Origin of the sequence: Actinoplanes sp. NPDC051861, assembly GCF_040681145.1 — a bacterium.
In the GTDB taxonomy this organism is placed as follows: Bacteria; Actinomycetota; Actinomycetes; order Mycobacteriales; family Micromonosporaceae; genus Actinoplanes.
In genome coordinates, this window is record NZ_JBFAYE010000006.1 from 202,777 (window position 1) to 258,276 (window position 55,500).

The following is a 55,500-nucleotide window of genomic DNA, read 5'->3' on the forward strand; positions in this document are numbered from 1 at the left end:
TGGGGTGAAGTGCTTGTGTGTGGAGTTGGGGTGCGGAGGGCGGCTGAACTCCACACGCAATGGGGTGAAGTGCTTGTGTGTGGAGTTGGGGTGCGGGAGGCGGCCGAACTCCACACGCAAGGGGGTGCGGTTAGGTTATGGATTTTCGGAAGGCTTCCACCGCCATGCCGGAGACCGCTCGGCCGTGACCGAACACGGCGTGCTCGAACTCCAGCTCGGCCAGCCGCGCGAGGCTGTGCCCGGCCCGCACCGGATCAGCGGTCACCGCCCGGGGTGGGCCGGACACGCGGCCCCGCCGGCTGGCCGCGGCGTCTCCGGCGAAGAGGACGCCGCCGGAGCGGTCCAGCAGGTACGACACGTGGCCGCGGGTGTGGCCCGGCGTGTGCAGCGCGGTGAACCCGGGCAGCGGCTCGCTGCCGTCCGCGGTGATCAGCTGATCGATCTTGGTGGGTTCGACAGTGCCGATCAGGCGGCTGACCAGCTTGCCGATCCGGCCCGCGGGAGCGGCGGTGGCGATCGCCCCGGTGATGTTCGGCGCGTCCGCGGCGTGCGCGACGACCCGGGCACCGGTGCGCCGGCGCAACTCGGCGAGGCTGCCGACGTGATCGGGGTGGTGGTGGGTGATGAGGATCGTGGTCACCTCGCCGAGCGGGCGGCGGATGCCCTGCAGCGCTCTCTCTATCAGCTGGGACCGGCCGGGCAGCCCGGTGTCGACCAGGACCACACCGTCGTCGGTGATGATCACGTGCACGTTGACGTATCCCAGGCGGAGCTCGAAGACCCCGTCGACCACTTCCCGCACACCAAGATTCTGTCAGTTCGGGGACACCAGCCCTAACTCCCGGGCCCGCGACACGGCGTCGCGGCGGGACGCGGCGGTCAGCTTGGCGAGGATCGCGGCGACGTGCGCGTCGACAGTACGGACCGAGAGGACCAGGCGCGCGGCGATCTCCGGATTGCTCAGACCGTCGGCGAGCAGGCGCAACACCTCGGTCTGGCGGCCGGTGAGACCGGCCGGGTTGCTGCGGGTCGCCGGTTGCGGGCCGCGCGGGATCCGGGACACCCCGAGATCACGCAGACGGGAGCGGGCGCGGCGGGCCAGCGGTTCGGCATCGAGGTCGTCGAAGATCGCCACAGCGGCGAGCAGGTCCTCCGGGTCGTCGGTGGAGGAGAGCACCACGGCACGGTCGTAGTGGCAACCCGCCGACGCGAAGGTCTGAACGAGAGCGGGTGTGCTTTGCGCGTACGGATGAAAAAGCGGAACCGGCGCGCCCAGCCGATGCAACCAATAGCCGAAATCGGGCAGCCGGCGCTCTCCCTCCCGGGCCAGCATGGTCCGGAAGACCGGCGTCAGCCGGTCGGCGGCCGCGACGTCACCGCGCAGCCAGGCCAGCTCGGCCAGCGCCGCACCCGCCGGACCGATCCGCTGCGCCTCGCCGATGCCCAGCGCGACCGTCCACGCCTCCTCGAGGAACTCCTCCCCGCCGGCCTGGCCGCGCCGCACCCGGACCAGGCCGCGCACCACCAGCGCAGGGGTGCGCATCATGGCCGGTGCGCCCTCCTCCCAGCGGGCGTGGCGCTCCGCCTCGTCCCACTCGCCGAGCCGCAGGCACACCATCGAGCGGGTGATGTGCAGGTAGCGCAGGAATCCCAGCACCTCGGTCCGCTCGGCGAAGGCCATCCCGGCGTCCAGCAGCGCCGCCGCCTCCACCAGCCTCAGGTCATAGAGCAAATGCCAGGCCCAGTTCGTGTACGCCCGGCAAGCGTGATCATCCTCCCGGGCGGCCAGCGCCACGGCCAGACTCTCCTCCATCAACAGTGGCCCGCGCGGGTCGCCGAGGTCGGAGTACGCGTACCCGACGTTGTTCAGCGCGTGCGACAGCACACCCACCGAGCCGGTCGCGCGCGCGAGAGTGATCGCCCGCTCGCCCACCTCGGCCGCCGCCGCGCTCTGCCCGCCCAGCGCGTGCAGCTGCGACTGGTTGCTCAGGCCGAACGCGAGGGCGGTGTCGTCGCCGGCGGTCTCGAGGATCTCGACGGCCTCGTTGGCGGCCAGCTCGGCGGCCGGGCGGTCGGCGCCGTACCAGTGCACACGGGACAGCCGGCGCAGGGCCAGTCCGAGCGCGACCCGGTCGGGCAGTCCACGGCGCAGGGTGACGGCTTCGCGCTGTGCCGTGATCGCCGGTTCGTCGCGGCCGAGGGTGTAGCACTCGTCCGCGTACGCCTCGAGCAGTCCCGCGCGTTCGGCGGCCGCGAAGGCGTCCCGATGCTCCAGCACCAGGCGATAGTGCGCGGCGGCCTCACGGTGTGAACCGGCGGTCACCGCCTCGGCTGCCGCGGCCGGCGCGTACCGCACGATCAGGTCGGCGTCGCCGGCCTCCGCGGCGTGGTGGACCAGCCGGGACAGGTCGGCGCCGCCCCGCTCCAGCAGCGCGGTGAGCACGGCCCGGTTGGCGACGATCCGGCCCGAGGCGGGAAGCGACGCCGCCACCGCGCGCCGCATCAGCTCGTGCCGGAACGCGACCCGGGCCGGTGTCACGGTCAGCATGCCGTGCTCCTCGGCCGGGCCCAGCGTGTCCAGCCCGCCCGGAACCACGGCGTCGACCAGCCAGTGCTCCACCGTGGACGGTACGACGGCGAGCCGGCTCAGCGCGTCACGGCACTCCGTGTCGAGCGTGCGCAGGCGGGCGTGCACGGCCTCGGTGACGGTGGCCGGAACGCCCTCACCCGCCCCGATCAGCTCGGTGACGAAGAACGGGTTCCCGTCGGTGATCGCGTAGACCCGCTCGGCGTCGTCGTCGCCGACCAGGCTGCCCACCGCCTCGAGGGAGAGCCGGGCGAGCGGCAGGCGGCGGACCGCACCCGGTGTCACGGCGCTGAGCAGCCCGCGTACCGGATGGTCGGCGCCGATCTCGTCGTCGCGGTACGTCACCACGAGCACGGCCGGCAGGGTGGCGATCCGGCGTACCAGGAAGCGCAGCACGTCGAGCGTCGCCTCGTCGGCCCAGTGCAGATCCTCGACCACCAGCATCGTCGGATGGCCGGGCCAGTCCAGCTCGGCGCGGAACGCCTCGAACACCGCGGACCGGTCGCCGGAACCGAGCGCCTCGGTCAGCGCCGTGCCCACCTTGCCGATCAGGTCCCGCAGCGGGCCGAGCACGCGCGGGGTGGCCAGGTCGTCGCAGTACCCGACCAGCAGACGGCCCTCGGCCGGCAGCACCGAGCGCACCGACTCCACGACGCTGGACTTGCCGATTCCCGCCTCGCCGGTGACGAGCACGACGCAGCCCTGGCCGTCCCGGGCGCGCCGGGCGGCGGCGCCGAGCTCGGCCAGTTCGTGGTCGCGCTCCAGCAGGGACCGGGCCATGCCGCGAAGTCTAGGTATCGGTCTAGGTAGAACCGATCGCCGAGCTAGGTAGTTGACACGGATTCGTCGGGAAAGACGCGGCCGTAGAACGGAGTCATGACAATCAACGAAGAGAAGTTGATGGAATTCGTGCACAAGTTCGTCGGCGACCTCGGCTCCACGATGGCCGCCGGCGGCATCGTGATCGGCGACCGCCTCGGGCTCTACCGTGCCCTGGCCGCCGCGCCGGCGCTGCCCGAGGAACTCGCCCGGCTCACCAACACCGCACCCCGCTACGTCGAGGAGTGGCTGCGCGGACAGGCGGCCGGCGGCTACGTCGAGTACGACCCGCTGACCGGCCGGTACTCGCTCACCGAGGAGAAGGCGTTCGCGCTCACCGACCCGGACGGCCCGATCTTCGCGCCCGGCGCGTTCCAGCTCGCCCTCGGCGCGCTCAAGGCCGAACCGAGGATCGTCGAGGCGTTCCGCAGCGGCGAGGGACTCGGCTGGGACCAGCACGACGACGACGTCTTCACCGGGTGCGAGCGGTTCTTCCGGCCCGGGTACAGCGCCAACCTGTTCAGCCAGTGGCTGCCGTCCCTGGACGGGGTGGAGGAGAAGCTGCGGGCCGGCGTACGGGTCGCGGACGTCGGCTGCGGGCACGGCGCGTCGACGGTGATGATGGCGTCGGCGTACCCGGCCTCGGTCTTCCACGGCTCGGACTACCACGGCGACTCGGTGGACCAGGCGCGCAAGCGGGCGGCGAGCGCGGGGGTCGACGGGCGGGTGCGGTTCGAGGCGGCCGGTGCGCAGACCTTCGGCGGCGGGCCGTACGAGCTGGTCACCACGTTCGACGCGCTGCACGACATGGGCGACCCGCTGGGTGCCGCCCGGCACGTGCTCTCGCAGCTGTCACCGGACGGCACCTGGATGATCGTCGAGCCGGCGGCGGGCGACTCGGTCAGCGACAACCTGAACCCGGTCGGGCGGGTGTACTACTCGTTCTCGGCGTTCCTCTGCGTGCCGAGCGCGCTGTCCCAGGAGGGTGGTTACTCACTCGGGGCGCAGGCCGGCGAGGAGCCGATCCGGCGGCTGGTCGCGGACGCCGGGTTCACCCGCTTCCGCCGGGCGGCGGAGACGCCCTTCAACATCGTGTACGAGGCCCGGCCGTGATTTAGAGCCCTTCTATCGTTCGCAGACCACGCCGTCGCCGTCCCGGTCCTGGTACCAGTCGTACTCCGGGTCCTTCCCCTGGACATATGGCCCGTAACCGGCGTCGTTGGCCGCGCCGCAGGTGCGGAACCGCGGGTCCGTGTCGGGTTCGGGTTCGGGTTCGGTGGTTTTAGGGGCGGTGGTCCTGGGTGCGTCGTCGCCGTTCAACTCGCAGCCCTTGCCGTCGCCGTCCCGGTCGAACTTCGTCCGGAAACCCGGGTCGCCGGTGCGGATCGGCGCCTTGCCGGCGGCTCTGACCTCCGAACAGTTCGCGTAGGAGACGACGACAGGCTTGACCGGGGGCGACGGCGGCGTGGTCTTGACCGGCTTCGGGCTCGTCGTCTCCGGCGCCGCCGTCTCCTCCTTAACCTCCTCAGCTATCTGCTGCACAGGAGCCGGGCTGCTCAGCGCGACCTTTTCCGCGTCCTTCTCATTGTTCTCGGCCGGCGGGGGCGAGGCGATCGCGACACCGCAGAAGAACAGCAGCAGGCCACCGAGCACGCCGAGCGTCACCTTGTGCCACCGCTTCCACTTCGACGGTGGCGGCGCCGGCGTGGGCGGCATCATGGCCGTCGGGTACTGCGGCGGCGGCTGACCGTGAACATAGGGAACCGGGCCCGGAGCATGCGCCCAGGGATCCTGAGGAGGCTGAGTCACGGGCGGAGTATTCCCGAGTGTCCGGATCTACGATAAGTGGCCGATCGGACACCCGGGTCAGGAATGCGGTCGACCGTGGTGGGCCTTATCGGCGACCGCCGCCGCGTGAATGATCCGTACCCGGGTTGGGGTATGAATGCACTCGGCCAAACTCGCGATGGGGAAGGATCCACGAGTGACGGACGAACCGCTCTACTCCCAGCTCGGCTTCAGCGATGCCGAATGGGGCCTGCTCACCGGCCTGCCGCAGTCGGTGCTCACCGCGGCGAGCGCCGCCACACCGGACAGCACGCGCAAGACCCGCGCGGAGAGCGCGGCCGGGCTCGACCGGATCTCGGACGCGCGTGCCTCGGCGAGCCGGCTGGTCTCGGCCGTCGCTACCGCCGCGGTCGCCGAGGCGGGCGACCCGGAGATCGGCGAGGAACCGCCGATCATCGAGCCGAGCGACCCGGCCGGATACGCCACCGACGTGCTGGGGCGCGCCGGCGAGGTGGCGGCGCTGCTGTCGTCGAAGGCGTCGCTGGCCGACGCCGAGACCTATCGCCACTGGCTCCTGGAGATCGCCGACGCGGTGGTCGGTGCCGCCTCCAGCGGTGGCCTGCTCGGCATCGGATCGGAGACCGTGACCGAAACCGAGCGCTCATTCCGGGACAACCTGGCACAGGCACTCTCCGCCTGACCAAACCAGCGTGTGGATTTCGGCCTCGCTCCGCGCCCGAAATCCACACGCGGTTTGCACTGCTGGACTGTGGGGAGTTCGGCCTCGCTCCGCGCCCGAAATCCACACGCGGTTTGCGCTGCTGGGCGGTCAGGTGGGTGGGTGCCAGGTCAGGACCGGGTCCATCTGGCGGAGGACCAGGTCGGGGCCGAGCTTTCCGACCAGCCGCATGCCGGTGTTGCGCAACCATTCGGCGACGGGGTGGTCGAGCCCGGCCATTCGGCCCACTCTGCGTGATGCGCGAGCTACTTCGGATGTACGCGGGACGCGCTCCGCCGAATACCGATTCAGATCATCCGTGCACCCGGCCAGCACGATCGCGTCCTCGATCGCCTGGCACGCGCCCTGCCCCAGGTTGGGCGTCATGGCGTGCGCGGCGTCCCCGAGCAGCGCGATCCGCCCCTCATGGAACCGTGGCAGCGGCTCGTCCAGGCACCGGATGTCGGTCCTCGTCACCGAGGTGGCCGCGCGGATCAGCGTCGGGATCGGCTCGTGCCAGTCCCCGAAGAGGCGCAGCAACTCCGCCTGCTCGTCGTCGGCACGGCCACCGGCCTCGGCGGGCGCGGTCGCGTAGCAGTAGATCCGGCCGTCACCGAGCACCGCCGTACCGAGGATCTTCCCGGAACCCCAGGTCTCGGTCGGCATGACGGTGCCGCCGGGATGCGGCACCACGATCCGCCAGCTCGTAACGCCCGTGTAGACCGGGCCCGGGTGATCGGGGAACAGCTTTCCGCGTACGGTCGAATGCAGTCCATCGGCCGCAACCACGAGATCAGCCGCAAGCGTCTCGCCGTCCGTGACCACCCGCCCGTCCGGATCCACGTCCGAGGCCGTCAGGCCGAGGCGGAGCGTGCCCGGCGCCAGGCCCTCCGCCAGCGTGTCGACCAGCGTGGCCCGGTGCACCACGATCACCGGCTCGCCGAACCGCTCGGTCGCCCGGTCCGCGTCGGTCCGCGAGATCCACCCGCCGTCCGGCCGCTGAATGCCCGCCGCACCCTGCAGGCCGGCGAGCTCGCGCAGCCGCGCGCCGACGCCGAGCAGATCGAGCACACGCAGCGCGTTCGGCTGGACGGCGAGCCCGGCACCGACCGCCTCGAGCTTCGGCGCACGCTCCAGAATCGTGACGTCCCAGCCGCGCCGCTGCAGCGCGAGCCCAGCGGTAAGCCCACCGACACCGGCGCCGATCACCACAGCACGTGACATCTCGCGATCGTCTCAGATAATCGGACGATGGTGGTCGACGAGTATGCGACGGCACGCCCGGCGGTGGCGCTGCGGCCGTTCGTCGCCCGCTACACGGGTTACCGGCAGCGGGGACTCTCACCCTCTCGGCACCGGGGCCTGCCCTCGCCCCACCTGACGCTGATCTTCACGATGGACGAGCCGCTGGTGGTCGCGGCGCACCCCGATCCACGCCAGGCCGCGGACCGCTATCCGGCACTCATCGGGGGCCTGCACCTGGCTCCGGCGCTGATCACGCACGACGGCAGCCAGTCGGGGGTGCAGGTGGCGGTGCATCCGGTCGGCTGCCGGTTGTTGCTCGGCGTGCCGGCGGGCGAGCTGGCCGGGCTGGACCTGCCGGCGTCGGCGGTGCTCGGCGAGCGGTTCGTCGAGGAGGTGCGCGAGCGGCTGCGCGCGGCCGTGGACTGGGCGGCACGCTTCGCGGTCCTGGACACGATGCTGGGCACGCTGGTGCGTTCCGGTCACGCTTCTTCACCCCAGATCGGGTACGCGTACCGCCGCCTCCAACTCGGCTCCGTCTCCATCTCGTCGCTCGCCGCCGCCGTCGGGTGGAGCGGCCGGCATCTCACCGACCGGTTCCGCGCCGAGCTGGGCCTGCGCCCGAAGGAGGCGGCCCGGGTCATCCGCTTCGACCGGGCCCGCCGTGCTTTGCGGCCGGGGGTCGTCCTCGCGGCACTGGCCGCTGAACACGGGTACGCCGACCAGTCCCACCTGGTCCGCGATTTTCGCGCTTTTTCGGGATGTTCTCCGTCGCAGTGGATGGCTGACGAGTTCGCTTTCGTCCAAGCCTCGGCGTCCGGAGCCGACCACGATGGGTGGCATGACTGACTCTCCACCGCCACAGGTGTGGCCGACACTGCGGGCCCACGACGCTCGCGCCCTGATCCGGTTCCTCGTGGACGCGTTCGGTTTCGTCGAGGTCGTCGTACACGGCTCGGGCGACCGGGTCGACCACTGCCAGCTCCACTGGCCACCGGGCGGAGGCATCATGCTCGGCTCGGTACGCGACGACGAGTGGTCCCTGCCCCCCGGGACATTCGGCGCCTACGCGGTGACCGACGAGCCCGACGCCCTGTTCGAGCGGGCGGTCAAGGCCGGCGCAACCGTGGTGAAGGAACCCTTCGACACGGATTACGGCTCCCGAGACTTCACCGTCCGAGATCCCGAGGGCAACCTGTGGGCCTTCGGCACCTACCGCGGCGAACCCGGCAAGTAGGTTCGCCGTTTGCTAGGCTGCTCCGAAGTTAGATCGCATCTAGCTTCGGAGCGGCCGATGTTCGTGGGGAGGCGCAGCGAACTGGAGCTGCTCAACAGGCAGCTCGACGCGATTCGGCGCAGCGGTGAAGGCCGGGCCGTGGCCGTTCGAGGACGACGGCAGGTGGGCAAGTCCCGGCTCGTCCAGGAGCTTTGCGACCGGGCGGGCACGCCGTACTGCTTCTACACCGCCGTCAAGGGCGCCTCGAGCACGGAGGCCGTCGGCTACTTCCTCCGCGCACTGCGCGACTCGACGCTGCTCACCTCCACCGGGCGTGATCTGCTGCCCTCGCAGCCACCGTCCGGCGGTTGGGGAGACATGCTGCGGGTGCTGGCCGGCGTGCTGCCCGACGAGCCGAGCATCATGGTGCTGGACGAACTGCCCTGGATCTCCGAGCAGGACGCGACCTTCGACGGACATCTGCAGGTCGCGTGGGACCGCCTGATGGCCGGCAAGCCGGTCCTCCTGCTCCTTCTCGGCAGCGACCTGCACATGATGCAGCGGTTCACCGAGTACGACCGGCCGTTCTACGGCAGAGCCACCAACATGCTCCTCGGCCCGTTCAACCTCGCTGAGACGGCTGCTGTTACCGGCCTGAGCGGCGCGGATGCGATCGACGCCCATCTGATCACCGGCGGCCTGCCCGGTATCGCCCTGGAATGGGCACCCGGCACCCCACCCACCGCCTTCCTCCACGAGGAGATCACCAACAAGACCTCCGCCCTGTTCACCGTTCCCGAACAGTCACTGGCATCCGAGTTTCCCACCCCCGACACCGCCCGCCGGGTCCTGGAAGCGGTCGGTGGCGCGGGCAGCCGGACCTTCAGTAACATCGCCGCCGCCGCCGGCGATCGCGGCGGCCCGGTCAGTTCGGGCACCCTGTCGCCGTTGCTGCACCGTCTCGTCGAGGAGAAGCGGATCCTCGCCGTCGACAAGCCGCTGTCCACCAGACCCAGCAAGCTGGCCCGGTACCGGATCGCCGACAGCAACCTGCGCCTCTACCTTGCCGTCCTGCGCGACGTTCATCAGCTGGTCCTGCGCGATCGGATGGCGGCCGCCAGATCCGTTCTGGACGGACGCTGGTCGACCTGGCGGGGCAACGCGGTCGAGCCGCTCGTCCGTGACGCGCTCGCCATCGCTGCCGGCGCCGGCGAGCTGCCCTGGAGCGACACCTGGGAGGTCGGCGGCTGGTGGAACCGCCAGGCGAACCCGGAGATCGACCTGGTCGGAGCCGACCGCGTGCCGATTGCGTCCCGCATCGCGTTCGCGGGCTCGATCAAGTGGCAGGACGGCCCGTTCGACCGGCACCATCTCGACGACCTGCGCGGGAGCGCACCGCTGATCCCCGGATTCGAGCCGGGAAGCAGCGGTCTGGTGGTCGTGAGCCGTTCCGGCGCCCAGCTGCCGGCCGGTGCCGTGGATCTCGTCTGGGGGCCGGACGACGTCGTGCGGGCCTGGTCAGCGGGGCTTGGCCACGGGGGTCAGCAGGGAGTTCTCGACGACGACCGGGACTGAGAGGGTCTTGTAGCCGACGGCGTCGAAGAGGATGGTCATCCGGTCCTCCTCGTAGTTCATGACCATGCCGGTGCCCCACTCGCCGTGTGTGACCTGGCTGTGGACCGGGAAGGGGCCCTCGGCCTCGGCCGCGGCGACGATCTCGGCGCTGCCGTCGGCGCAGTTGTCGCAGTGGCCGCAGGATTTTTTCTGGTCCTCGCCGAAGTAGGCGAGCAGCGTCTCGCTGCGGCACTGCCGGGACTGGGCGAAGCCGCGCATCATGTCGGTGCGGGAGCGGACCACGACCTGCTGCCGTTCGTACTCCTCGATGGCGGCCGCGGCCGCCGCGGCGGGGAGGGGCGCGTGTGGCGGGACCGAGAGTTTGTGGCCGGCGCCGGTGCGCACCGCGCCGACCTGTTCCAGCAGGCCCAGGTACTGGCCCAGTTTGCGCGGGCCGAGGCCGGTCTCCTTCTGCAGCGCGGTCTTCGTCTGCGGTCCCTTGTGGAGGGCGGCGGCCAGCGTACGCAACTCCTCCGCGTCCGGTGAGCCGCCGTTGAAGAAGCGCTGGATGGCCTCGTCCTCGGAGCGCCAGAGCAGCAGCGCGCGGGCCGGGTCGCCGTCGCGGCCGGAGCGGCCGATCTCCTGGAAGTAGCTGTCCGGTGAGTCGGGGAGGGCGACGTGTGCGACCCAGCGGATGTTGGGCTTGTCGATGCCCATGCCGAACGCGGACGTCGCGACCATGATGTCCACCTTGTCGCCGGTGAACTCCTCGTGCCGCTGTTCGCGCAGGCCGGACGCCATACCGCCGTGGTAGTAAGCGGCGGGGTAGCCGGCCTTCGTGAGCTTCTCGGAGAGTTCCTCGGCGGCGCGGCGGGTGGCGACGTAGATGATGCCCGGCCGCTGTTCCTCGTCCAGCAGCGTGGTCAGCCGCCGCCACCGGTACGCCTCGTCGGGGCAGTACGCCACCTCGAGGAACAGGTTGCGCCGGTCCAGTCCGGACACGTGGATCTCGGGCTTGTTCAGGCGCAGCCGGGCGATGATGTCCTCGCGGACCGGCGGGGAGGCGGTGGCGGTCAGCGCGAGGATCGGCGGGCGGCCGATCTGCTTGATCATGTCGCCGAGGGCCAGGTAGTCCGGGCGGAAGTCGTGGCCCCACGCGGAGATGCAGTGTGCCTCGTCGACGGCGACCAGGCCGGGCTTGAGCGAGCGGACCTCGGCCAGCCGCTCCGGGTCGCTGAGCTGTTCCGGCGTGATGAACAGGAACTCGGCCTGTCCGCTTCTGATCGCCTCGATGGCCGCGCGCTGTTCCCTGGGGGTCTCGGCCGAGCTGACCCGGACCGCGCGGATCTTGTCGTCGCCGCGTTCGTTGAGGGCGGCGATCTGGTCCTGCTGGAGAGCGAGCAGCGGTGAGATCACGACGGTCGGGCCGGGCAGCAGGACGGCCGGGATCTGATAGATCGCCGACTTGCCGGCTCCGGTCGGCAGCACCACGAGGGCGTCTCTGCGCCGCAGCACGGCACGCATCGGCTTGAACTGACCGGGGCGCAGCGACGGCCACCCGAAGTGGCGGCGGGCGACCTTGCGCAGGCGGGGGCCGTAGATGGGCAGTTTCATCGAGCTGGATCATCCGATCTTCTCGGGGGAGCCCCTCGGTACCCCTATTTGCCGCCGAACATGCGGCGGATCGCCCAGAGCAGCAGGAGGAAGGCGAGTGCGACGCCGAGCAGGCGGACGGCGTGCACCTCGGACCAGTTGACGGTGGCTTCCGCGAGGGGGGTGGGCGGCACCCCCACATGCTACCGAGTAACAGCCGTGGCTAATAGAAAGGTTTGTTGACTAAACTGGGGATGGGTGTGAGCATAGGTCCCCGGACGGCGGAGAACGTTCACATAGACGTTCGTGAATGCATCGGAGGTACGGGGGCGCATGTCCATTCACGGCGAATTGCCGGAACTCGCGGCTGCGGTTCTGCAGCCCGGGTTCGTCGGCACATCCGCACCGGAGTGGGTCCGCCGGTGGCTCGGCCAGGGCCTGGGCGGCGTCGCCCTCTTCGCCCGCAACGTGGAGTCGCCGGCCCAGGTGGCCGCGCTGACCGCGCAGCTCCGTGCCGAGTACCCGGACGTGATCGTGGCCATCGACGAGGAGGCGGGTGACGTCACCCGCTTCGAGTCGCGGCAGGGCAGCTCGCGGCCCGGCAACCTGGCGCTCGGTGCGATCGACGACCCGGAGCTGACCGAGGCGGTCGCCCGCGACCTGGGCCGGGAGCTGGCCGACGCCGGCATCACCCTGGACTACGCGCCGGACGCGGACGTCAACAACAACCCGGCGAACCCGGTCATCGGCGTCCGCGCGTTCGGCGCCGAGCCGCACCTGGTCGCCCGGCACACCGCGGCGTTCGTGCGGGGTCTGCAGGAGGCCGGTGTGGCCGGCTGCGCCAAGCACTTCCCGGGACACGGCGACACCAGCGTCGACTCGCACCACGACGTTCCGCTGATCGCGCGCAGTGCCGCGGAGCTGGCCGCGAACGAGCTGGTCCCGTTCCGGGCGGCGATCGCGGCGGGTGTCCAGGTCGTGATGACCGGCCACCTGCTCGTCCCGGCGTACGACGACCGGCTGCCCGCCACACTCAGCCGGCTCATCATGACCGACCTGCTCCGTGGCGAGCTCGGCTTCGAGGGCCTGGTCGTCACCGACGGCATCGAGATGCAGGGCGTACGCCGGAAGTACGGTCTCGCCGGCGCCGCAGTCCGCGCGCTGGCCGCCGGTGTGGACGCGATCTGCGTGGGCGGCGACAACGCCGACGAGCAGACCGCGATCGAGTTGCGCGACGCCATCGTGGCCGCGGTGCGCAGCGGTGAGCTGCCCGAGGACCGCCTGCACGACGCGGTCGACCGGGTGCGCCGCCTTGCCGCCTGGACCACCCGCCGGCAGACCGAGACCGGCGCCCGTGCCATCGCCGACGCCGCCGCCGAACCGCAGGTGGCCGTCCTGGCCGCGCCGACGGGCAACGGTTCGGCCGTCGGGTTCGCGGCCGCCCGGCGCGCGGTCAAGGTGACCGTCGCCGCCGACGGACCGGCGCTGCCGGTGACCGGCGTGCCGCACGTCGTCGAGTTCGCCCCGCCGCGCAACATCGCCATCGGCAGCGAGACGCCGTGGGGTCTGGGCGCGCCGCTGGCCGACCTGCTGCGCGGCACCACCTCGCACCGGCTGACCGCCGACGACCTGGCCGGGCTGGCGGACGTGGCCGACCCGGTGCTCGCCGGAGCCGGCGACCGCCCGCTGGTGCTGGTCGTCCGTGACGTGCACCGGCACGCCTGGATCGCCGAGACGCTGACCCGCGTCCTGGAGCTGCGCCCGGACGCGATCGTGGTCGAGATGGGCATCCCGGAGATCGTGCTCGGTGGCGTGCACATCGCGACATACGGCGCGACCCGGGCGCTCGGTCAGGCCGCCGCCGAGATCATCGCTGGGGTGGACGTCCCGGAGCCCGCACCACAGCCGGTGGCGGCGTAAAAATCACACGAGGTCGGCGTACTCCGGGTGTTCGGAGATGTAGCGGGCGAAGAACGGGCAGGACGGGACCACCTTGGCGCCGCGGTCCCGGATCTGGTCGAGGGTCTGCCGGGCCAGCTCGCCGGCCAGACCACGCCCGCGCATCTCGGGTGCCGTCTCGGTGTGCAGGATGACCACGGCGTCGCCGCGGAGCCGATAGGTGGCGAGGGCGCCGACCTCACCGTCCACGAGCAGTTCGAATCGGTGCTGGGCGGAGTTGTCCTGAACCGGGTAGTCGCTCACTCGTACAGCTTAATTTTGCTGTCACCCCGTACCCTTGCAAGGGTGTTGATCTCCAGAACCCGCAGCCGTGCCGCCGCCGCACTCGCCTCAGCCGCCCTCGGCCTCGCGCTCCTGACCGGATGCAGCGAGGACGTGAACTGTGGCCTTGATCAGTGCACCGTCAACATCGCGCGAGAGACCAACGCCAGCGTGAGCGTCCTCGGCGTGGAGGCGAAATTCGTCAGCGCCGACGAGAACACGGTCACCCTCGACATCGCCGGCGAGCAGATTCAGCTGACCAAGGGCCAGCAGGCGGTCGAGGTGGCCGGGCTCCAGGTGCAGCTGGAGAGCGTGACGTCCGACCAGGTTCAGCTCGAGGTGTCGAAAGCCGCCTGACGTTTGACGATCGGCGTTCCCGGGGCACAAGGGGGCATGTCCTCCACGACCTCGAACGTCAAATACCACGCATCTCGGGCCGCCGAGAGCAAGCCGCTGGAGTACCTGGCTCGTGGCGGCTTCATCGGATACGGCATCATCCACCTGCTGTTCGCCTGGATCGCGCTGCAGGTCGCCTTCGGCGGCTCCGGACAGGAGAGTGACCAGTCCGGAGCCCTGCAGGAGATCGCCCGTCAGTCGTACGGCAAGGGCCTGCTCGTCGTCATCGCCATCGGCCTGTTCGCGATGGCGATCTGGCAGGCGTTCGAGGCCGCGATCGGGGAGAGCGGCCCGCGCGACCGTGCCGCGTTCGCCGAACGGGTGCTCTCCGGTGTCCGGGCCGTCCTCTACGCGTACCTGGGCTGGATGGCCGTCAAGATCGTCCAGGGCGCGAGCGCCTCGATGGGCGACAACTACCAGAGCAAGTCGGCCGGCCTGATGGGCTCCGACGGCGGCCGCTTCCTGGTCAGCCTGATCGGCCTGGTGGTGCTCGGCGTCGGTATCGGGATGGCGTACTACGGCTGGAAGCGCAAGTTCACCAAGCACCTGAAGACGCAGGAGATGCCAGCCGGTGTCCGCCAGTCGATCATCCGCCTCGGTGTCGCCGGTTACGTCTCCAAGGGCATCGCGTACGCGATCGCCGGCATGCTGTTCGTGATCGCCGGTGTCAACTACGACACCGAGAAGGCCCGTGGCCTTGACGCCGCGCTCAAGACGCTGGCCGGGTACTCCTGGGGTGTCTGGCTGCTGGTGCTGATCGCCGCCGGGATCGCCGCGTTCGGTGTGTACTGTATGGCGCAGGCGAAGTACCGCAAGATCTGATGGTGCCGCATCTGGTGTTTCCTTCCCGCGAGTGGGCAAGCTGAGAAACCGCTCGAGGGAAGGAAACCACCATTATGACCGCCCTGCTCGCCGTCGTCGTGACGGCCGTCGCGGCGATCCTGATCGTCGAGGTGGCACACCGGGTGATGCTCCGGCTCGGCCGCCGCTCCCGGCTCGCCGCCGACCTCGCGGCGAAAATACATCGCCCGTTCCTGACCGCCGTCACGCTGCTCTCCGTGCAGCAGGCGATCCGGGTCTTCGCCGGAGACTTCCCCTATCGCGGGGGCGTGATGCACGCCCTCGTGCTGTTCTGCATCGCCGCCTTCGCCTGGCTCGTCGGCGCGATGCTGCTGGTGATCGAGGACGTCACGCTCGCCAGGTGGCGCACCGACGTGCCGGACAACCTTCGGCAGCGGCGGATCAAGACCCAGGTCGTGATGCTGCGCCGGGTCACCGTCGCCGCGATCGTGGTGCTGACCATCGGCGTCATGCTGATGACGTTCCCGGACATCCGCGCGCTCGGCGCCAGCGTGCTGGCCTCGGCCGGACTGATCAGCGTCATCGCTGCACTGGCCGCGCAGAGCACGCTCGGCAACCTCTTCGCCGGTATCCAGCTCGCCTTCAGCGACGCGATCCGGGTGGACGACGTGGTGGTCGTGGAACAGGAGTGGGGCCGGATCGAGGAGATCACCCTGACCGTCGTCGTGGTGCAGATCTGGGACGACCGGCGGCTCATCCTGCCGACCTCGTACTTCACCACCAAACCGTTCCAGAACTGGACGCGGACCAATTCGGCGGTGCTCGGCACCGCCGAGATCGACGTGGACTGGGCCACCCCGATCGAGCCGCTTCGGGCCGAGCTGCAGCGGGTGTGTGACAGCACCGAGCTGTGGGACGGCCGGGTCTGCGTGCTGCAGGTGACCGACGCGACCGGCGGCAACGTCCGGCTGCGCGCGCTGGTCAGCGCCGCCGACGCCGCCGCGCTGTGGGATCTGCGCTGTCTGGTCCGCGAGAAGCTGGTCGGGTGGGTCTGGCAGCACCAGCGCGACGCCCTGCCGCGGACGCGGGCCGAGATCGACTCGTCGGTGCCGGCCCAGCGCCAGGAACTCCCGATCGTCCGCGCCGACCTGGGCGCCGCCTCCGACGCGGCGCGGGTGTTCAGCGGTGCCGGGGACGGCGACGCCAGGGGAGAGGCGTTCGGCGGCGCCCGGCTTGCTTCGGACAGCGAGGATTGAGGGCGGCGTGATCAGGGCATACCCCGATCACACGGAAAGGGGGACACGATGGCCGATACCTTGAACGACTTCCCCGCCACTGCCAAACCGCTCGCCGACCAGTCCACGGCGGAACTGGTTCAGCGCGCGAGCGAGCAGGTCAGCCGGCTGGTCCGTGACGAGCTCACGCTGGCCAAGGCGGAACTCGCCGAGAAGGGCAAACACGCCGGTATCGGTGCCGGCCTGTTCGGCGGCGCCGGCGTACTGGCGCTGTACGGGGTAGGCACGCTCGTGGCGACCCTGGTCATCGTGCTGAATCTGTGGCTGGAGCTGTGGGCCGCGGCGCTCATCGTCACCGTTGTTCTCTTCCTGATCGCCGGCATTCTCGCGCTGGTCGGCAAGAAGCAGCTGGACCGGGCGACGCCACCGGAGCCGCAGGCCGCGATTCAGAACCTCAAAGCCGATGTCGACGAGGTGAAGCGGGCTGTCAAGAAGCAGGAGCGTAACCGGGTATGAGTGAGAAGAACGGTAACGGTTCCGCGGCCAAGCCGGATCTGGTGGCGCTGCGGGAGGAGATCAGGCAGACCCGCGCCGATCTGGGTGAGACGGTGCAGGCCCTGGCGGCCAAGGCGGACGTCAAGGCGCGCGCCAGGGAACAGGTCGCTCAGACCAGGGAGAAGGTGCGCACCCAGGCCGTCGTGGTGACGGACCGGGTCCGTGCGGCGGCACGCAACGTCGCCGCGTCACCCGCCGGGATTTCCGATCAAGATCCAGGGGTACGGGCGAAAGCGTTCCCAGCGGTGCTGGTCGTCGCCGGTCTGGCGGCCGTGGTCGGAGTGATCCTGATCGTGCGAGGGAGGCGCTGATGGCGGGCCGGATGAGCAAGCTCGCGTTGAAGCCGGTCAACGTCGGACTGGGTCTGGCCGCCGGTGCGGTCGCGGGCCTGCTGTTCAAAGAGGCGTGGAAACTGGTCGCCGGTGACGACGACGCTCCCGACGCGGGTGACCCGGACCGTGGCTGGGCCGAGATCCTCGCGGCCGCCGCGCTGCAGGGCGCGATCTTCGCGGTGGTGAAGGCGGCCGTCCATCGTGGTAGCGCGATCGGCACCCACAAACTGACCGGGACGTGGCCCGACTAGATCATCTTCCGTATCGACAGGAGTCTTGACGGTTCCCCGCTTCGTAGCCGCGAAGTGGGGGACCTTTTCCATATCGGCCACCCATTATTGGATTCCTTCGAGGGGCAGCTTTACGGCCCGTTTTTCGGGTACAGTGTGGCCAGTTTTTGCGTACGTGGTTCGCTGCTTCCGGTTGACCACGGGCACCGGCCCCATCCCGGGTGGGTCCACCAGGTGTTCCGAGGCCGGGCGGATGGGACGTCCTCTGAAAAGGCCGCCTCGCGGCGCCGCTGCTCGAAAACGGTCATCGGCCCCGCGCTGCCGCGGTTGGGCGGGCCGGCATTTTCAGAAGGAGAGTTCAGCATGGCGCAAGGAACCGTGAAGTGGTTCAACGCAGACAAGGGCTTCGGCTTCATCACCGTCGACGGCGGGGGTGCTGACGTGTTCGTCCACTTCTCGGCCATCCAGACGAGCGGTTACCGCACTCTGGAGGAGAACCAGCGGGTGGAGTTCGAGATCGCCCAGGGCCAGAAGGGCCCGCAGGCGGAGCAGGTTCGCCCGCTCTGAGACCAATCAGCCGGTCGTGAGACCGGCACGCCGACCGCCTGGCGGAGGTCGGCCCGACCGTGGCCCCGCAACCTCATCCGAGGGTGCGGGGCCTCTTTCGCGCGCTAGTCGCCCGTTTTGTGACCAGCTGTCCGGCGGCGCATCCCGATGACGACCAGCACCAGGCCGACGAGGATCAGGCCGCCGCCCACCGCCGCCCAGACGGGCTCGTCGGTCATCAGGCTGTCGGTGAGGTAACCGAGTCCCTGCAGGGTCCACACCGCACCGATCACCATCGCGAGCAGACCGGCGGACATCGTGAGCCAGCCCCTCAATCGCGGTGCACCGTTTTCATTGTTCACCATTTGTCGTGCACCTGGGGGCGAATCAACTCATCGTAGACGGCGGCGATCATTTCCCGGGTTTCTGCGGGAAGTGGTGACAGATCCGCGGCGGCGGCGTTGGCGCGCGCCTGTTCCGGGTTGCGGGCGCCGGGGATCACCACGGTCAGGCCGGGCTGGTCGATGATCCAGCGGAGCGCGAACTGCGCCATCGTGGCGCCGGCCGGCACCAGCGGCCGCAGCCGGCTCACCGCATCGAGGCCGACGCGGAAGTCGACGCCGGAGAACGTCTCGCCGACGTCGAACGCCTCGCCGTGCCGGTTGTAGTTGCGGTGGTCGTCCGCGCCGAACGTGGTGCTCTCGTCATAGCGCCCGGACAGCAGGCCGCTGGCGAGCGGGACCCGGGCGATGATGCCGACACCGGCCTCGGCGGCGGCCGGCAGGACCCGCTCGAGGGGCTTGAGCCGGAACGCGTTGAGGATGATCTGGACGCTGGCGACGCCGGGCCGGGCGATCGCGGTGAGCGCCTCGTCGACGCGTTCGACGCTCACGCCGTACGCCGCGATCCGCTTCTCCTGCACGAGGGTGTCGAGCGAGTCGAAGACCTCGTCGCTGGAGTAGACCGGGGTGGGCGGGCAGTGCAGCTGGACCAGGTCGAGGGTCTCCACGCCGAGGTTGGCGCGCGAGCGGTCGGTCCAGGCGCGGAAGTTGTCGAGGCGGTAGTTCTCCGGCTCCTGCGCCACGCGGCGGCCCATCTTGGTGAAGACGGTCAGGCCGGGGCGGTCCTTGACGAACGAGCCGATGATCTGTTCGCTGCGGCCGTCACCGTACACATCCGCGGTGTCGATGAACGTCACGCCCGCGTCGACGGCGGCCTGCAGGGTCGCGTGGGCGTCCGCCTCGCTGACCTCGCCCCAGTCGGCGCCGAGCTGCCATGCGCCGAGGCCGACCACACCGACGTCGCGTCCCAGCTTCCGAAAGCTTCGTTTTTCCACGTCGTGACCCTACCGCCCGGCTGGTAGGTTGAAACAAAACGTACGTACGGTTTAATCACGGGAGGCTGTCATGTGGGATCCCGCCGTCTACCGCCGGTTCGGCTCCGAGCGCTCGCGTCCGTTCTTCGACCTGGTGGCCCGAATCGGCGCCGAGAGTCCTCGCGCGGTGGTGGACCTCGGCTGCGGCCCCGGCGAGTTGACCCGGACCCTGGCTTCACGGTGGCCGGATGCCCGGGTCGTGGGGATCGACTCCTCGCCCGAGATGATCGCGTCCGCGGGCTCCGGCACCGTGGATTTTCGGGTGGGTGACATCGCCACATGGCAGCCGGAGCCGGACGTCGATGTGGTGGTCACCAACGCGGCGTTGCAGTGGGTTCCCGGCCATCAAGAGATGCTCACGCGCTGGGCCGGTTCGCTGCCGGCGGGCGCCTGGATCGCGATGCAGGTGCCGGGCAACTTCGACAGCCCCGGCCATCGGGCGGTGCGCGAGCTCGGTGCCACGCCGCGCTATGCCGCGTTTCTCGACGGGATGCTCCGCGACGACCCGGTGGACGACGCGGCCGGCTATGCGGCGCTGCTGACCCCGCACGCGGCCGTGGACGCCTGGGAGACCACCTATCTGCACCTGCTGCCCGTTTCCGCCCCGGGCGATGATCACCCGGTGCTCCGGTGGATGGAGGGTACGGCGCTGCGGCCCGTGCGGGCGGCGCTGCCCGAGCAGGAGTGGGCCGCGTTCCGGGCCGAGCTGGCGATCCGGATCGCTGAGACACATCCGGCGAGGCACGGTCTCGTGGCGTTCCCGTTCCGCCGTATCTTCGTCGTGGCACATACCGCGTAATCCGTCGGAGGGTTCTTGTGGATTCGTTCATCGCCGGCCTGCCGAAGGCCGAACTGCACGTCCATCACGTGGGTTCGGCCTCGCCGCGGATCGTCGCCGAGCTGGCCGCCCGGCACGAGGGCAGCTCGCCGGTGCCGGCCGACCCGGAGCTGCTGGCCGCGTATTTCGAGTTCCGGGACTTCGCCCACTTCATCGAGGTCTACCTGAGCGTGGTCGACCTGATCCGGGACCCCGAGGACGTGCGGCTGCTCACCTACGAGATCGGCCGGGAGCTGGCCCGCCAGCAGGTGCGGTACGCGGAGCTGACCGTCACGCCGTACTCCAGCGTGCGGCGGGGCATCCCGTCACCGGCGTTCTGCGAGGCGATCGAGGACGCGCGGACCGGCGCCGCCCGCGACTTCGGGATCGACCTGCGCTGGTGCTTCGACATCCCCGGTGAGGCGGGCCTGGCGGCGGCCGAGGAGACCCTGCGGGTCGCGCTGGAGGACCGGCCCGACGGCCTGATCAGTTTCGGTCTGGGCGGGCCGGAGATCGGGGTGCCGCGGCCGCAGTTCAAGCCGTACTTCGACAAGGCCCGTGCCGCCGGGCTGCACAGCGTGCCGCACGCGGGGGAGACCACCGGGCCGGAGACGATCTGGGACGCGATCACCGAGCTGGGCGCGGAGCGGATCGGACACGGCATCTCGGCCGCTCAGGACGAGCGGCTGATGGCGTACCTGGCCGAGCACCAGATCCCGCTGGAGGTCTGCCCGACGTCGAACCTGCGGACCCGGGCGGTCGCCGCGCTGGCCGAGCACCCGATCGCGACGCTGGTCGCGGCCGGGGTCCCGGTCAGCGTGAACTCCGACGACCCGCCGATGTTCGGCACCACCCTGAACGGCGAGTACGCGACCGCGGCCGAACTGCTCGGCCTCGACCGGGCCGGAGTCGCCGACCTGGCCAGGGCCGCGGTCCGGCACAGCTTCATGCCGCCGTCGAGCAGGACGGCGCTGCTGGCCGAGATCTCGGCGTACACCGAGAGCTATGGGTAGAGCGGATCCTGCCAGCAGGCCACCATCGTGGCCGTGCCGATGGTCAGGATCGTGGCCCAGCGGATGAGCCGCCGCCGGTTGAACCGGGCCGGACCCTCGTCCGGCTCGGTGTGCGGCCTGTTCAGCACCTTGGGCATGTGTCGCTCCCTCCCGTCGATCCGTCGGGCTCCCTAGTCGGGAACCGCCGTCCAGCTCTGGTGCCGCTGCTGGGTGTCCGGCTGCAGCACCAGCACCCGGTGCTCCGTGCCGAAGCGCTGGGCACCCACGCCCACCACCAGGTTCTCCGTCGTGCTGCGCAGCGTGAAGCCGAAGTCCGAGGCCTGCAGCTTCCAGCGGGCACCCTGCGCGGCGTAGCAGTCGCCCTGGACCAGCGGCGCTCCGGCGACCGGTGCACCACCGAGGGCCACCGCGCACCGGTTGCTCGCCCGGGACACCAGTGAGTACGTGTTGTTCTCGGCCGGCACCAGCTGCCACTGCTGCTGGGCACCGCCTTCCTCACCGCCGAGGGTCACCGGGGTGCCCTCGTTGGCGCGGGCCGCGTACAGGTCGGCCGCACCGCCGGTCAGCGCGTTGGTCAGCACGAACCACGAGTTCTGCACGGGCCGGGCGGCCGGAGCGGTCGCCGCGGTGCCCTTGGCGTGGTAGCCGAGCTTGCGGTTGCGGACCTCGACCAGGTACTTCGAGTCCGGCTTCAGGCCGATCAGCCGGGCGCGCGTGGCGCGGGTGGTGGCCACCGGCTTGCCGCCGACGGAGATCTCGTACTCCGCGTCGTCGGCGGCGGCGCTCCAGGTCAGGCGCACCGCGCTGCTGGTGGCGTCGCGGATCTCCAGAACCGCCTGCACACCGTCGTCGGTGGTGCTGTTGCCGTTCGGCACCGACGGCAGCTCGTCGCCGGTGCCGGGAAGCTGTTCCACGGCCGGCGGTCCCGCCGCACCGGCCCCGGGCCCGCGGCCGACCTTCTCCACGGCCGCGGCCGGCAGGTCCGGCGAACCCGGGCCGCTCACCGCGGGATCCGGCAGGTCCGGGCCGGTGCTGGCCGGCGGGCCGGCGTCCGGCTGCGCGCTCGGGTCGGTCGCGCTCGGGGTGGGCGCCGCGCTGCTCGGCACCGGGTCCGGCGCCGCGGTGGCGGGTGCCTCGGACGGCTGCGGGGTGGCGTCCGGCCGGGTGGCACCCGGGGCGTCCGGGATGTCGTCGCCGCCGTCGCCGCGCAGCAGGAAATCGCTGAGCGCCACGTTCCAGTGCTCGTCGAGGTAGCTGCCGCGCTTCGGGTTGGTGCTGAAGTAGTCGTCGTGCCCGCAGTCCAGCCGGATCTCGTTCTTCTTCGGGCAGACGTTGCGCACCGGCTTGCCGGACCGGTCCTCGCCGCACAGCAGGTCGTACTCGTCGACGCAGCTGCCCGTGCCGGTCGCGTTCGGCGAGTCGGTGAGGATCGCACCGAGCGAGTGGGTCAGCTGGTGCGCGGCCATCGTCGAGCTCCAGCAGCCGGAGTCGACCCGCGCGTACGACGGGCCGCCGTTGTTGCGGTTGCCCCGCGCCCGGGTGTCCGGAACGTACGTGGCGATGCCGCAGTAGACGTTCTTCTCGGCGAACACCAGGTACTTGCGGTCGGTCCGGTTGTAACCGAGCGTGCGCAGCGCGTCGATCGTGTTGACGAACGAGTCGAGCGAGGAGTCCGGCAGCTGGACCTCGGCGACGTCGACCCGGCACTCGGGGGTCGTCACGTACCGGATGTGGCGGGAACCGCCGGTCTCGGCGGCGCTCGCGTCGTAGATGGCGTCCACCCCGGCGGCCCAGGTGCGGAACGAGTTGAGGAACTTCGCGTACCGGCTGCCGGTGGCGGACTCGTGCAGGTAGAGCAGCTGCACCCGCTTGCCGCTGCGGCCGTCGCCGGAGCACGCCACGTCGTCCGCGCCGAGGATGAAGTCGGCCTGTCCGGGCGCGGCGTCCGGGATCAGCGCCGGCGCGTCGGCGGTCAGCGCGCTGCCGCCCTCGTCGCGGGCGATCTCGGCGTCCACCGGGACGGCGCCGTTCTCCCGGCTGACCGAGGTGATCTGCTTGACGCCCGCGGTCACCGGTGCCACGTCGCGGCGCACCGCGAGACCGGCCGGAGCCGGGTCCGGCCCGTGCGTGCAGGTGCCCTCGTAGACCTGGTAGGCGCCGGCGCAGAGCGAGTCGGCGGAGGCGAGCGTGAGTCCGCTGTAGACCAGGCCCTTCTCGGGCGCGTCCTTCGGCAGGGCGGAGAGCGAGAGGCGGTCCGGGCCGTCGGAGGGTGTCGTGCCGATCACGCTGGGGCCCACGACGCCGCCGACGCCGAGCAGTGCGATGCCGAGCGCTACCGGAAGGAGGCGGAAGGTCGCGGAGCGTGTCCGGCGGGTCTGGCGCTCGGCCTCCGTGCGGCGCCGCCGTCCTGGCGGTGACCCACGGAACGCGGGCCGGCGATGCGCGGACACTGCGTCTCCTCGTCGTACTGGGTAGCGGTGGGAGGGGCCCTTGGGGTGACCGCCTCCCACCGCAGGGGGGCTTACCGGTTCGCGGCGATGGGGACGCGCTGCGGGTTGCGATCCGGGAAGCCGGTTGGGATCTGAGGGAACCCTGCCAGCCCGGCCCCGCCAGGGGAACGTCTTTAATAGAGATATAAGCAACCGCTGTCCCGTTCGGGGGAGCTGTCCGTCATGGGCCTTGCTCATTCCCGCTCCGGTTGTCGCCCACGGCGTCGTCCCGGGTCCCGTTCGCGGGTCAGGCGTCCGCGTCCGACCAGGCCGAACCGGCTGGGGGCCTTCGGCGTGGCGTCCGCGTCGGCCAGGAGCATAACCACACTCGCGCCGCCCATGGCAGCCCGGTCGAGGCTCACCGATCCGCCGGTCGCCTGCGCCACCCGGCGGGCGATGTCCAGGCCCAGCCCGGTGGATCCCTGGTTGCTCTGGCCGCGGCGCAGCGCCCGCTCCGGGTCCGGGATACCGGGGCCGGCGTCGTCCACCCGCAGCGCCACCCAGCCGTCGCGGCGGGAGAGCCCGACCTCGAACGCGGTGCCCTGCGGGGTGTACCGGAAGACGTTGCCGAGCACCGCGTCCAGCGCGGCCGCCAGCTCGGCGCGGGCCACCGGGACCGGGATGCGCAGGTGCGCGCCGATCACCCGGTACTGGCGGTCCTGGTCGCCGGCGAGCGCGGACCAGAACGTCATCCGTTCCCGTACCACCTCGCTGGCGTCGCAGAGGCCGTCCTCGGGCGCGGCGACCTGGGCCGCCACCGCCTGCCGCGTGGTGTTGATCAGGTGGTTGACCTCGTCCTCGAGGGTGCCGATCGCCTGCCGGATACGCCGGATGCCGCGACGGCGGTCCACCTCGTCGGCGGTCAGGTCGATGATCTGGGTGTCGTCCGGGTCGAGCGCCTCGGCGTCCAGGCGCAGCGCGGTCAGCGGCGTGCGCAGCCGGTGCGACAGGTCGGCGACCAGCTCGCGTTCGTCGGTGCGGGACGTGACCAGGCGGTCGGCCATCCGGTTGAAGGCGTAACCGGCCTCCGCCAGCTCGCGCGGGCCGGAGGGTGAGATGCGTACGCCGAGGTCGCCGTCACCGACCGCGAGGGCCGCGTCGACCAGGTTGCGGGCCGAGTCCACCGCGCCACGGGCCAGCCGGTCGACCACGAAGACCGAGCCGCCGATCAGGACCACCGCGATGCCGAGCAGCAGCCACCAGTCGCGGGCGGTGTTCTGGTTCAGGTCGGAGTCCGGGACGAATGCCTCCACGACCACGGTCTTGCCGCCGGCGGTGACCGGCACCAGGCGCACGACACCGCCCTCGACGTCCTCGACGGTCGGCTCGGGTGCGGTCGCCGCGCGGTCGATCAGGGCCGCACCGGCCCGGCCACCGGGCGAGGCGGCCAGCCCGGGGGTGTGCACGACCGGGTTGCCACCGGCCGACTGGATCGCGGCGGCGACGCCTTTCTCATCGGCGCCGGCCGTGATGGCACCGGCCACCGTCGCGGTACGCCGTGCGGCCTCGGCCAGCGCGGCGTCACGGTGGTCGTTGCGCAGGCCCCAGCCCAGCGGCACCAGGAAGACCAGTGCGACGACAGCGGTCGTGGCGGCGGTGATGTACGCCAGCCGCAACCTCAGTCCGGCGCCACCAACCGGAATCCGACCCCCCGCACGGTGCGCAGGTAGCGGGGCTTCGCCGCGGACTCGCCCAACTTCCGGCGAAGCCAGTACAAATGAACGTCGATGGTCTGGTCCTCGCCGACCGATGGCTGTCGCCATACCTCCTCCAACAGCTCGCGACGGGAAACCACCCGGCCCGGGCGGGCCGCCAGGTATGCCAAGAGGTCGAACTCCTTGCGGGTCAGCGCGAGTGGCTGTTCCGCCAGAGTGGCGCTGCGCTCGCCGACGTCCACCCGCAGCTCGCCCACCTCGTAGACCGCCGGTTGCGCCGCGCGACTGGCCCGGCCCACCCGGCGCAGCACGGTGGCGATCCGGGCGTCGAGATGGGCGCCGGTGAACGGTTTGACCATGTAGTCGTCCGCGCCCGCCCGCAGCAACCGGACGACGGTCTGCTCGTCGTCCCGGGCGGTCGCGATGATGATCGGCACATCGGTGATGCCACGCAGCATCCGCAGCGCGTCGGAGCCGTCCAGGTCGGGCAGCCCGAGATCGAGAACGACCAGGTCGGGCGTCTCCGCCGCGACCCGCCGCAGTGCCTCCAACGCGGTGCCGACGGCGTGCACAGCGTGCCCCCGGTCAGCGAGCGATCGGAGCATGGCGCCGCGCACGACATGATCGTCTTCGACGAGCAACACCGTGGCCATGCGAAGACCGTACTGTGCCGGGCAACCAGAACCTAAAGGGTCATCGAGCGAGAGGCTTTGATGACGCTCAGTGATGGAATACGATCCGAAGTGCCGATGTCATTCACCCTCTTCCCCGGTACGCGACTCGCGTTGGCCCTGGAGAGCCTGGCCGGCCTGAGTGTCGGCGACGCGCTCGGAGCCCAGTACTTCGTGCCCGCGAATCGCCCCGCCGACCTGATCGAGGCCCGGACGCCCGAGGCGCCGTGGCCGTGGACCGACGACACCGAACAGGCATGCTGCCTGGTGGCGACGCTGTCCGAGGGCGACTTCGACCGCGACGGCTTCGCCGAGATGCTGGCCCGCGTTTACGATCCGTATCGGGGGTACGGCGCCGGCGCGGTGACGATGCTGCGCGAGATCCGGGACGGCCTGCCGTGGCCGATCGCGGCTGCCGCCGCCTTCGACGGCCAGGGTTCGTGCGGCAACGGCGCGGCGATGCGGGCGGCACCGCTGGGTGCCTGGCACGCGGACTCGCTCGCCCACGCGGCGGCACAGGCGGTACGCGCGGCCGAGGTCACTCACGCGCATCCCGAGGGCATCGCCGGTGGCGTGGCCGTGGCGGTGGCCGCGGCCGTCGCCGCCGCGGCGAGACTGCACGGATACAAACCCGAGCCGGGCCAGTTGCTGCGGGCGGTCGCCGCGCACACCCCGTCGAGCGTGGTCCGGGACGCCGTCGTCGAGGCCGCCTCGATCACCGGTGGCGTGGCGGAGGCGGCGTACCGGCTGGGCAACGGCGCGCGGGCGACGGCGCAGGACACTGTCGCGTTCGCGCTGTGGGTGGCGGCCCGGTATCTGCACGACTACCCGGCGGCGGTGGCGGCGTGCGTGGTCTCCGGCGGTGACGTGGACACCACGGCGGCGATCGCGGGTGGGGTCGTCACGGCGTACACCGGGCTGGACGGCATTCCGCCGTCCTGGCTGTCGGCCCGCGAGCCGCTGCCCTCCTGGCTGGCCGCAGCGGGCGGCGAGTAAGGGTGACGTCGCGCGCCGGGCGGAGCCGGGCGAACGGCGACGGATAGCATCGTGTGCCTAACCATCCTTTTCCGAATGGAGAATCACCGTGTCTGCACCCCGTACACCCGCTGTGGCCGACCCACTAGTCGTCCCGGCCGGGACTACGGCGGCCGACGCGGTGGCCGCCGCCGGGCTCCCGGCGCACGGGCCGAAAGCGGTCGTCGTGGTCCGTGAGGCGGACGGCCGGCTGCGCGACCTGGACTGGGCGCCGGCCGCCGACACCGAGGTGACCCCGGTCGCGATCGACGAGCCGGACGGCCTGGACGTGCTGCGCCACTCCACCGCCCACGTGCTCGCGCAGGCCGTGCAGGACGTCTTCCCGGAGGCCAAGCTCGGCATCGGCCCGCCGATCCGGGACGGTTTCTACTACGACTTCGACGTGGAGAAGCCGTTCCAGCCCGAGGACCTGACGAAGCTCGAGAAGCGGATGCAGGAGATCGTCAAGGCCGGGCAGACCTTCCGCCGCCGGGAGTACACCTCGCTGGACGAGGCCAAGGCCGAGCTGAAGGACGAGCCGTTCAAGCTGGAGCTCGTCGACATCAAGGGCGACGTGGACGAGGAGGCCGCGGCGGTCGGTGCCGGCGAGCTGACCCACTACGACAACCTGAACAGAGACGGCGAGCGGGTCTGGGGTGACCTGTGCCGCGGCCCGCACCTGCCGTCGACCCGGCTGATCCCGGCGTTCAAGCTCATGCGCTCGGCCGCCGCGTACTGGCGGGGCAGCGAGAAGAACCCGCAGCTGCAGCGGGTCTACGGCACCGCGTGGCCGTCCCGTGACGAGCTCAAGGCGTACCTCAATCGTCTTGCCGAGGCCGAGCGCCGCGACCACCGCAAGCTGGGCACCGAGCTGGACCTCTTCTCCTTCCCGGACGAGATCGGCTCCGGTCTCGTCGTCTTCCACCCGAAGGGTGGGGTGATCAAGCGCGAGATGGAGGACTACGTCCGCGCGCGGCACATCGAGGAGGGCTTCCAGTACGTCGGCTCGCCGCACATCACCAAGGAGGGCCTGTTCCACACCTCGGGCCATCTGCCGTACTACAAGGACACGATGTTCCCCCCGATGGAGCTGGAGGGGGCGAACTACTACCTCAAGGCGATGAACTGCCCGATGCACAACCTGATCTTCAGGTCGCGTGGGCGGTCCTACCGTGAGCTGCCGATGCGGCTGTTCGAGTTCGGCACGGTGTACCGCTACGAGAAGTCCGGTGTGGTGCACGGCCTGACCCGGGTGCGTGGCCTGACCCAGGACGACTCGCACTCCTACGTCACCGCCGAGCAGGCGCCGGGCGAGATCAAGCACCTGCTGAACTTCGTACGCTCGCTGCTCGACGACTTCGGCCTCGACGACTACTACCTGGAGCTGTCGACCCGCGACCCCAACAGTGACAAGTTCATCGGCTCCGACGAGCAGTGGGCCGCAGCCACCAAGGTTCTTTCCGATGTGGCTGAGGAATCGGGACTGGATCTCGTCCTCGACCCGGGTGGCGCGGCGTTCTACGGCCCGAAGATCAGTGTCCAGGCGAAGGACGCGATCGGCCGGACCTGGCAGATGTCGACGATTCAGTACGACTTCAACCAGCCGTCCCGGTTCGGCCTGGAGTACCAGGCGGCCGACGGCACCCGCCAGGAACCGGTGATGATCCACTCGGCGAAGTTCGGCTCGATCGAGCGGTTCTTCGGCGTGCTGGTCGAGCACTACGCGGGCGCGTTCCCGGCCTGGCTGGCGCCGGTGCAGGTGGTCGGTATCCCGATCCGTGACGACCACGCCGACTATCTGTCCTCGTTCGTCGACCGGCTGCGGAAGGAAGGCATTCGCGCGGAGGTGGACTACTCCACCGACCGGATGCAGAAGAAGATCCGGACCGCGCAGCAGCAGAAGATCCCGTTCATGGCGATCGCCGGTGACGACGACGTGAACGGCGGCACCGTCTCGTTCCGGTACCGCGACGGTTCCCAGCGCAACGGCGTGTCGATCGACGAGGCCGTCGCGCACGTGGCCGAGGTGGTCCGCTCGCGGACGAACATCGGGCCGTCCGCAACCTGACCGCCACCCGGCGCCGGCTCAGGTAGGGCTCCCGCCGTCCGACCTTCCTCCCGAGTTCAGTAACGGGAGGGAGGTCGCATGGTGTTCCGGCGGAGTGCGTGGGTAGCGTTCGGTGGCGCCATGTCGCTGACCGGCCTGATGCTGGTGCGCCGGGCGGTCGCCCCGGAGGCCGGGCTGCGGGAACTGCGTGCCGCGCTGGCCCGCGAGCAGGTCCTCAACGACCTCGGCACCGCGCTGCTCACCACCACCGACTCGGCCGAGGTGCACCGGCTCGCGGCCGCTGCGGCCGCCACGCTGGTCGCCGGCTGTCCCGGTGCCCGGACCGCGATCGTCCGGTTCAACCCGGGCGAGAACGAGAACTGGACGATCCTGCACGCGGCCGGCGCGGGCGCCGAGGTGGTGGCCGGTGTGCGGCTGCCCGGCGACAGCGTGCCGGACTCGCTTCGCGCCCGGCTGGCCGGTGGCGAGGTGGTCGCGGGCCCCGGGCTGACCGCGCTCGGCGTCCACGGCATGGAAGCCGTCGGCGACCGGCCGATCAGGCTGTTCCCGCTGCTCAACAACGCTCGCTTCTTCGGTGCGCTGACCGTCGGCGCGGAGACCGAACTGCCCGCCGACGTGCTCAAGTCGCTGCAGACGCTGCGTACCCAGGTGTCGCTGGCGCTGGACAGCGTGGCGCTCACCGAGGAGCTGACCCGGCGGGCCATGCACGACATGCTCACCGGGCTCGGCAACCGGGGACTGCTCTGGGACCGGATGACCGGTGCGCTGGCCCGATCTCGGCGCAGCGGCCGGTCGGTCGGCGTGCTGCTGCTCGACCTCAACGGGTTCAAGCCGGTCAACGACACGTACGGCCACGACGCGGGTGACCTGGTGCTGAAGACCGTGGCGGAGCGGCTGAAGACGTGCGTGCGTACCGAGGACACGGTGTCCCGGCTCGGCGGCGACGAGTTCGTCATCCTGGCCGAGGACCTGACCGACCTGACCGGCGCGCTGGTGATCGCCGACCGGGTGGTGCAGGCGCTGAACGAGGCGATCGTGGTGGACGGCAACGACATCGTCACGCCGGCGGCCATCGGGATCGCGTTGTCGCGGCCCGCGGACGGCCCGGACGACGTACTGCGGGATGCGGACAGCGCGATGTATGTGGCCAAGCGCCGGGGTGGCGGGTGCTACCACGTGCACGGCTCCTCGGAGACAGCCCGGGACAGCGCATAGGATTCGGTCCGTGGACAAGCAGCGGGCAGAGACGGGTGAGCCGGACGGCTTGGAGCGGCTCTGGACGCCGCACCGGATGGCCTACATCACCGGCGAGGCCCGGCCCGAGGGCTGCCCGTTCTGCCTGGCGCCGGGCCTACCGGAGCAGGACAGCCTGGTGGTGGCCCGAGGCGATCTCGTTTTCACGGTGCTGAACCTGTATCCGTACAACCCCGGCCACCTCATGGTCTGCCCGTACCGTCATGTCGCCGACTACACCGAGCTCACCGAGGAGGAGACGGTGGAGGTGGCGGCGTACACCCGGCTGGCGATGCGGGTGATCCGCTCGATCAGCAGCCCGCACGGCTTCAACATCGGGATGAACCAGGGTGCGATCGCCGGCGCCGGCATCGCCGCCCACCTGCATCAGCACATCGTGCCCCGGTGGGGCGGCGACGCGAACTTCATGCCGGTGATCGGCCGGACCAAGGTGCTCCCGCAGCTACTGACCGACACCCGCGACATGCTGCTGAAGGCCTGGCCCGCCGCTTAACGCTCGGACACCCGCGACGATCTCCTCGGCGGACGGCGCCGTATCCGGGTCGGTGAGCCACTGGGTGAGCACTCCCGACATCAGGGCCATCTGCGCCGATCCGACCGTGCGCACCGTCGCCTCGTCGAGCTCCGCCTCGGGAACGCCGGTGACCAGGGACGCCATGCCGCGCCGGCCCTCCTGCAGGCCGCCGGCGAGCTGAGCGCGCAGGTCCGGGTTGTGCTCGGCCTGGATCATCACCTCGACGCTGGCCAGCCAGAGCTCGCGGTGCGATCGGATCGAGTCGATCACCCGGCGCCAGAAGTCGACCGGGTCTCCGCCGGCGCCACCGAGCGCGTGGCCGATGGTGTCGCCCCACTCCTCGATCGCGCTGAGCATCGCGGCGGTCATCAGCGCCTTGGTCGAGCCGTAGTGATAGCCGATCGAGGCCAGGTTCGTGCCCGAGGCGGCCACGATGTCGCGCGCGGTGACCTGTGCGTACCCCTTCTCGAAGAGCGCGCGCTTGGCGCCTGCCAGCAGATCTTCCCGGTGACCCATGATGCGCATCCTAACTTCTATACAAACGTATAAGACGTTTGTATAGTCGATGCATGACGAACTCAAAGGTCCTGATCTCAGGTGCGGGTGTGGCGGGTCCGGCGCTGGCGTTCTGGCTGCGCCGGGCCGGGTGGGACGTCACGGTGGTCGAGCGGGCGCCGGCTTTGCGGGAGGGCGGTTACAAAGTTGATGTACGCGGCGCGGGCACCACCGTCCTGAAGCGGATGGGGCTGCACGAGGCCGCCCGGGAGCGCGACACCGGGATGCGCCAGGTCACCTACGTCCGGCGCGACGGCCGGAAGATCGCTTCGCTCCCCGCCGACCTGCTGATGGGGCGGCGTGGCGACGACTTGGAGATCATGCGGGGTGACCTGAGCCGGATATTCCACGACGCCACCGCCGATGTGGAGTACCGGTTCGGCGACGCCATCGCCGCCCTGGACGACGGTGCCGACGGTGTCGGCGTGACCTTCGAGAGCGGCCGCGCCGAGCGGTTCGCGTTCGTGGTCGCCGCCGACGGCCTGAACTCGTCGACCCGCCGGGCGGTGTTCGGTGAGGTGCCGCTGCGGCACCTGGGTGCGTACATCTCGATCTTCTCGGTGCCCAACGAGCTCGGGCTCGACCACGAGGAAGTGATGTACACCGAGCCGGGCCGGCTGATTTTCGCGTACGCTATGGGTCCTGAAAAATCCGGAAAGGTCGGACTGACCTTCGCCTCGGAACCGCTGTCCTATGACCGCCGTGACGTGACCGCCCAGAAGGACCTGGTCCGTGCCGCTTTCGCGGGGCGCGGATGGCGCAGCGACGACTTCCTGTCCGCGATGGACGCGGCCGACGACTTCTACTTCGACTCGCTCAGCCAGGTCGAGCTGCCGAGCTGGTCGTCCGGCCGGGTGGTGCTGCTCGGCGACGCGGCCCACTGCCCGTCACCGTCGTCGGGTCAGGGCACCAGCCTGGCCCTCGTCGGCGCCTATGTGCTGGCCGACGAGCTGGCGAAGGCGGACGGCGATGTCACCGCCGCCTTCGCCGCCTATGAGCGCGTCATGCGGCCCTATGTGGAGCAGAACATGACCTTCGGCCGCAAGATGGCCAAGGACATGGTCCCGGCCAGTCGGCTCTCGATCGCCTTCCGCAACTACGGCATGCGCACCCTGCGGTTCCACCCGCGCAAGGAGCAGGTGATCGACAGGGTGCTCGCGCCGATGTACGCGGCGGCGAACGCGATCGCTATCTAGCCGCGGCGTGTTCCTTTCGTACGGCGTCGGCGAGGTGGGCGGGCATCGGTTCGTGCCGGATGTAGTGGCGGGTGAACGTGCCGGTGCCCGAGGTGATCGCGCGCAGCTCCACCGCGTACCGGACCAGCTCGGTCGCCGGCACCTCGGCTCGGACGAGGCTGCCGTCACCTCCGGACTCGCTGCCCAGGGGGCGGCCACGCCGGCCCGAGAGGTCGCTCATCACCGCGCCGACGTAGGCGTCGGGGACGCGTACCTCGATCTCGTCGACCGGCTCCAGAAGCGTGATCTGCCCGCCCTCGGCCGCGGCGCGCAGCGCCTGCGCGCCGGCCGTCTGGAACGCGGCGTCCGACGAGTCCACACTGTGCGCCTTGCCGTCGTAGAGCGTGACCTTCAGGTCGACGACCGGGTAACCGGCCGCCAGACCGCGCTCGAGCTGGGCGCGGACACCCTTCTCCACCGAGGGGATGTAGTTGTGCGGCACCGCGCCACCGACCACCTTGTCCACGAACTGGAAGCCCTCGCCACGCGGCAGCGGCTGCACCTCGATGTCGCAGACCGCGTACTGGCCGTGGCCGCCGGACTGCTTCACGTGCCGCCCGTGGCCCTTCGCGCCGGCACCGAACGTCTCCCGCAGCGCCACCTTGACCGGCTCGGTGTCCAGCTCGACACCGCCGGACCGCAGCCGGTCCAGGACCACGTCGGCGTGCGACTCGCCCATCGTCCAGAGCACCAGCTGGTGCGTCTCGGCGTTGCGTTCCAGCCGCAGCGTCGGGTCGCCGGCCACCAGACGGCCCAGGTTCTTGGCGAGGTTGTCCTCGTCGGAGCGGGTCTTCGCCACGACCGCGATCGGCAGCAGCGGCTCGGGCATCCGCCACGGCTCCATCAGCAGCGGATCGTCCTTGCTGGAGAGCGTGTCACCGGTCTCCGCGCTGCCCGACTTGGTGATCGCGCAGATGTCGCCGGCGACGGCCTGCGGCACCTCGCGCAGCTGGGCGCCGAGCGGGGAGTAGACGTGGGCCACCCGCTCGTCGGCGTCGTGGTCGGGGTGGCCGCGCTCGGCCATGCCGTGCCCGGAGACGTGCAGTGTCTGATCCGGGCGCAGGGTGCCGGAGAAGACCCGGACCAGCGAGACCCGGCCGACGTGCCGGTCGATCGTGGTGCGGACCACCTCGGCGACCAGCGGGCCGGCCGGGTCGCAGGTGAGCGGCGGCCGGGGTGAGCCGTCGGTGCCGGTGACCACCGGCAGGTCGTGCTCCAGCGGCGACGGCGCGCCGTTGACCAGGCCGTCGAGCAGCGCGTCCAGCCCGACGCCGGTGCCCGCGCAGACCGGGATGACGGGGTAGAAGTTGCCCCGGGCGACCGCCTTCTCCAGGTCCGGCACCAGGGCGTCGGTGTCGATCAGCTCGCCGCCCAGGTAACGGTCCATCAGGGTCTCGTCCTCGCTCTCGGCGATGATCCCCTCGATGAGCGTGTTCCGGTCGTCGGCGATCGGGTTGAGGTGCTCGGGCTCGGCCTCGCCCGCCCGCGGCGGATAGCCGTCGGAGTAGTCCAGCACCCGGAGCGTGACCAGCCCGAGCAGGCCCACGATCGACTGGCCGTCGTCGCCGAGCATCGGCTGGTAGATCGGCATCACGTTCTCGCCGAACGCGTCCTGGCAGTCCTGCAGGGTCTGCTCGTAGTCGGCGCGCGGATGGTCGAGCCGGGTGATCGCCACGGCGCGGGGCATGCCGACGGCGGCACACTCCTCCCAGAGCGCCACTGTCGAGTCGTCCACGCCGTCGACCGCGGAGACGACGAAGAGCGCGGCGTCGGCGGCCCGCAGGCCGGCCCGCAGCTCCCCGACGAAGTCGGCGTATCCGGGGGTGTCGAGCAGATTGATCTTCACGTCCTGGTGCGTCAGCGGCGCGCAGGCCAGCGCCACCGAGCGCTGCTGCCGTATCGCCGCCGGATCGTGATCGGTGACCGTGGTGCCGTCGGCGACGGTGCCCGTCCGCGGGATCGAACCCGTGGCGGCGAGGAGCGCCTCGACCAGGGTTGTCTTCCCGGAACCGGAATGGCCGACCAGCACCACGTTGCGCACTCTGCCGGGGTCTGTCACCACCGGCGCGGTGGCGCCGGCAAGTCCCTTCTCCGAAGTCTTCTGCGCCATGCCGGACGCTCCTGTCGTTTCAGTTCTGTTACGCCGCTGTTCTGCAAATCCCACACCCGGGCCTGTTGTGGCCGCAAGGACCTTCAACCCCTTAAACCTGCCGGATGGTGACGATCCGGCCAACCCAGGCCCCGGACGATGCCACCGCTGGTCGCACGCCGTTATGGTGGGACGGCCATGGCAAAGATCGTTCAATCGACGGCAAGAGCCGTCGTCGCATATGTGGTCGACCCGACCGCACGTTTCCTGCTCCGGGTCGGCGTCTCACCCAACGCCGTGACCGTCGCCGGCACCGTCGGTGTGCTGATCGGTTCGTATTTCGGTGCACAGGGACACCTGTTCTGGGGCACCGTGATCGTAACCGCCTGCGCCCTTACGGACGCGCTCGACGGCACAATGGCCCGCATCCGGGGAGGATCCGGCAAGTTCGGGGCACTCCTCGACTCGTCCATGGACCGGATCGCCGACGGCGCGGTCTTCGGCGCGGTCACGTATTACCTGGCCACCGAGGGCAACCCGTACGGCGGTGTGGTCGCCGCTCTGATCAGCCTGGTCTTCGGGCAGGTCGTGTCGTACGTGAAGGCCCGCGCGCAGAGCCTCGGCCTGAACGCGGACGTGGGCATCGCCGAGCGGCTGGAACGGCTGCTCATCGTCGGCGTCGGCGGACTGCTCGGCGCGGCCGGACTCGAGTGGGGCCTGCCCGCCGCGCTGTGGGTGCTCGCCGCACTCTCCGTGGTCACCGCGTTCCAGCGGCTCATCCACGCCGGGCGCACCGAGCCGAAGGTGCCGTCGGCGTGAAGGACCGGCTCATCGAGTTCGGCTACGCCGCCGGATGGCGGGTGGTCCGCGCACTGCCGCTGCCCGTCGCCCGCGCGCTGTTCCGCACGGTCGCCGACCGCGCGTACCGGAGCAACGGCCCGGCCACCCAGCGGCTGCGGCGCAACCTGCGGCAGGTCGCCGGGGCCGACATGCCGGACACACTGGTCCGGGACGGCCTCCGCTCGTACGCCCGGTACTGGATGGAGGCGTTCCGCCTTCCGTCGCAGACCCGCCGGCAGTTCCTCGACGGCTTCTTCATGGTTCCGGAGAGCTACCAGCAGCTGAAGAAGGCGGTCGCCGACGGCCGGGGCGTCATCCTCGCCCTGCCGCACGTGGCGAACTGGGACGTCGCCGGCGCGTGGGTGGTCTCCCACGACTGGCCGATGATCACGGTCGCCGAGCGGCTCAAGCCGGAGGGCGTGTTCGAGGCGTTCCTGGAGTACCGGGAGAAGCTCGGCATGAAGGTGCTGCCGCTGACCGGTGGCGAGCGCCCGCCCCTCGACGTGCTCGGCGAGCACCTGGAGAAGGGCTGGGTGGTGGCGCTGCTCGGCGACCGGGACCTGTCCCGCTCCGGGGTCGAGGTCGAGTTCTTCGGCGGGCGGACACGGATGCCCGGGGGACCGGCGATCCTGGCGATCCGGACCGGCGCGCCGATCTTCGCGGTCGACCTCTGGTTCGACGAGAAGCGCACGATGGCACGGATGCGGCCGATCACTCCGCCGGTTTCCGGCCCGCTCGACGAGCGGGTGAAAAGCACCACTCAGCAGCTCGCGGACGCGTATGCGGCCGGTATCGCCGACCACCCGCAGGACTGGCACATGCTCCAGAAGCTCTGGCTCTAGGGTTTTGGGGGGAACTGTGCGGATCGGGATCGTCTCGCCCTACTCGTTCGACATCCCGGGCGGTGTGCAGAACCACATCATGGACCTGGCGGAGGCGCTGATCGGCCTCGGTCACGAGGTGAGCGTGCTGGCGCCGGCCGACGACGACGCCGAGCTTCCCGGCTATGTGGTCTCGGCGGGGCGCGCGGTGCCGCTGCCGTACAACGGGTCGGTCGCCCGGATCGCGTTCGGCCCGGTCTCCACGGCACGGGTGCGCCGGTGGCTGGCCAAGGGGAAATTCGACGTCCTGCACGTGCACGAGCCGATCTCGCCGAGCCTGTCGTTCCTGGCCGTGGTGTCCGCGCGCGGCCCGGTCGTCGCCACCTTCCACACCGCGATGACCAGGTCGCGGGCACTGTCGGCCGCGCAGACGTTCGTGCAGCCGGTGATCGAGAAGATCACCGCACGGATCGCGGTCAGCGAGCTCGCCCGCAAGGTCCAGGTCGAACACCTCGGTGGCGGCGCGGTGGAGATCCCCAACGGGGTGGCGGTGCGCAAGTTCGCCTCGGCTGCGCCATTGCCCGGATGGCCCGGCCAGGGTGGTGCGCTGGGCTTCCTGGGCCGATTCACCGAGCCGCGCAAGGGCTTCCCGCTATTGCGTACGGCGTACGTGTCACTCGCCCGTTCCCGGCCGGACCTGCGCCTGCTCGTGGCCGGACCCGGCGACCGTGAGGAGTTGTACGAGGACATCCCGCCCGACCTGCACGATCGGGTGGAGTTCCTGGGTCTCGTATCGGAAGCGGACAAGGCCCGGATGCTGCGCAGCGTCGACATCTATGTGGCGCCGAACACCGGCGGCGAGAGCTTCGGCATGATCCTGACCGAGGCGATGGCCGCCGGCGCCGCCATCGCCGCCAGTGATCTGGACGCCTTCCGTCGCGTCCTTGACGGCGGCCGGGCCGGTGCCCTGTTCCCCACCGGCGACGCGGCCGCCCTGACCACCCTGCTGGGCGAACTCCTCGACGACCCGGCACGGCGGGCCGACCTGGCGTCCTGCGCCCGGGTCGCCGTCGCCGCGTTCGACTGGCCCAGCGTGGCCAACCGGGTCCTCGAGGTGTACGCCACCGCGATCGAGGCCACCGACGGTCGCGTTTTCGACGACGAGTGGGCGGAGCCCGGTAAGGGCACGTAACAGTGCGACACAATCCAGCACTACGATGCCCCGCATGTGGTGGGTGGTGGGAGTCGTCGTGCTGGCCGCGATCTTCTCGGCGTACCTCGGCTGGACCGCTCAGCGTGTGGAGCGCCTGCACATGCGAGCCCAGTCGGGCGAGCGAGCCCTCGACGCCCACCTGATGCGCCGCGCCGCGGCCGCCGCGGTGGTCGCCGAGCAGAACGAGTCCGTGGAGCTCTACGCCGCGGCCCGCCTGGCCCTCGACGCCGAACCCGGCGACCGCGAGTCCGCCGAGAACGACCTGACGCGCCAACTCCAGACCGTCGACCTGGACCCCACCGACCCGGCGGCCCGCACACTCATCGCCACCAGCCGCCGGGTGGTCCTGGCCCGCCAGGTGCACACCGACCTGGTCCGCGACGCGCTGAGCGCCCGCCGCCGCGTCCTGGTCCGGCTTCTGGGCCTCAACCGGCGCTACCCCCGGCCCGAATACTTCGACATCGTCGAACCGATCCTGCCGGACCTGCCCCCCGCCCTGCCGACACCCACACACCCACCCAAGGGCGTCCTACCAACAGCCCCCGTCTAACCCCTCCATTGCGTGTGGAGTTCGGCCCTCATACGCACCTCAACTCCACACGCCAGGTTGCCGCCTTCGCGTGTGGAGTTCGGCCGTCATGCGCACCTCAACTCCACACGCCGGGTTGCTGCCTTTGCGTGTGGAGTTCGGCCGTCATGCGCACCTGAACTCCACACGCCGTCGGGTTGCTGTCTTTGCGTGTGGAGTTCGGCCGTCATGCGCACCTGAACTCCACACGCCGTCGGGTTGCAGCTTTTGCGTGTGGAGTTCGGCCGTCATGCGCACCTGAACTCCACACGCCGTCGGGTTGCTGCCTTTGCGTGTGGAGTTCGGCCCTCATGCGCACCCGAACTCCACACGCTGGGTTTGGGGTTACCAGCCGCGTTCGGAGAGGCGGTGGGGGACGGGTTCGTCTTCGACGTTGATGCCGACCATGGCTTCGCCGAGGCCGCGCGAGACCTTGGCGAGGACGTCGGGGTCGTCGTGGAAGGTGGTGGCCTTGACGATGGCGGCGGCGCGCTCGGCGGGGTTGCCGGATTTGAAGATGCCGGAGCCGACGAAGACGCCCTCGGCGCCGAGCTGCATCATCATGGCGGCGTCGGCGGGTGTGGCGATGCCGCCGGCGGTGAAGAGGACGACCGGGAGTTTGCCGGCCTCGGCCACCTCCTTGACCAGCTCGTACGGTGCCTGGAGTTCCTTGGCGGCGACGTAGAGCTCGTCTTCGGGGAGAGTCTGGAGGCGGCGGATCTCGGCGCGGATCTTGCGCATGTGCGTGGTGGCGTTGGAGACGTCGCCGGTGCCGGCCTCGCCCTTGGAGCGGATCATGGCGGCGCCCTCGGTGATGCGGCGCAGTGCCTCGCCCAGGTTGGTGGCGCCGCAGACGAAGGGGACGGTGAACTGCCACTTGTCGATGTGGTTGGCGTAGTCGGCGGGCGTGAGGACCTCGGACTCGTCGACGTAGTCGACGCCGAGCGACTGCAGGACCTGGGCCTCGACGAAGTGGCCGATGCGGGCCTTGGCCATCACCGGGATGGAGACCGCGCTGATGATGCCGTCGATCATGTCGGGGTCGGACATGCGGGAGACGCCGCCCTGTGCCCGGATGTCGGCCGGAACCCGCTCCAGCGCCATGACAGCGACGGCGCCCGCGTCCTCGGCGATCTTCGCCTGGTCGGGGGTGACCACGTCCATGATCACGCCACCCTTGAGCATCTCCGCCATGCCGCGCTTCACGCGGGCGGTTCCGACGGCGGGCTGGTTCTCAGACATGGGATTCGGCTCCTAGTGCGGTGTTCTGACGACGAGTGCGGGGTTTCGACAATCGGGATCGTACGAAGCCGCGCGGCGGCCTCCGATAGCCAATCGACCTCCCGGTGGCCTGCATTACCCCGAGAAATACAGTTGGGGCGTGAACATCGGAGTGCTGGCCCTGCAGGGCGACGTGCGAGAACACCTGTCCGCGCTGGCCGAGTCGGACGTGCTGGCCCGGCCGGTGCGCCGCCCGGAGGAGCTCGCCGACGTCGAGGGCCTGGTGATCCCGGGCGGCGAGTCGACCGCGATCAGCAACCTGGCGGTGTCGTTCGGGCTGCTCGACCCGATCCGCAAGCGCATCGCCGACGGGATGCCGGTCTACGGCTCCTGCGCCGGCATGATCATGCTGGCCGCGACGGTGCTGGACGGGCGGCCGGACCAGGAGTCGTTCCAGGGCATCGACATGACGGTGCGGCGCAACGCGTTCGGCCGGCAGGTCGACTCGTTCGAGGCGGCGGTCACCATCGACGAGGTTGAGGGCGGCGATTTTCACGCGGTCTTCATCCGCGCGCCGTGGGTCGAGGAGGTCGGCGAAGACGTGCGGGTGTTGGGGCGCGTCAAGGACGGGCCCGCCGCCGGTAGGATTGTCGCTGTTCGGCAGGGGAACCTGCTCGCCACGGCTTTCCACCCGGAGCTGACCGGCGACCTTCGCGTCCACCGGTACTTCGTCGAGATGGTCCGCCAGGCCGCACCCGTACGGTAGACACGGAGGTTACGCATGTCCGGCCACTCCAAGTGGGCGACGACCAAGCACAAGAAGGCCGTCATCGACGCCAAGCGCGGCAAGATGTTCGCGAAGCTGATCAAGAACATCGAGGTGGCGGCGCGGACCGGCGGTGGCGATCCGGCTGGTAACCCCACGCTCTACGACGCCATTCAGAAGGCGAAGAAGTCCTCGGTTCCGAACGACAACATCGATCGCGCCGTCAAGCGTGGCTCCGGCCTGGAGGCCGGCGGCGCCGACTGGCAGACGATCATGTATGAGGGCTACGGCCCGAACGGCGTGGCGATCCTGATCGAGTGCCTCACCGACAACCGGAACCGGGCGGCCACCGAGGTGCGCACCCGGCTGACCCGCAACGGCGGCACGTTCGCCGACGCCGGAAGCGTGTCGTACCTGTTCAACCGCAAGGGCGTGGTGATCGTCCCGAACGGTGAGCTCTCCGAGGACGACGTGATGCTCGCCGTGCTCGACGCGGGCGCCGAGGAGATCAACGACCTGGGCGACAGCTTCGAGGTGGTCAGCGAGCCGACCGACCTGGTGGCCGTGCGGACGGCGCTGCAGGGTGCGGGCATCGACTACGACTCGGCGGAGTCCTCGCTGGTGCCGACGATGACCGTGCCGCTGGACGAGGAGGCGGCCCGCAAGGTGTTCAAGCTGATCGACGTCCTCGAGGACTGCGACGACGTGCAGAACATCTACGCCAACTTCGACATCTCCGACGAGGTCATGGCGGCGATCGACGCGTGAGGCGCGGAGCGGGGGCGCGAGCCCCCGCTCAGTATCCGCCGGTGCTCAGCGACGAGAAGTACTGCAGCATGCCGCCGATGAGCAGCACCGCTCCGGTGACGCGCCACAGGACCAGGCGCCACTGATTGCGGCGCCACGCGTGCACCCAGGCGATCTCCGCGTCGGCCAGCGCGTCCAGGGATGCTCTCACCGTGCCGTCGATGACCGCGGCCTTGCGCAGCGCCAGGCTGCCCCCGCCCGGCGGGACAAAACCGATATAAGGGTCGAATGGTCTCAGCACCCGGACCTCGACCTCGTAGACCTGATCCTCTCTCCACTGCGCGGCTCGCGCGGAGAGGCGCTTGCGCAGGTAGGCGCCGGCGGCGTCGGACCCGGTCAGCCGCCCCCACCAGCGCAACCGGCGCCAGTGCCCGGCCACATCGATGAGCACGTCCGTGAAGATCGCGGACGACACGGCGTCGCCGCCGGTCAGGCGGGCTGACTCGGCGCGCAGCGAGCGCGCGTGCACGGCGACGAAATTGACGAAGCCCTCTGGCGGCTCGTCGTCCATCGGCGGGATGAGGTACATGGCTACCTCCCGCACCCATCGTCGAGGCGTGTCGGCGGCGGGCGCAAGTGTGCGGCGTATTAGGGTGTCGAACACACGTACGCGAGGGGAGGCCGTGGTGCGCGTGCTCGGCATCGACCCGGGGTTGACCCGGTGCGGCGTGGGCGTCGTCGAAGGGGTGCCGGGGCGGCCGGGCAAGCTGATCGGCTACTACGTGGTCTACACCGATCCGGACGACGACATCTCGTTGCGGCTGCTGCGCCTGGACACCGAGCTGAGCGCGCTGGTCGCCGAGCACAAGCCGGAGAGCGTGGCGGTGGAGCGGGTGTTCTCGCAGCACAACGTGCGGACGGTGATGGGCACGGCGCAGGCCAGCGCGGTCGCCGTGCTGGCCGGGGCGCGGGCCGGGCTGCCGGTGCAGACGTACACCCCGAGTGAGGTGAAGGCCGCCGTGACCGGATCCGGGACGGCGGGGAAGGCGCAGGTCACCGCCATGGTCACCCGCCTGCTGGGCCTCGACGCGCCACCCCGGCCGGCGGACGCGGCGGACGCGCTCGCTCTCGCCATCTGCCACATCTGGCGCGGGGGCACCCGTGCGAAGATCCAAGCCGCGGCGATCGCCGCCGCCCGCAGGAGCAGCCGATGATCGCCAGCGTGCGCGGTGTGGTCACCGCGATGTTTCCGGACAGTGCCGTCGTCGAGGTGGGCGGCGTGGGCATGCGGGTGCTCTGCGCGCCGAACACGCTCGCCTCGCTGCGCACCGGCGCCGAGGCCCGGCTGGCGACGAGCCTGATCGTGCGGGAGGACTCGCTCACTCTCTACGGGTTCGCGGACGACGACGAAAGGCAGCTCTTCGAGCTGCTTCTGACGGCAAACGGCGTCGGACCTCGCATCGCGCAGGCGGTGCTCGCGGTCCACAACCCCGATTCGGTACGCCGCGCGATCGCCGGCGGAGATCTGGCCGCGTTGACTCAGGTCCCCGGGATCGGCAAACGCGGCGCCGAGAAACTCGTCGTGGAGCTCAAGGACAAGATCGGCCCGGTGGCGATCGGTGACACCGGCTCGGCCGCCCTGCTCGCCGGTGCCTGGCAGGAACAGGTCCGCCAGGGCGTGCTCGCGCTCGGCTGGACGGCGTCGCAGGCCGACCAGGCGGTGGCCGCGGTCGCCGAGACGATCGACGGCGAGGCGCCGCCGGTGCCGTTGCTGCTGCGCCAGGCGATCAGGCTGCTGGGCAAAACTCGATGAACGAGGAAATCGTCTCCCCGTTTGCTGAGGACGAGGAGCTGGACGCCGAGGCGACTGTACGGCCACGGCGGCTGGCCGACTTCATCGCACAGCACAGAGTGCGGGACCAGCTCGAACTGCTGCTCAAGGGCGCGATGGGCCGGGGCACCCCGCCGGATCACATCCTGCTCTCGGGGCCGCCCGGCCTCGGCAAGACGACCCTGGCGAACATCGTGGCGGCCGAGCTCGGCACCGGGATCCGGACCACCAGCGGTCCGGTGATCGAGCGGTCCGGTGACCTGGCGGCGATCCTGACCGGGCTCGCGCCCGGCGACGTGCTGTTCATCGACGAGATCCACCGGATCGCGAAGCCGGCCGAGGAGCTGCTCTACAGCGCCATGGAGGACTTCCGGGTCGACGTGGTGGTCGGCAAGGGCCCGGGCGCGACCGCGATTCCGCTCGACGTGGAGCCGTTCACGCTGGTCGGCGCGACCACCCGGGCCGGTCTGCTGTCCGGGCCGATGCGTGACCGGTTCGGCTTCGTCGCGCATCTGGACTTCTACTCGCCCGCCGACCTGGACGCGCTGCTGCACCGTTCGGCGCGGATCCTCGGTGTGCCGATCACCCCGGAGGGCGCGGCGGAGATCGCCGGGCGCTCGCGCGGCACGCCGCGTATCGCGAACCGGCTGCTGCGCCGGGTGCGCGACTTCGCCGAGGTCCGTGCGGACGGCGTGGTCACCGAGGAGGTCGCCAAGGCGGCGCTTCAGGTGTACGACGTGGACGGCCTGGGCCTGGACCGGCTGGACCGGGCGGTGCTGCGCGCCCTGATCGAGTCGTTCAAGGGTGGCCCGGTCGGACTTTCCACGCTCGCAGTTGCGGTTGGTGAGCAATCGGACACGGTCGAGGAGGTGTGTGAGCCGTTCCTCGTGCGTGCCGGGCTGCTCGCGCGGACACCCCGGGGGCGGGTGGCGACCGAGGCTGGATGGGCTCATCTGGGGAAGACACCGCCACAAGACGGGCGGGCAGGCGTTTTCCAGGGTGACCTGTTCGCCCGGGACGCCTGATTATCCCTCGTGATGTGAACGTGACGTGTGCCGCATTCGTTATCTCAAGGTTGACCTATTAGACTCGCCGCCGTTCCAACCGGAATCTGCATATCGCCCCCTGGCGCCCGCCACCCGTCGCGCCGGCGGCTTACGGAAGGCTTTTTTCGTGCCACAGGCAGCTGAGCAAGCGAGCGGCGGCAATTTCTCGTTCTTGCTGATCCTCGTCCTTCTCTTCGGGTTCATGTACTTCGTCATGATCCGCCCGCAGCAGAAGCGGCGCCGCGAGGCTCAGGAGATGCAGAACTCCCTCGGTCCGGGCGACGAGATCGTCACGATCGGCGGGCTGCACGGCACGGTCGTCCTGGCCGACGCCGACGTGGTGACCCTGGAGATCGCGCCCGACGTGCAGGTCCGGTTCGCGCGCCCGGCGATCGCCCGCGTCGTGCACAAGGCAGGCGACACCATCCCCGAGCCGGACGTCGAGCCGGCCGACGACGAGACCGTCGTGGACGAGCCGCAGAGCCCGGTCGTCGAGAACCGCGCCAACAAGCAGGACTGAGAACCGCATAGACACCCCCCGGGCCGGTCCGCAGCACCTAGCGGGCCGGTCCGTCTGGCCGCCGTCAAACCGTCGACGCCGGTAACCGATCGAACACGCCGCGCCCCACGCGCGGCCGTAGCGCAGGGAGACCCAACGCCGTGGCACGACCACCACAGGGACAGATGCATCCTGGACGGCAACTCGCCGTGCTCGGTCTGGTCTTCGTCGTCCTGTATCTGCTCGTCTTCTTCGCCGGCGGCGCGAAGGGCAGCTTCTCCGACCGCCTCGAGCCGAAGCTCGGCCTCGACCTGGTCGGCGGCACCCAGGCCACGTACATCGCCTCGCAGCTCGGTGAGCCTCCGACTCAGGAGGCCATGGAGACCGCGAAGGAGATCATCGAAAGCCGCGTGAACGCGCTCGGCGTCTCCGAGGCCGAGGTGGTGATCCAGGGCAACAACACCATCGTCGTCTCGCTCGCCGGTGAGGCCGACGACCAGCTCAAGGATCTCTCGCAGGCCGCCAACATGCGGTTCCGGCTTCTCACCGGTGTGACCGGTGACGTCGCGGAGAGCGCGGTCAACCCGGCGTCCCCGTCGGCCGCACCGTCGGCCAGCGGCGCACCGTCGGCCGCGCCGTCCGCCGGCGCCTCGGCACCGGCGACCAGCGGCAGCGCCCCGGCCGTCGAGCCGGCCCCGTCGACCGGTGGCCAGGGTGGCGGCGCGCCCGCGCCGAGCACCGAGCCGTCCGCGTCGGCCTCCGCGGAGGCTCCCGCGCCGTCCGCCTCGGCCGCCGCGCCCGCGCCGCAGACCGCCGACCAGAAGGCGCTGCTCGCCGAGGTCAAGAAGAAGATCGGTGCGGACCTCTGGACCACGGCCGAGAAGCTGACCGCTCCGGTGGACCTGACCACCGACCCGAAGGCGGGCCTGCCGTTCAAGGCGTTCTCCACGCTGACCGGCCCCGAGGTCGCGGTGCTCACGCCGGCCATGCAGTTCAACGTGCCGACGGTCAGCTGCAAGCAGCTCAACACGCGGCCGAACGGCTCGATCGACGACATCAACTCGCAGGTGGTGGCCTGCTACGAGGGTGGCGCCAAGGTCATGCTGGACAAGGCGGAGGTGGTCGGTGACGACATCGCCAACGCCAGCCCGCAGATCGACCAGCAGACCAGCCAGTCGGTGGTCTCGCTCGACTTCAAGGCTGAGGGCCAGAAGAAGTGGACCGAGCTGACCCGCAAGGCGTTCAACGCGACGCAGAGCGACCCGTGCTTCGTGGCGGTCTCCTCGCTCTACGGCTCGGCCGAGCACTGCGCCGTCGCCGTGGTCCTGGACAAGGAGATCCTCTCCGCGCCGCAGATCCAGGGCGTGCTCAGCGGTCAGTCGCAGATCACCGGTGACTTCACGCCGGTCACCGCGAAGAAGCTCGCCGACCAGCTGAAGTTCGGTGCCATCCCGGTCAACTTCGAGGCCGGCCCGATGCAGACGATCTCCGCGACGCTGGGCCTGCAGCAGCTCGAGGCGGGTCTGCTCGCCGCCGCGATCGGCATGGGCCTGGTCGCGGTGTACGCGTTCTTCTACTACCGCCTGCTCGGCTCGGTCATCTTCCTGAGTCTCGGCCTGTCCGCGCTGCTCACCTTCGGCGCGCTGGTCTTCCTCGGCCGGACGATGGGCTTCACCCTGACCCTGGCGGGTATCGCCGGTTTCATCGTGTCACTGGGTGTCGCGGCGGACTCGTTCGTCATCTACTTCGAGAGATTGAAGGACGAGATCCATGAGGGCCGGACGCCACGCAGTGCCGTGCCCCGGGCATGGCAGCGGGCCCGCCGGACGATCATCTCGGCGAACACCATCACGATCCTCTGTGCCGCGGTGCTCTACATCGTGTCGATCGGCGCGGTGCAGGGCTTCGCGTTCGCGATGGGTCTTTCGGTGATCCTCGACCTGCTCGTGGTGTTCCTCTTCCGTCACCCGATCATGACGATGTTCGCCAACACCAAGGCGTTCATGTCGCCGCGGGTCAGCGGCCTGGGCCGCGTCCTGCGCACCCAGTCCGAGGAGCCCACCTCCTCGCGCGTGAAGGAGGCCTGACATGGCCCGTCCCGGTCTCGCCACTCGCCTTTACCAGGGCGAGGCGAACATCAACATCGTGGGCCGCCGGAAGGTGTGGTTCGCCGTCGCGGCCGCGATCGTGGTCATCTCGATCGGCAGCTTCATCGTCCGAGGCTTCGAACTGGGTATCGAGTTCGCCGGTGGCACCTCGTTCACCATCCCGGCGACCACGGCCGAGGGCACGCTCACGCAGACCGAGGCGCAGGAGGCGGTCGAGCGGGCAGTCCAGTCCGTCGACCCGGCGGCCGAGGTCACCGCGGCGCAGAAGGTCGGCAACGGGGCTGACGCCAGCTACACGGTCCGCGCCTCGGCGCTGTCCCCGGCGGAGGCCGAGCAGGCCAAGGCGGCGCTGGTCGAGGACCTCGGTGTGCCCGCCGAGGACGTCAGCGACAACCAGGTCTCCGCGGCCTGGGGCGGCGCGGTCACCGAGAAGGCCGTGCTCGGTCTGATCATCTTCCTGGTGCTCGTGGTGGCATACCTGATCGTGCGGTTCGAGTGGCGGATGGCGGTCGCGGCCCTGCTGTCGCTGCTGCTCGACCTGGTGCTGACGGCCGGCGTCTACTCGCTGGTCGGCTTCGAGGTCACGCCGTCCACGGTGATCGGCTTCCTGACGATCCTCGGTTACGCGCTGTACGACGTGGTGGTGGTCTTCGACAAGGTGCAGGAGAACACCCGCGGCATCACCGCGGGCAGCTCGCGCACATACTCCGAGGCGACGAACCTCGCGGTCAACCAGACCCTGATGCGGTCGCTGAACACCGGCCTGGTGGCGCTGCTGCCGGTCGGTGGCCTGCTCTTCATCGGTGCCGGCCTGCTCGGCGCGGGGACCCTGAAGGACCTCGGCCTGGTGCTCTTCGTCGGCATGGGCTTCGGCGTCATCTCGTCGATCGTGTTCGCGGCGCCGGTGCTGAGCGCGCTCAAGGACCAGGAGCCGAAGATCAAGGCGCACACCGCCCGGGTCCTGGCCCGTCGTCAGCAGCGGTCCAGCGACGTCGCGCCGAAGGGCGAGCGGACCCGGCCGGCGAACGCGACCGAGTCCGACGAGGCGTCGGTGCTGGCCGGCAGCGCACCGCGGCCGGGCGCCCGCCCGACCGCCAAGCGCAACACCACGAACCGCGGCGGCGGGGCCGGCAACCGGCCCAGCGGCGGCGGCAAGCGGCGCTGACAGCGAGACCTCGGTTTCCGGTCGGCGGCGGCGGTGAGCGGCGCTGACAGCGAGACCTCGGTTTCCGGTCGGCGGTAGCGGTAAGCGGCGCTGACAGCGAGATCCCGGCGACGGCCCGCCACCTCCTCGGGTGGCGGGCCGTTCCCGTGCCAGGCGCTAGGCTGTCCGCCGTGACTAGCGAGAACTCTGACGTGACCGGGGACAGCGGGCCGGGGCTGGCCGCGCTGGTCGCGAGCGGCACCGTGGACGTGCCGGACTTCCCCAAGCCGGGGATCCTCTTCAAGGACCTGATGCCGCTGTTCGGCGACGGCGCCACGTTCCGGAAGGTCGTCGACGGGATCGTCGGCCACTACGGGGCGGACTCGTTCGACGTGGTGGCCGGGGTGGAGGCGCGCGGCTTCGTGGTGGCGGCCGCCGTCGCGTACGCGACCGGGACCGGTGTGGTGCCGGTGCGCAAGGCCGGCAAGCTGCCGCGACCGGCCTTCAGCGCGACGTACGCGCTGGAGTACGGCGAGGCCACCCTGGAGGTGAGCGAGGACGCGTTCACGGCCGGGCAGCGGGTCCTGGTGGTCGACGACGTGCTGGCCACCGGCGGCACCGCGGCCGCGACCATGGACCTGGTCGAGCAGGCCGGCGGGGTGATCGCCGGATTCACGGTGCTCATGGAGCTGGGTTTCCTCGACGGGCGCAAGCGGCTCGAACCACGCGGCGTGCACGCGCTGCTGACCGTTTGATCCGTCTTCGATGTTCTTCGCCCGGTGGGGCCTGCTTATTCGTAGGTTCGGCCGGGTCACTGGGTAAGGCGGTGCGGGTAGGATGGGCGTTCCAAGGTGACCAACCCTGGCTCAGACGGTTCTGGCAGATCAGTTCCTGGCGAAGGCGTGAGGAGGCCGGTGTCCAGCGACGTCGCCCCTCCGGCGGAGGGCACGGTGCAGCCGACCCACAACTCGCGGACCGGTTCGGGCGAGGCGACGCCCGGCGATCAGGCCCGCGCCGACGACAAGGCCGTCGGTGATCCGGATTCCACCCAACCCCTGACTCCCGCGGACGAGCCGAGCGGTTTCGGCCTGGCCAGCGCGCCCACCGGGCGCCGGGTGCGTGCCCGGCTCGCCCGGTTCAACGCGCCATGGCAGAGCACGCAGGTCAGCGAGGTCCTCGAGCCGCTGATCGCGACACACCGGGCCAGCCACCCCAAGGCCGACGCGCGCGCCCTGCAGAAGGCGTTCGACGTCGCCGCCCGCTGGCACTCGGGGCAGTATCGGAAGTCCGGCGATCCGTACATCACGCATCCGCTCGCGGTGGCGACCATCCTCGCCAACCTCGGGATGGACACCACCACGCTGGTGGCGGCGCTGCTGCACGACACGATCGAGGACACCGACTACTCGCTGGAGAACATGCGCAACGACTTCGGCGCCGAGGTGGCGCTGCTGGTCGACGGCGTGACGAAACTCGACCGGGTCAAGCTCGGTGACGCGGCCAAGGCGGAGACGATCCGCAAGATGGTCGTGGCGATGGCCAAGGACCCGCGCGTCCTGGTGATCAAGCTGGCCGACCGGCTGCACAACATGCGGACGCTGACCTTCCTGCCCCGCGCCAAGCAGGAGCAGAAGGCCAAGGAGACCCTGGAGATCCTGGCTCCGCTGGCACACCGGCTCGGTATGAACACGATCAAGTGGGAGCTGGAGGATCTGGCCTTCGGCACCCTGTTCCCCAAGCGGTTCGAGGAGATCAACCGGCTGATCGGGGAGCACCAGCCGCAGCGTGAGGCGCTGCTGCGCCAGGTGACCAACCGGGTCTCACTCGACCTGAAATCGGCCAAGATCAAGGCGGAGACCACCGGCCGGCCCAAGCATCTGTACTCGATCTATCAGAAGATGATCGTGCGGGGCCGCGACTTCAACGACATCTACGACCTGGTCGGCGTGCGCATCCTGGTCGACACGGTCCGCGACTGCTACGCCGCGCTGGGCGTCATCCACGCGAACTGGCAGCCGGTGCCGGGCCGGTTCAAGGACTACATCGCGATGCCGAAGTTCAACATGTACCAGTCGTTGCACACGACGGTCATCGGCCCGACCGGCAAGCCGGTCGAGATGCAGATCCGCACGTTCGCGATGCACCGCACGGCGGAGTTCGGCATCGCCGCACACTGGAAGTACAAGGAGCAGAAGGGCGCGACGATCGTCGGCCCGCCGGCGCACATCGACGAGATGACCTGGCTGCGGCAGCTGCTCGACTGGCAGCGTGAGGCGAGCGACCCGTCCGAGTTCCTGGACGCGCTGCGGTTCGACCTTTCCAGCCAGGAGGTCTACGTCTTCACGCCGAAGGGCGACGTCATCCCGCTGCCGACCGGCTCCACGCCGGTGGACTTCGCCTACGCCGTGCACACCGAGGTTGGGCACAAGTGCATCGGCGCGCGGGTCAACGGCAAGCTGGTGCCCCTCGAATCGACGCTCTCCAACGGCGACGTGATCGAGATCTTCACGTCGAAGTCGAACACGGCCGGGCCGACGCAGGACTGGCTCGGCTTCGTCAAGAGCCCGCGCGCCCGGACGAAGATCCGGCAGTTCTTCAACAAGGAGCGCCGCGAGGAGGCGATCGAGGACGGCAAGGACGCGATCGTCAAGGCGATGCGCAAGCAGGGCCTGCCCCTGCAGCGCATGCTGACCAGTGAGAACCTGACGACGATCGCCCGTGACCTGCACCTTGCCGACGTGGCCTCGCTGTACGCGGCGGTGGGGGAGAGCACGGTCTCCGCGCAGTCGGTGGTGGCGAAACTCGTCGCCGGTTTCGGCGGCGAGGAGGGCGCGGTCGAGGACATCGCCGAGACCGCCGTGGCGACCCGGCCGCCGCGCAACCGCAGCAGCGCCCAGGACCCGGGCGTCGTGGTGAAGGGCGTGTCGGACGTCTGGGTGAAGCTGGCCCGCTGCTGCACCCCGGTGCCCGGCGACGCGGTCTTCGGCTTCGTCACCCGCTCCGGCGGCGTGAGCGTGCACCGGGAGGACTGCGCGAACGCTCAGGACCTGCGCGAGCAGAACGAGCGGGTGGTCGAGGTCAGCTGGAAGCCGACGTCGGCGTCCACGTTCCTGGTGGCTATTCAGGTGGAGGCGCTCGACCGGCACAAGCTGCTGGCGGACGTGACCCGGGTGCTGTCCGAGGAGCGGGTGAACATCCTGTCCGCGACGGTTACCACAACGCGGGATCGGGTGGCGGTCAGCCGGTTCACGTTCGAGATGGCCGATCCCAAGCACCTGGGGCATCTGGTGGCGGCCGTTCGCAAGGTTGACGGGGTGTTCGACGCTTATCGGGTCACGTCTGGCGCCTGACTCGGCGGTGGTCCCGGGGCCGGGGTGGGCCGGGGTGTGGGTGGAAGAGCGGGGCCGTAGGGGGAGACCCGCGGCGAGATGGCGCCGGGCATGGGTGAAGAGCCGGGCCGTGGGGAGAGACCTGCGGCGAGATGGCGCCGGGCCGAGGTAGTGCCGGGGCTGGGTGTGGGAGAAGGTCGGCCACGACGTGGCGCGAGAGGGGCGCTGCGGCCCTGCGCCGCGATGAGGTCGCGGGTCCGGCTGGGTAGAGCGGGATTGTCCCGTACCGATGCATGAAAAAGGGCGACCCCTGACGAGGTCGCCCTTTCTCGCGAAGGTCTCAGGAGACGGTCATGGTTTTGATCGTCAGTTCCTTCTTCGGGTGGCCGCCGCCGGGGCCGGACTTGAACGCGCCGTCGTCGCCCGCCTTGACCACGTCGCGGACGATGTCGAGGCCCTTGGTGATCGTGCCGAGCAATGTGTAGTTCGGCGGGAGCTGGGTGTCCTCGGAGCAGATGAAGAACTGGCTGCCGGTGCTGTTGGGCTGTCCGGTGTTGGCCATCGCGATCGAACCCGCGGGGTACGGCTTCTCGGTGTCGGTCGGCAGGTTCTCCTCGGCCATGGTGTAGCTGGGGCCGCCCTGACCGTCGGTCTCGCGGTAACCCTTGCCGGTGGCGAACGGGTCGCCGCACTGCAGGACCTTGAAGCTCGCCTCGTTGACCAGGCGGTGGCACTTGGAGTTGTCGAGGAACTTCTTCTCGGCCAGGTGCTTGTAGCTGGCGCCGGTGCAGGGCGCCTTGGTCAGGTCGATCGTCGCCTGGATCTGGCCAAGGCTGGTGTCGAACGTCAGCGTGCTGGTGCCGACGTTCGCCGCGTTGGCCGGGGGCAGGCCGACGTCCTTGACCTTGCCGCCGGCGGCCGGGTCAGCCGGTGTCCAGGTGCAGGCGACGGTGCCGGCCTGTGGCCCGGCCGCGGCGTCCTTGTCGTCGTCCTTCTGCAGCGCGTTAACGATCCAGACGGCCGCGCCGGCGATCACCACGACCGCGAGGGCCGAGCCCCAGATCGCCTGCTGGCGGCGGCGCTTCTTGGCGGCCGTGGCGCGCTCGGCCATCTCCTTCTCGAGCCGGGCCCGCGCCGCCGCGCGCTGCCGGTCCTTGATCGACGACACGGTGTTCTCCCTGCTGCTGTCTGTCTCTGCCATCACGAACTCACGACTGGGCGCCGGCCGACGGGGCCGCGGACGCGGTCCCGCCGACGGTCAGGCTCTGAATGGTGATCTTCTCCTTGGGCGTGACCTTGTCACCGGTCGCGTTCTCCCCGGTGGTGATCTTGGCGATCTTGTCCAGGGTGTCCTGGCCGCCGGTCACCTGACCGATGATCGAGTACTGCGGTTGGGCCGGCGCGAAGTCCTTCAGGAAGATCAGGAACTGGCTGCCGTTGGTGCCCGGTGGGTTGCCGATCAGCGCCACCGTGCCCTTGGGGTAGTGCACCGTCTTGTCGGCGGCGGCGCTGGCGCTCGGCGACGGCTCGGGGGCGGTCGGGACGTTCTCGTCATAGAAGCTGTACGTCGGCCCGCCGTTGCCGGTGCCGCTCGGGTCACCACAGCGCAGCGCGCCCTCGGTGGTGATCTCGTGGCAGTCGGTGTTGTCGAAGAACTTCTTGCCGGCCAGGTAGGTCATGCTGGCGGCGGCACACGGCGCGCTGCCCACATCCAGGCTCGTCACGATCGGCGCACCCTGGTTGGTGGTGACCGTCATGGTCTCCGTGCCGGTCTCCGGCAGGTCCTTGGTGGGCGGAGTGCCGACGTCCTTGAGGTCGGGGTTGCTCGTCGTGTTCTGCGGCGTCCACAGGCAGATGTCGCCGGCGGTGGTCTCGGTGGACTCCTCGCCGTCGAACGCGCCGCCGATCCAGGCGCCGCCGGCCGCGATGAGCAGCACAGCCAGGGCGATGCCGACACCCGCCGAGAGCCGGCGACGGCGACGTTCCTTCTCGGCCCGGCGGGCCAATTGCCGGTCGAATTTCGCGCGCGCGAGCTTGCGCTGCCGGTCCCTGCTGGAAGCCACCGAACGCTGTCCCTTCCTGTGCGTGTCAAGGGGTGCGGCACGCCACACGCCCGCAAGAGTGTACGGGTACCCGCTGAGAAAGTGGTGTGCGGCCGTCCGGCTAGGCTCGTTACGATTCGTACCCGATTCAGAGAGGTCCGTCATCGTGCTCGTCACCGGCTTCGAGGCTGACGCCTTCGGCACCAACTGTTACGTGGTGGCCGCGGCTCCGGGCGAGCAGTGCCTGATCATCGACCCGGGCATCGGTGTGATCGACCGCCTCGATCAGGTGCTGGCCCAGCACCGGCTGCACCCCGCGGCCGTGCTGCTCACGCACGGGCACCTGGACCACACCTTCTCCGTCGCGCCGGTCTGCGGCGCTCGCGGCATCACGGCGTACGTGCACCCCGCCGACCGCGAGATGCTGGCCGACCCCGCCAAGGGACTCAGCACGGACCTGAACGCGCTGTTCGGCGGCCGCATTCAGTATTCGGAGCCGGACGACGTCGCCGAGCTGACCGACGGTGCCGTGCTGACGCTGGCCGGTGTCGAGATCACCGTCGACCACGCGCCTGGCCATACCGGCGGGTCGGTGCTGTTCCGCCTGCCGGGCGACGCGTCGGAGGATGTCTGCTTCTCCGGTGACGTGCTGTTCGCGGGGTCCATCGGGCGCACCGACCTGCCGGGCGGCAGCACGCCGACGATGATGAACAGCCTGCGGGACAAGATCCTGCCGCTGGCCGACGACACCGTCGTGCTGCCCGGCCACGGACCGGCCACCACCATCGGCCGTGAGCGCGCGTCAAACCCGTACCTGCGGGAGCTGATCGCCGCGCCCGGCCGTGGTCTCTGATTCTTTCCCCAGGAGCGACAGTGCCTATTTCCGGCTTTCCCGAGTGGCTGCCCCCGCAGCGCATGATCGAGCAGTACGCGCTCGACAAGATCCGGTCCACCTTCGAGCTCTACGGTTTCGCGCCGCTGGAGACGCGTGCCGTCGAACCGGTCGACACCCTGCTGTCCAAGGGTGAGACGTCCAAGGAGATCTACCTGCTGCGCCGCCTCCAGGAGGAGGGCGCCGGTGGCGACGACCAGTTCGGCCTGCACTTCGACCTGACCGTGCCGTTCGCGCGGTTCGTCACCGAGAACCACGGGAAGCTGCAGTTCCCGTTCCGGCGCTACCAGATCCAGAAGGTGTGGCGTGGCGAGCGGCCGCAGGAGGGCCGTTACCGGGAGTTCCTGCAGGCCGACATCGACGTGGTCAACCGGGACACGCTGCCGTTCCACTTCGACACCGAGATGCCGCTGGTGATCGGGGACGCGTTCCGGTCGCTGCCGATCCCGGCCGCCGTCATCCAGGTGAACAACCGGAAGGTGTGCGAGGGGTTCTACCGGGGCCTGGGTCTTGAGGACACGGCTCAGGTGCTGCGCGTGGTGGACAAACTGGACAAGATTGGGCCGGAGAAGGTGGCTGCCGCGCTGGTGGAGACCGCCGGCGCGACCGACTCCCAGGCGGAGGCCTGTCTGAAATTGGCCGAAATTTCGGCATCTGATGGTTCGTTCGCGGACCGGGTGCGGGCGCTCGGTGTGGACGACCCGCTGCTCGACGAAGGACTGTCCGAGCTGCTCCAGGTGGTCGAAACGGCGGGGGCACACGCGCCCGGACTCGTGCGCGCCGAGCTGAAGATCGCTCGTGGACTCGACTACTACACCGGCACCGTCTACGAGACCCAGCTTCAGGGGTACGAGCGCTTCGGCTCGGTCTGCTCCGGAGGCCGCTACGAGACGCTCGCGTCGGTCGGCAACACCCGCTTCCCGGGCGTGGGCATCTCGATCGGCGTGTCCCGGATGTTCGGCATCCTGTTCGGGCAGAACGCGCTGAGTGTGTCCCGGTCGGTGCCCACCTGCGTGGTGGTGGCGGTGCCGAGCGAGGACCAGCGGGTCGAGTGCGACCGGATCGCGACCGCGCTGCGCCGCCGGGGCATCCCGACCGAGGTGGCGCCGACGGCGGCGAAGTTCGGCAAGCAGATCCAGTTCGCCGACCGGCGGGGTATTCCGTTCGTCTGGTTCCCCGGTTCGCCGGACACGGTCAAGGACATCCGCTCGGGCGAGCAGGTCGAGGCCGACGCGTCGGTGTGGGAGCCGCCCGCTGTGGATCTTCAACCGGTCGTGTCGGCCGGCTGACGCGATGTGATCATGGTCCAGCGGTTATCTTGACGGGATGCCGCTGGATCAGACCGCGTTGCTGCTCGAATTGGAGCCCGTCGTCGCCGAGAACCTCGACCGGCATCTGGGGCTCGCCAAGGAATGGTTCCCGCACGAGTACGTGCCGTGGAGTTCCGGGCGTGATTTCGACGGGGTGCTCGGCGGCACGCCGTGGAAGCCGGATGACTCCGATTTGCCGGATGTGGCGCGGACTGCGTTGATTGTCAATTTGCTCACCGAGGACAATCTGCCGTCCTACCACCACGAGATCGCCACGCTCTTCGGGCGGGACGGCGCCTGGGGCACCTGGGTGCACCGGTGGACCGCCGAGGAGGGCCGGCACGGCATCGCGATCCGGGACTATCTGACGGTCACGCGCGGGGTGGACCCGGTCGCGCTGGAGCGGGCCCGGATGGCCCACATGGAGTCGGGGTACACCAACGATCACTCCGACGAGTTGATGCACTCCCTCGCCTACGTGGCGTTCCAGGAGCTGGCGACCCGGATCTCGCACCGCAACACCGGGAAGGCGACCGGTGACC

General features: G+C 70.2%; 56 protein-coding genes (1 of these 56 only partly in view). 37 read left to right on the top strand and 19 right to left on the bottom strand.

Going from position 1 to position 55,500, the window contains the following annotated elements; translation table 11 throughout:
• Positions 1-130: 130 nt before the first annotated feature.
• Both AB0M02_RS19640 and AB0M02_RS19645 read right to left on the bottom strand, forming a co-directional pair.
• Entirely contained in the window at positions 131-802 is a 672-nt protein-coding gene (locus AB0M02_RS19640; protein ID WP_364228600.1) for an MBL fold metallo-hydrolase, read from the bottom strand.
• Positions 803-814: 12 nt separating this feature from the next.
• Positions 815-3,367: an AAA family ATPase gene (locus tag AB0M02_RS19645; protein ID WP_364228601.1), complete on the bottom strand. Its 2,553-nt coding sequence runs from the start codon at positions 3,365-3,367 to the stop codon at positions 815-817.
• Positions 3,368-3,463: 96 nt separating this feature from the next.
• On the opposite strand from AB0M02_RS19645, the gene AB0M02_RS19650 reads away from it, so the two are divergent.
• The gene (locus AB0M02_RS19650) at positions 3,464-4,519 is read left to right on the top strand and encodes a class I SAM-dependent methyltransferase (protein WP_364228602.1); all 1,056 of its coding nucleotides are present in this window, start codon (positions 3,464-3,466) and stop codon (positions 4,517-4,519) included.
• 12 nt (positions 4,520-4,531) lie between these two features.
• Here AB0M02_RS19650 and AB0M02_RS19655 read toward each other — a convergent pair whose 3' ends face one another.
• Positions 4,532-5,215, bottom strand: coding sequence for an excalibur calcium-binding domain-containing protein (locus AB0M02_RS19655; RefSeq protein WP_364228604.1), 684 nt, complete (start codon positions 5,213-5,215; stop codon positions 4,532-4,534).
• A gap of 175 nt (positions 5,216-5,390) precedes the next feature.
• Between AB0M02_RS19655 and AB0M02_RS19660 the strand changes: the two genes are divergently transcribed.
• The gene (locus AB0M02_RS19660; RefSeq protein ID WP_364228605.1) at positions 5,391-5,894 is read left to right on the top strand and encodes a hypothetical protein; all 504 of its coding nucleotides are present in this window, start codon (positions 5,391-5,393) and stop codon (positions 5,892-5,894) included.
• A gap of 129 nt (positions 5,895-6,023) precedes the next feature.
• On the opposite strand, the gene AB0M02_RS19665 is transcribed toward AB0M02_RS19660, so the two are convergent.
• Positions 6,024-7,136, bottom strand: a complete 1,113-nt coding sequence (locus tag AB0M02_RS19665) for an FAD-dependent monooxygenase (RefSeq protein WP_364228607.1) — start codon at positions 7,134-7,136, stop codon at positions 6,024-6,026.
• Between the two features lie 27 nt (positions 7,137-7,163).
• Between AB0M02_RS19665 and AB0M02_RS19670 the strand changes: the two genes are divergently transcribed.
• Genes AB0M02_RS19670 through AB0M02_RS19680 form a run of 3 tightly spaced genes read left to right on the top strand, consistent with a single transcriptional unit; the run spans position 7,164 to position 9,945 of the window.
• Positions 7,164-8,003 (top strand): helix-turn-helix domain-containing protein, encoded by an 840-nt coding sequence (locus AB0M02_RS19670; RefSeq protein WP_364228609.1) that lies wholly within the window; start codon positions 7,164-7,166, stop codon positions 8,001-8,003.
• Entirely contained in the window at positions 7,996-8,391 is a 396-nt protein-coding gene (locus tag AB0M02_RS19675) for a VOC family protein (protein WP_364228611.1), read from the top strand. Before AB0M02_RS19670 ends, AB0M02_RS19675 begins: the two co-directional genes overlap by 8 nt.
• Positions 8,392-8,448: 57 nt before the next feature.
• Positions 8,449-9,945 carry an ATP-binding protein gene (locus AB0M02_RS19680; RefSeq protein WP_364228613.1) on the top strand — a complete coding sequence of 499 codons (1,497 nt, stop codon included), beginning with the start codon at positions 8,449-8,451 and terminating at the stop codon, positions 9,943-9,945.
• Here the strand turns inward: AB0M02_RS19680 and AB0M02_RS19685 are convergent.
• Together AB0M02_RS19685 and AB0M02_RS19690 are read right to left on the bottom strand one after the other, a co-directional pair.
• Complete coding sequence (locus AB0M02_RS19685; RefSeq protein WP_364228615.1) at positions 9,889-11,538, bottom strand: ATP-dependent DNA helicase RecQ; 1,650 nt, start codon at positions 11,536-11,538, stop codon at positions 9,889-9,891. The genes AB0M02_RS19680 and AB0M02_RS19685 overlap by 57 nt on opposite strands.
• A 44-nt stretch (positions 11,539-11,582) precedes the next feature.
• The gene (locus AB0M02_RS19690; RefSeq protein ID WP_364228617.1) at positions 11,583-11,711 is read right to left on the bottom strand and encodes a hypothetical protein; all 129 of its coding nucleotides are present in this window, start codon (positions 11,709-11,711) and stop codon (positions 11,583-11,585) included.
• A 139-nt stretch (positions 11,712-11,850) separates the two neighbouring features.
• Between AB0M02_RS19690 and AB0M02_RS19695 the strand changes: the two genes are divergently transcribed.
• Positions 11,851-13,437 carry a glycoside hydrolase family 3 N-terminal domain-containing protein gene (locus AB0M02_RS19695; RefSeq protein WP_364228619.1) on the top strand — a complete coding sequence of 529 codons (1,587 nt, stop codon included), beginning with the start codon at positions 11,851-11,853 and terminating at the stop codon, positions 13,435-13,437.
• 3 nt (positions 13,438-13,440) lie between these two features.
• On the opposite strand, the gene AB0M02_RS19700 is transcribed toward AB0M02_RS19695, so the two are convergent.
• Positions 13,441-13,719, bottom strand: coding sequence for a GNAT family N-acetyltransferase (locus AB0M02_RS19700; protein WP_364228621.1), 279 nt, complete (start codon positions 13,717-13,719; stop codon positions 13,441-13,443).
• Between the two features lie 42 nt (positions 13,720-13,761).
• Between AB0M02_RS19700 and AB0M02_RS19705 the strand changes: the two genes are divergently transcribed.
• From AB0M02_RS19705 to AB0M02_RS19735, 7 genes are all read left to right on the top strand, one after another.
• Positions 13,762-14,094, top strand: coding sequence for a hypothetical protein (locus AB0M02_RS19705; RefSeq protein WP_364228623.1), 333 nt, complete (start codon positions 13,762-13,764; stop codon positions 14,092-14,094).
• Positions 14,095-14,130: 36 nt separating this feature from the next.
• Positions 14,131-14,955 (top strand): DUF1206 domain-containing protein, encoded by an 825-nt coding sequence (locus tag AB0M02_RS19710; protein WP_364228625.1) that lies wholly within the window; start codon positions 14,131-14,133, stop codon positions 14,953-14,955.
• Between the two features lie 74 nt (positions 14,956-15,029).
• Complete coding sequence (locus AB0M02_RS19715) at positions 15,030-16,190, top strand: mechanosensitive ion channel domain-containing protein (protein ID WP_364228627.1); 1,161 nt, start codon at positions 15,030-15,032, stop codon at positions 16,188-16,190.
• 48 nt (positions 16,191-16,238) lie between these two features.
• The gene (locus AB0M02_RS19720; protein ID WP_364228629.1) at positions 16,239-16,685 is read left to right on the top strand and encodes a phage holin family protein; all 447 of its coding nucleotides are present in this window, start codon (positions 16,239-16,241) and stop codon (positions 16,683-16,685) included.
• A complete protein-coding gene (locus AB0M02_RS19725; RefSeq protein ID WP_364228631.1) occupies positions 16,682-17,035 on the top strand; it encodes a DUF3618 domain-containing protein in 354 nt (117 codons plus the stop codon). The genes AB0M02_RS19720 and AB0M02_RS19725 overlap by 4 nt, the downstream gene beginning before the upstream one ends.
• Positions 17,035-17,307: a DUF4235 domain-containing protein gene (locus tag AB0M02_RS19730; protein WP_364228633.1), complete on the top strand. Its 273-nt coding sequence runs from the start codon at positions 17,035-17,037 to the stop codon at positions 17,305-17,307. Before AB0M02_RS19725 ends, AB0M02_RS19730 begins: the two co-directional genes overlap by 1 nt.
• Before the next feature lie 342 nt (positions 17,308-17,649).
• Positions 17,650-17,853: a cold-shock protein gene (locus AB0M02_RS19735; RefSeq protein WP_011905669.1), complete on the top strand. Its 204-nt coding sequence runs from the start codon at positions 17,650-17,652 to the stop codon at positions 17,851-17,853.
• Positions 17,854-17,957: 104 nt separating this feature from the next.
• Here AB0M02_RS19735 and AB0M02_RS19740 read toward each other — a convergent pair whose 3' ends face one another.
• Together AB0M02_RS19740 and AB0M02_RS19745 are read right to left on the bottom strand one after the other, a co-directional pair.
• Positions 17,958-18,197 (bottom strand): hypothetical protein, encoded by a 240-nt coding sequence (locus AB0M02_RS19740; RefSeq protein ID WP_364228635.1) that lies wholly within the window; start codon positions 18,195-18,197, stop codon positions 17,958-17,960.
• Complete coding sequence (locus tag AB0M02_RS19745) at positions 18,191-19,168, bottom strand: aldo/keto reductase (protein WP_364228637.1); 978 nt, start codon at positions 19,166-19,168, stop codon at positions 18,191-18,193. The genes AB0M02_RS19740 and AB0M02_RS19745 overlap by 7 nt, the downstream gene beginning before the upstream one ends.
• A 70-nt stretch (positions 19,169-19,238) precedes the next feature.
• Between AB0M02_RS19745 and AB0M02_RS19750 the strand changes: the two genes are divergently transcribed.
• Both AB0M02_RS19750 and AB0M02_RS19755 read left to right on the top strand, forming a co-directional pair.
• Positions 19,239-20,006 (top strand): trans-aconitate 2-methyltransferase, encoded by a 768-nt coding sequence (locus AB0M02_RS19750; RefSeq protein WP_364228639.1) that lies wholly within the window; start codon positions 19,239-19,241, stop codon positions 20,004-20,006.
• A gap of 17 nt (positions 20,007-20,023) precedes the next feature.
• Positions 20,024-21,037 carry an adenosine deaminase gene (locus tag AB0M02_RS19755; RefSeq protein WP_364228641.1) on the top strand — a complete coding sequence of 338 codons (1,014 nt, stop codon included), beginning with the start codon at positions 20,024-20,026 and terminating at the stop codon, positions 21,035-21,037.
• Here the strand turns inward: AB0M02_RS19755 and AB0M02_RS19760 are convergent.
• The 4 genes from AB0M02_RS19760 to AB0M02_RS19775 all read right to left on the bottom strand — a co-directional run bounded on the left by AB0M02_RS19760 (position 21,028) and on the right by AB0M02_RS19775 (position 25,834).
• A complete protein-coding gene (locus AB0M02_RS19760; protein WP_364228642.1) occupies positions 21,028-21,174 on the bottom strand; it encodes a hypothetical protein in 147 nt (48 codons plus the stop codon). The genes AB0M02_RS19755 and AB0M02_RS19760 overlap by 10 nt on opposite strands.
• 33 nt (positions 21,175-21,207) lie before the next feature.
• A complete protein-coding gene (locus AB0M02_RS19765) occupies positions 21,208-23,487 on the bottom strand; it encodes an RICIN domain-containing protein (RefSeq protein ID WP_364228643.1) in 2,280 nt (759 codons plus the stop codon).
• A 233-nt stretch (positions 23,488-23,720) separates the two neighbouring features.
• Positions 23,721-25,142 carry a HAMP domain-containing sensor histidine kinase gene (locus AB0M02_RS19770; protein ID WP_364228644.1) on the bottom strand — a complete coding sequence of 474 codons (1,422 nt, stop codon included), beginning with the start codon at positions 25,140-25,142 and terminating at the stop codon, positions 23,721-23,723.
• A gap of 2 nt (positions 25,143-25,144) precedes the next feature.
• Positions 25,145-25,834, bottom strand: coding sequence for a response regulator transcription factor (locus AB0M02_RS19775; RefSeq protein ID WP_364228646.1), 690 nt, complete (start codon positions 25,832-25,834; stop codon positions 25,145-25,147).
• Positions 25,835-25,930: 96 nt separating this feature from the next.
• On the opposite strand from AB0M02_RS19775, the gene AB0M02_RS19780 reads away from it, so the two are divergent.
• The 4 genes from AB0M02_RS19780 (at position 25,931) to AB0M02_RS19795 (ending at position 30,681) form a co-directional block, all read left to right on the top strand.
• Positions 25,931-26,848 (top strand): ADP-ribosylglycohydrolase family protein, encoded by a 918-nt coding sequence (locus AB0M02_RS19780; protein ID WP_364228648.1) that lies wholly within the window; start codon positions 25,931-25,933, stop codon positions 26,846-26,848.
• An 88-nt stretch (positions 26,849-26,936) separates the two neighbouring features.
• The gene (thrS, locus tag AB0M02_RS19785) at positions 26,937-28,934 is read left to right on the top strand and encodes a threonine--tRNA ligase (RefSeq protein ID WP_364228650.1); all 1,998 of its coding nucleotides are present in this window, start codon (positions 26,937-26,939) and stop codon (positions 28,932-28,934) included.
• A 78-nt stretch (positions 28,935-29,012) separates the two neighbouring features.
• Complete coding sequence (locus AB0M02_RS19790) at positions 29,013-30,149, top strand: GGDEF domain-containing protein (RefSeq protein WP_364228652.1); 1,137 nt, start codon at positions 29,013-29,015, stop codon at positions 30,147-30,149.
• 76 nt (positions 30,150-30,225) lie between these two features.
• Positions 30,226-30,681, top strand: coding sequence for an HIT domain-containing protein (locus AB0M02_RS19795; RefSeq protein WP_364228959.1), 456 nt, complete (start codon positions 30,226-30,228; stop codon positions 30,679-30,681).
• Here the strand turns inward: AB0M02_RS19795 and AB0M02_RS19800 are convergent.
• On the bottom strand, positions 30,631-31,218 hold the full coding sequence (locus AB0M02_RS19800) for a TetR/AcrR family transcriptional regulator (protein ID WP_364228654.1): 588 nt from the start codon (positions 31,216-31,218) through the stop codon (positions 30,631-30,633). The genes AB0M02_RS19795 and AB0M02_RS19800 overlap by 51 nt on opposite strands.
• A gap of 53 nt (positions 31,219-31,271) precedes the next feature.
• Here AB0M02_RS19800 and AB0M02_RS19805 point away from each other — a divergent pair, with 53 nt between their 5' ends.
• A complete protein-coding gene (locus tag AB0M02_RS19805) occupies positions 31,272-32,453 on the top strand; it encodes an FAD-dependent monooxygenase (RefSeq protein ID WP_364228655.1) in 1,182 nt (393 codons plus the stop codon).
• Here AB0M02_RS19805 and AB0M02_RS19810 read toward each other — a convergent pair.
• Positions 32,446-34,602, bottom strand: coding sequence for an elongation factor G-like protein EF-G2 (locus AB0M02_RS19810; RefSeq protein ID WP_364228657.1), 2,157 nt, complete (start codon positions 34,600-34,602; stop codon positions 32,446-32,448). The genes AB0M02_RS19805 and AB0M02_RS19810 overlap by 8 nt on opposite strands.
• Before the next feature lie 177 nt (positions 34,603-34,779).
• On the opposite strand from AB0M02_RS19810, the gene pgsA reads away from it, so the two are divergent.
• The 4 genes from pgsA to AB0M02_RS19830 are packed head-to-tail and all read left to right on the top strand — an operon-like array spanning position 34,780 to position 38,005.
• Positions 34,780-35,400, top strand: a complete 621-nt coding sequence (gene pgsA / locus AB0M02_RS19815) for a phosphatidylinositol phosphate synthase (protein ID WP_364228659.1) — start codon at positions 34,780-34,782, stop codon at positions 35,398-35,400.
• The gene (locus tag AB0M02_RS19820) at positions 35,397-36,263 is read left to right on the top strand and encodes a phosphatidylinositol mannoside acyltransferase (RefSeq protein WP_364228661.1); all 867 of its coding nucleotides are present in this window, start codon (positions 35,397-35,399) and stop codon (positions 36,261-36,263) included. Before pgsA ends, AB0M02_RS19820 begins: the two co-directional genes overlap by 4 nt.
• 16 nt (positions 36,264-36,279) lie before the next feature.
• Positions 36,280-37,434 carry a glycosyltransferase family 4 protein gene (locus tag AB0M02_RS19825; RefSeq protein ID WP_364228663.1) on the top strand — a complete coding sequence of 385 codons (1,155 nt, stop codon included), beginning with the start codon at positions 36,280-36,282 and terminating at the stop codon, positions 37,432-37,434.
• A 25-nt stretch (positions 37,435-37,459) separates the two neighbouring features.
• A complete protein-coding gene (locus tag AB0M02_RS19830; RefSeq protein ID WP_364228665.1) occupies positions 37,460-38,005 on the top strand; it encodes a hypothetical protein in 546 nt (181 codons plus the stop codon).
• 363 nt (positions 38,006-38,368) lie between these two features.
• Here AB0M02_RS19830 and pdxS read toward each other — a convergent pair whose 3' ends face one another.
• The gene (gene pdxS, locus AB0M02_RS19835; protein WP_364228667.1) at positions 38,369-39,265 is read right to left on the bottom strand and encodes a pyridoxal 5'-phosphate synthase lyase subunit PdxS; all 897 of its coding nucleotides are present in this window, start codon (positions 39,263-39,265) and stop codon (positions 38,369-38,371) included.
• A 139-nt stretch (positions 39,266-39,404) separates the two neighbouring features.
• On the opposite strand from pdxS, the gene pdxT reads away from it, so the two are divergent.
• Both pdxT and AB0M02_RS19845 read left to right on the top strand, forming a co-directional pair.
• A complete protein-coding gene (gene pdxT / locus AB0M02_RS19840; protein WP_364228669.1) occupies positions 39,405-40,010 on the top strand; it encodes a pyridoxal 5'-phosphate synthase glutaminase subunit PdxT in 606 nt (201 codons plus the stop codon).
• 15 nt (positions 40,011-40,025) lie between these two features.
• A complete protein-coding gene (locus AB0M02_RS19845) occupies positions 40,026-40,778 on the top strand; it encodes a YebC/PmpR family DNA-binding transcriptional regulator (RefSeq protein ID WP_364228670.1) in 753 nt (250 codons plus the stop codon).
• Between the two features lie 28 nt (positions 40,779-40,806).
• On the opposite strand, the gene AB0M02_RS19850 is transcribed toward AB0M02_RS19845, so the two are convergent.
• A complete protein-coding gene (locus AB0M02_RS19850) occupies positions 40,807-41,346 on the bottom strand; it encodes a hypothetical protein (protein WP_364228672.1) in 540 nt (179 codons plus the stop codon).
• 97 nt (positions 41,347-41,443) lie between these two features.
• On the opposite strand from AB0M02_RS19850, the gene ruvC reads away from it, so the two are divergent.
• The 8 genes from ruvC to AB0M02_RS19890 all read left to right on the top strand — a co-directional run bounded on the left by ruvC (position 41,444) and on the right by AB0M02_RS19890 (position 50,735).
• Complete coding sequence (gene ruvC / locus AB0M02_RS19855; protein ID WP_364228961.1) at positions 41,444-41,971, top strand: crossover junction endodeoxyribonuclease RuvC; 528 nt, start codon at positions 41,444-41,446, stop codon at positions 41,969-41,971.
• A complete protein-coding gene (gene ruvA, locus AB0M02_RS19860; protein WP_364228674.1) occupies positions 41,968-42,570 on the top strand; it encodes a Holliday junction branch migration protein RuvA in 603 nt (200 codons plus the stop codon). The genes ruvC and ruvA overlap by 4 nt, the downstream gene beginning before the upstream one ends.
• A complete protein-coding gene (gene ruvB, locus AB0M02_RS19865; protein WP_364228676.1) occupies positions 42,567-43,613 on the top strand; it encodes a Holliday junction branch migration DNA helicase RuvB in 1,047 nt (348 codons plus the stop codon). The genes ruvA and ruvB overlap by 4 nt, the downstream gene beginning before the upstream one ends.
• A gap of 148 nt (positions 43,614-43,761) precedes the next feature.
• Positions 43,762-44,154, top strand: a complete 393-nt coding sequence (gene yajC / locus AB0M02_RS19870) for a preprotein translocase subunit YajC (RefSeq protein WP_364228678.1) — start codon at positions 43,762-43,764, stop codon at positions 44,152-44,154.
• A gap of 164 nt (positions 44,155-44,318) precedes the next feature.
• On the top strand, positions 44,319-46,220 hold the full coding sequence (secD, locus tag AB0M02_RS19875) for a protein translocase subunit SecD (protein ID WP_364228963.1): 1,902 nt from the start codon (positions 44,319-44,321) through the stop codon (positions 46,218-46,220).
• Position 46,221: 1 nt separating this feature from the next.
• On the top strand, positions 46,222-47,406 hold the full coding sequence (secF, locus tag AB0M02_RS19880) for a protein translocase subunit SecF (RefSeq protein ID WP_364228680.1): 1,185 nt from the start codon (positions 46,222-46,224) through the stop codon (positions 47,404-47,406).
• Positions 47,407-47,576: 170 nt separating this feature from the next.
• The gene (locus tag AB0M02_RS19885) at positions 47,577-48,140 is read left to right on the top strand and encodes an adenine phosphoribosyltransferase (RefSeq protein WP_364228682.1); all 564 of its coding nucleotides are present in this window, start codon (positions 47,577-47,579) and stop codon (positions 48,138-48,140) included.
• Positions 48,141-48,299: 159 nt separating this feature from the next.
• Positions 48,300-50,735 carry a bifunctional (p)ppGpp synthetase/guanosine-3',5'-bis(diphosphate) 3'-pyrophosphohydrolase gene (locus AB0M02_RS19890; RefSeq protein WP_364228684.1) on the top strand — a complete coding sequence of 812 codons (2,436 nt, stop codon included), beginning with the start codon at positions 48,300-48,302 and terminating at the stop codon, positions 50,733-50,735.
• A gap of 319 nt (positions 50,736-51,054) precedes the next feature.
• Here the strand turns inward: AB0M02_RS19890 and AB0M02_RS19895 are convergent, their stop codons facing one another.
• Both AB0M02_RS19895 and AB0M02_RS19900 read right to left on the bottom strand, forming a co-directional pair.
• Positions 51,055-51,915, bottom strand: coding sequence for a peptidylprolyl isomerase (locus AB0M02_RS19895; protein WP_364228686.1), 861 nt, complete (start codon positions 51,913-51,915; stop codon positions 51,055-51,057).
• Between the two features lie 7 nt (positions 51,916-51,922).
• Positions 51,923-52,777 carry a peptidylprolyl isomerase gene (locus AB0M02_RS19900; protein WP_364228688.1) on the bottom strand — a complete coding sequence of 285 codons (855 nt, stop codon included), beginning with the start codon at positions 52,775-52,777 and terminating at the stop codon, positions 51,923-51,925.
• 145 nt (positions 52,778-52,922) lie between these two features.
• Here AB0M02_RS19900 and AB0M02_RS19905 point away from each other — a divergent pair, with 145 nt between their 5' ends.
• The 3 genes in view from AB0M02_RS19905 to AB0M02_RS19915 are tightly spaced (at most 37 nt apart) and all read left to right on the top strand, a layout consistent with a single transcriptional unit that may run on beyond the window.
• Positions 52,923-53,609, top strand: a complete 687-nt coding sequence (locus AB0M02_RS19905; RefSeq protein ID WP_364228689.1) for an MBL fold metallo-hydrolase — start codon at positions 52,923-52,925, stop codon at positions 53,607-53,609.
• A 20-nt stretch (positions 53,610-53,629) separates the two neighbouring features.
• Positions 53,630-54,937: a histidine--tRNA ligase gene (gene hisS, locus AB0M02_RS19910; RefSeq protein ID WP_364228691.1), complete on the top strand. Its 1,308-nt coding sequence runs from the start codon at positions 53,630-53,632 to the stop codon at positions 54,935-54,937.
• 37 nt (positions 54,938-54,974) lie between these two features.
• Positions 54,975-55,500, top strand: the 5' portion of a protein-coding gene (locus tag AB0M02_RS19915; RefSeq protein ID WP_364228693.1) for an acyl-ACP desaturase. The gene runs 410 nt beyond the window's last position; only the first 526 of its 936 coding nucleotides appear in the window; it begins with the start codon at positions 54,975-54,977; the stop codon falls past the right edge of the window.

What these genes read in the sequence shown, in the direction of transcription:
- AB0M02_RS19645 (WP_364228601.1), bottom strand. Translation starts at nt 3,367, where the DNA reads ATGGCCCGGTCCCTGCTGGAGCGCGACCACGAACTGGCCGAGCTCGGC.
- AB0M02_RS19650 (WP_364228602.1), top strand. Translation starts at nt 3,464, where the DNA reads ATGACAATCAACGAAGAGAAGTTGATGGAATTCGTGCACAAGTTCGTC.
- AB0M02_RS19665 (WP_364228607.1), bottom strand. Translation starts at nt 7,136, where the DNA reads ATGTCACGTGCTGTGGTGATCGGCGCCGGTGTCGGTGGGCTTACCGCT.
- AB0M02_RS19670 (WP_364228609.1), top strand. Translation starts at nt 7,164, where the DNA reads ATGGTGGTCGACGAGTATGCGACGGCACGCCCGGCGGTGGCGCTGCGG.
- AB0M02_RS19675 (WP_364228611.1), top strand. Translation starts at nt 7,996, where the DNA reads ATGACTGACTCTCCACCGCCACAGGTGTGGCCGACACTGCGGGCCCAC.
- AB0M02_RS19680 (WP_364228613.1), top strand. Translation starts at nt 8,449, where the DNA reads ATGTTCGTGGGGAGGCGCAGCGAACTGGAGCTGCTCAACAGGCAGCTC.
- AB0M02_RS19685 (WP_364228615.1), bottom strand. Translation starts at nt 11,538, where the DNA reads ATGAAACTGCCCATCTACGGCCCCCGCCTGCGCAAGGTCGCCCGCCGC.
- AB0M02_RS19695 (WP_364228619.1), top strand. Translation starts at nt 11,851, where the DNA reads ATGTCCATTCACGGCGAATTGCCGGAACTCGCGGCTGCGGTTCTGCAG.
- AB0M02_RS19710 (WP_364228625.1), top strand. Translation starts at nt 14,131, where the DNA reads ATGTCCTCCACGACCTCGAACGTCAAATACCACGCATCTCGGGCCGCC.
- AB0M02_RS19715 (WP_364228627.1), top strand. Translation starts at nt 15,030, where the DNA reads ATGACCGCCCTGCTCGCCGTCGTCGTGACGGCCGTCGCGGCGATCCTG.
- AB0M02_RS19720 (WP_364228629.1), top strand. Translation starts at nt 16,239, where the DNA reads ATGGCCGATACCTTGAACGACTTCCCCGCCACTGCCAAACCGCTCGCC.
- AB0M02_RS19725 (WP_364228631.1), top strand. Translation starts at nt 16,682, where the DNA reads ATGAGTGAGAAGAACGGTAACGGTTCCGCGGCCAAGCCGGATCTGGTG.
- AB0M02_RS19730 (WP_364228633.1), top strand. Translation starts at nt 17,035, where the DNA reads ATGGCGGGCCGGATGAGCAAGCTCGCGTTGAAGCCGGTCAACGTCGGA.
- AB0M02_RS19735 (WP_011905669.1), top strand. Translation starts at nt 17,650, where the DNA reads ATGGCGCAAGGAACCGTGAAGTGGTTCAACGCAGACAAGGGCTTCGGC.
- AB0M02_RS19740 (WP_364228635.1), bottom strand. Translation starts at nt 18,197, where the DNA reads ATGGTGAACAATGAAAACGGTGCACCGCGATTGAGGGGCTGGCTCACG.
- AB0M02_RS19750 (WP_364228639.1), top strand. Translation starts at nt 19,239, where the DNA reads ATGTGGGATCCCGCCGTCTACCGCCGGTTCGGCTCCGAGCGCTCGCGT.
- AB0M02_RS19760 (WP_364228642.1), bottom strand. Translation starts at nt 21,174, where the DNA reads ATGCCCAAGGTGCTGAACAGGCCGCACACCGAGCCGGACGAGGGTCCG.
- AB0M02_RS19775 (WP_364228646.1), bottom strand. Translation starts at nt 25,834, where the DNA reads ATGGCCACGGTGTTGCTCGTCGAAGACGATCATGTCGTGCGCGGCGCC.
- AB0M02_RS19780 (WP_364228648.1), top strand. Translation starts at nt 25,931, where the DNA reads ATGTCATTCACCCTCTTCCCCGGTACGCGACTCGCGTTGGCCCTGGAG.
- AB0M02_RS19790 (WP_364228652.1), top strand. Translation starts at nt 29,013, where the DNA reads ATGGTGTTCCGGCGGAGTGCGTGGGTAGCGTTCGGTGGCGCCATGTCG.
- AB0M02_RS19795 (WP_364228959.1), top strand. Translation starts at nt 30,226, where the DNA reads ATGGCCTACATCACCGGCGAGGCCCGGCCCGAGGGCTGCCCGTTCTGC.
- AB0M02_RS19800 (WP_364228654.1), bottom strand. Translation starts at nt 31,218, where the DNA reads ATGGGTCACCGGGAAGATCTGCTGGCAGGCGCCAAGCGCGCGCTCTTC.
- AB0M02_RS19805 (WP_364228655.1), top strand. Translation starts at nt 31,272, where the DNA reads ATGACGAACTCAAAGGTCCTGATCTCAGGTGCGGGTGTGGCGGGTCCG.
- AB0M02_RS19810 (WP_364228657.1), bottom strand. Translation starts at nt 34,602, where the DNA reads ATGGCGCAGAAGACTTCGGAGAAGGGACTTGCCGGCGCCACCGCGCCG.
- pgsA (WP_364228659.1), top strand. Translation starts at nt 34,780, where the DNA reads ATGGCAAAGATCGTTCAATCGACGGCAAGAGCCGTCGTCGCATATGTG.
- AB0M02_RS19830 (WP_364228665.1), top strand. Translation starts at nt 37,460, where the DNA reads ATGCCCCGCATGTGGTGGGTGGTGGGAGTCGTCGTGCTGGCCGCGATC.
- pdxS (WP_364228667.1), bottom strand. Translation starts at nt 39,265, where the DNA reads ATGTCTGAGAACCAGCCCGCCGTCGGAACCGCCCGCGTGAAGCGCGGC.
- AB0M02_RS19845 (WP_364228670.1), top strand. Translation starts at nt 40,026, where the DNA reads ATGTCCGGCCACTCCAAGTGGGCGACGACCAAGCACAAGAAGGCCGTC.
- AB0M02_RS19850 (WP_364228672.1), bottom strand. Translation starts at nt 41,346, where the DNA reads ATGTACCTCATCCCGCCGATGGACGACGAGCCGCCAGAGGGCTTCGTC.
- ruvA (WP_364228674.1), top strand. Translation starts at nt 41,968, where the DNA reads ATGATCGCCAGCGTGCGCGGTGTGGTCACCGCGATGTTTCCGGACAGT.
- ruvB (WP_364228676.1), top strand. Translation starts at nt 42,567, where the DNA reads ATGAACGAGGAAATCGTCTCCCCGTTTGCTGAGGACGAGGAGCTGGAC.
- secD (WP_364228963.1), top strand. Translation starts at nt 44,319, where the DNA reads ATGCATCCTGGACGGCAACTCGCCGTGCTCGGTCTGGTCTTCGTCGTC.
- secF (WP_364228680.1), top strand. Translation starts at nt 46,222, where the DNA reads ATGGCCCGTCCCGGTCTCGCCACTCGCCTTTACCAGGGCGAGGCGAAC.
- AB0M02_RS19895 (WP_364228686.1), bottom strand. Translation starts at nt 51,915, where the DNA reads ATGGCAGAGACAGACAGCAGCAGGGAGAACACCGTGTCGTCGATCAAG.